51 protein-coding genes and 1 pseudogene (2 of these 52 cut by a window edge) are annotated in these 57671 nt (G+C 55.3%); 25 read left to right on the top strand and 27 right to left on the bottom strand.

Going from position 1 to position 57671, the window contains the following annotated elements; all coding sequences use genetic code 11:
• Positions 1-617, top strand: the 3' portion of a protein-coding gene (locus tag B3X29_RS06400) for an MFS transporter (protein ID WP_159338884.1). The gene continues 586 nt to the left of window position 1, outside the view; 617 of the gene's 1203 nt are visible here — the last part of the coding sequence; the start codon falls outside the window, past its left edge; its stop codon occupies positions 615-617.
• Between the two features lie 52 nt (positions 618-669).
• Here the strand turns inward: B3X29_RS06400 and B3X29_RS06405 are convergent, their stop codons facing one another.
• From B3X29_RS06405 to bdm, 3 genes are all read right to left on the bottom strand, one after another.
• Entirely contained in the window at positions 670-2367 is a 1698-nt protein-coding gene (locus B3X29_RS06405; RefSeq protein WP_103179618.1) for an NAD-dependent malic enzyme, read from the bottom strand.
• A 177-nt stretch (positions 2368-2544) separates the two neighbouring features.
• A complete protein-coding gene (gene sra / locus B3X29_RS06410; protein WP_103179617.1) occupies positions 2545-2682 on the bottom strand; it encodes a stationary-phase-induced ribosome-associated protein in 138 nt (45 codons plus the stop codon).
• A gap of 80 nt (positions 2683-2762) precedes the next feature.
• The gene (bdm, locus tag B3X29_RS06415; RefSeq protein ID WP_139565102.1) at positions 2763-2978 is read right to left on the bottom strand and encodes a biofilm-dependent modulation protein; all 216 of its coding nucleotides are present in this window, start codon (positions 2976-2978) and stop codon (positions 2763-2765) included.
• Positions 2979-3342: 364 nt separating this feature from the next.
• Here bdm and B3X29_RS06420 point away from each other — a divergent pair, with 364 nt between their 5' ends.
• Positions 3343-3771 (top strand): OsmC family protein, encoded by a 429-nt coding sequence (locus B3X29_RS06420; RefSeq protein WP_103179616.1) that lies wholly within the window; start codon positions 3343-3345, stop codon positions 3769-3771.
• A gap of 25 nt (positions 3772-3796) precedes the next feature.
• Here B3X29_RS06420 and B3X29_RS06425 read toward each other — a convergent pair whose 3' ends face one another.
• Positions 3797-4702, bottom strand: coding sequence for a LysR family transcriptional regulator (locus B3X29_RS06425; protein ID WP_159338886.1), 906 nt, complete (start codon positions 4700-4702; stop codon positions 3797-3799).
• A gap of 125 nt (positions 4703-4827) precedes the next feature.
• Between B3X29_RS06425 and B3X29_RS06430 the strand changes: the two genes are divergently transcribed.
• From B3X29_RS06430 to glgX, 6 genes are all read left to right on the top strand, one after another.
• Positions 4828-5577 (top strand): SDR family oxidoreductase, encoded by a 750-nt coding sequence (locus B3X29_RS06430; protein WP_159338888.1) that lies wholly within the window; start codon positions 4828-4830, stop codon positions 5575-5577.
• A gap of 217 nt (positions 5578-5794) precedes the next feature.
• The gene (locus B3X29_RS06435; protein WP_290513034.1) at positions 5795-7018 is read left to right on the top strand and encodes a diguanylate phosphodiesterase; all 1224 of its coding nucleotides are present in this window, start codon (positions 5795-5797) and stop codon (positions 7016-7018) included.
• Between the two features lie 206 nt (positions 7019-7224).
• Complete coding sequence (locus B3X29_RS06440; protein ID WP_159338892.1) at positions 7225-8775, top strand: methyl-accepting chemotaxis protein; 1551 nt, start codon at positions 7225-7227, stop codon at positions 8773-8775.
• Positions 8776-9038: 263 nt separating this feature from the next.
• Positions 9039-10823, top strand: coding sequence for a malto-oligosyltrehalose trehalohydrolase (gene treZ / locus B3X29_RS06445; RefSeq protein WP_159338894.1), 1785 nt, complete (start codon positions 9039-9041; stop codon positions 10821-10823).
• A complete protein-coding gene (gene treY / locus B3X29_RS06450; RefSeq protein ID WP_159338896.1) occupies positions 10823-13339 on the top strand; it encodes a malto-oligosyltrehalose synthase in 2517 nt (838 codons plus the stop codon). The genes treZ and treY overlap by 1 nt, the downstream gene beginning before the upstream one ends.
• 26 nt (positions 13340-13365) lie before the next feature.
• Positions 13366-15441, top strand: coding sequence for a glycogen debranching protein GlgX (gene glgX / locus B3X29_RS06455; RefSeq protein WP_103179609.1), 2076 nt, complete (start codon positions 13366-13368; stop codon positions 15439-15441).
• On the opposite strand, the gene B3X29_RS06460 is transcribed toward glgX, so the two are convergent.
• Positions 15438-15722, bottom strand: a complete 285-nt coding sequence (locus tag B3X29_RS06460) for a VF530 family DNA-binding protein (RefSeq protein WP_103179608.1) — start codon at positions 15720-15722, stop codon at positions 15438-15440. The two genes, glgX and B3X29_RS06460, sit on opposite strands and share 4 nt — an antisense overlap.
• A gap of 119 nt (positions 15723-15841) precedes the next feature.
• Complete coding sequence (locus tag B3X29_RS06465) at positions 15842-16069, bottom strand: hypothetical protein (protein ID WP_103179607.1); 228 nt, start codon at positions 16067-16069, stop codon at positions 15842-15844.
• A 147-nt stretch (positions 16070-16216) separates the two neighbouring features.
• On the opposite strand from B3X29_RS06465, the gene B3X29_RS06470 reads away from it, so the two are divergent.
• Together B3X29_RS06470 and B3X29_RS06475 are read left to right on the top strand one after the other, a co-directional pair.
• A complete protein-coding gene (locus B3X29_RS06470; RefSeq protein ID WP_103179606.1) occupies positions 16217-16837 on the top strand; it encodes a LysE family translocator in 621 nt (206 codons plus the stop codon).
• A gap of 66 nt (positions 16838-16903) precedes the next feature.
• Entirely contained in the window at positions 16904-17314 is a 411-nt protein-coding gene (locus B3X29_RS06475) for an ASCH domain-containing protein (protein ID WP_159338897.1), read from the top strand.
• Between the two features lie 48 nt (positions 17315-17362).
• Here B3X29_RS06475 and B3X29_RS06480 read toward each other — a convergent pair whose 3' ends face one another.
• Entirely contained in the window at positions 17363-18700 is a 1338-nt protein-coding gene (locus B3X29_RS06480) for a glycoside hydrolase family 10 protein (RefSeq protein ID WP_159339319.1), read from the bottom strand.
• A gap of 267 nt (positions 18701-18967) precedes the next feature.
• Here B3X29_RS06480 and B3X29_RS06485 point away from each other — a divergent pair, with 267 nt between their 5' ends.
• Complete coding sequence (locus B3X29_RS06485; protein ID WP_159338899.1) at positions 18968-22285, top strand: DEAD/DEAH box helicase; 3318 nt, start codon at positions 18968-18970, stop codon at positions 22283-22285.
• Here the strand turns inward: B3X29_RS06485 and B3X29_RS06490 are convergent.
• On the bottom strand, positions 22280-26071 hold the full coding sequence (locus B3X29_RS06490; RefSeq protein WP_159338901.1) for an NAD(P)-binding protein: 3792 nt from the start codon (positions 26069-26071) through the stop codon (positions 22280-22282). The genes B3X29_RS06485 and B3X29_RS06490 overlap by 6 nt on opposite strands.
• A gap of 814 nt (positions 26072-26885) precedes the next feature.
• On the opposite strand from B3X29_RS06490, the gene B3X29_RS06495 reads away from it, so the two are divergent.
• The 5 genes from B3X29_RS06495 (at position 26886) to B3X29_RS06515 (ending at position 32935) form a co-directional block, all read left to right on the top strand.
• The gene (locus B3X29_RS06495; protein ID WP_156654482.1) at positions 26886-27137 is read left to right on the top strand and encodes a helix-turn-helix domain-containing protein; all 252 of its coding nucleotides are present in this window, start codon (positions 26886-26888) and stop codon (positions 27135-27137) included.
• 3 nt (positions 27138-27140) lie between these two features.
• Entirely contained in the window at positions 27141-28448 is a 1308-nt protein-coding gene (locus B3X29_RS06500) for a type II toxin-antitoxin system HipA family toxin (RefSeq protein WP_103179601.1), read from the top strand.
• Between the two features lie 105 nt (positions 28449-28553).
• Positions 28554-29615: a YncE family protein gene (locus B3X29_RS06505; protein ID WP_159338903.1), complete on the top strand. Its 1062-nt coding sequence runs from the start codon at positions 28554-28556 to the stop codon at positions 29613-29615.
• A 10-nt stretch (positions 29616-29625) separates the two neighbouring features.
• Positions 29626-31620 carry a TonB-dependent receptor domain-containing protein gene (locus B3X29_RS06510; protein ID WP_159338905.1) on the top strand — a complete coding sequence of 665 codons (1995 nt, stop codon included), beginning with the start codon at positions 29626-29628 and terminating at the stop codon, positions 31618-31620.
• A gap of 133 nt (positions 31621-31753) precedes the next feature.
• A complete protein-coding gene (locus B3X29_RS06515; RefSeq protein ID WP_290513044.1) occupies positions 31754-32935 on the top strand; it encodes a PLP-dependent aminotransferase family protein in 1182 nt (393 codons plus the stop codon).
• 47 nt (positions 32936-32982) lie between these two features.
• On the opposite strand, the gene B3X29_RS06520 is transcribed toward B3X29_RS06515, so the two are convergent.
• Entirely contained in the window at positions 32983-33819 is an 837-nt protein-coding gene (locus B3X29_RS06520; protein WP_156654477.1) for an alpha/beta fold hydrolase, read from the bottom strand.
• Positions 33820-33911: 92 nt separating this feature from the next.
• A complete protein-coding gene (locus tag B3X29_RS06525; protein WP_159339320.1) occupies positions 33912-35321 on the bottom strand; it encodes an MFS transporter in 1410 nt (469 codons plus the stop codon).
• Between the two features lie 116 nt (positions 35322-35437).
• Here B3X29_RS06525 and B3X29_RS06530 point away from each other — a divergent pair, with 116 nt between their 5' ends.
• Both B3X29_RS06530 and B3X29_RS06535 read left to right on the top strand, forming a co-directional pair.
• Positions 35438-36343 carry a LysR family transcriptional regulator gene (locus B3X29_RS06530; RefSeq protein WP_159338909.1) on the top strand — a complete coding sequence of 302 codons (906 nt, stop codon included), beginning with the start codon at positions 35438-35440 and terminating at the stop codon, positions 36341-36343.
• Positions 36344-36525: 182 nt separating this feature from the next.
• A pseudogene (locus tag B3X29_RS06535) lies at positions 36526-36811 on the top strand (helix-turn-helix domain-containing protein); the annotation flags it as partial.
• An 86-nt stretch (positions 36812-36897) separates the two neighbouring features.
• On the opposite strand, the gene B3X29_RS06540 reads toward B3X29_RS06535, so the two are convergent.
• The gene (locus tag B3X29_RS06540) at positions 36898-37365 is read right to left on the bottom strand and encodes a MarR family winged helix-turn-helix transcriptional regulator (RefSeq protein ID WP_159338911.1); all 468 of its coding nucleotides are present in this window, start codon (positions 37363-37365) and stop codon (positions 36898-36900) included.
• Positions 37366-37515: 150 nt separating this feature from the next.
• Between B3X29_RS06540 and B3X29_RS06545 the strand changes: the two genes are divergently transcribed.
• The 4 genes from B3X29_RS06545 (at position 37516) to catA (ending at position 41307) form a co-directional block, all read left to right on the top strand.
• On the top strand, positions 37516-38337 hold the full coding sequence (locus B3X29_RS06545) for an alpha/beta fold hydrolase (protein ID WP_156654474.1): 822 nt from the start codon (positions 37516-37518) through the stop codon (positions 38335-38337).
• A 73-nt stretch (positions 38338-38410) separates the two neighbouring features.
• The gene (locus tag B3X29_RS06550) at positions 38411-39178 is read left to right on the top strand and encodes an alpha/beta fold hydrolase (protein WP_159338912.1); all 768 of its coding nucleotides are present in this window, start codon (positions 38411-38413) and stop codon (positions 39176-39178) included.
• Between the two features lie 332 nt (positions 39179-39510).
• The gene (locus B3X29_RS06555) at positions 39511-40467 is read left to right on the top strand and encodes a sensor domain-containing diguanylate cyclase (RefSeq protein WP_159338915.1); all 957 of its coding nucleotides are present in this window, start codon (positions 39511-39513) and stop codon (positions 40465-40467) included.
• Positions 40468-40644: 177 nt separating this feature from the next.
• Positions 40645-41307 (top strand): type A chloramphenicol O-acetyltransferase, encoded by a 663-nt coding sequence (gene catA / locus B3X29_RS06560; RefSeq protein ID WP_103179593.1) that lies wholly within the window; start codon positions 40645-40647, stop codon positions 41305-41307.
• Between the two features lie 174 nt (positions 41308-41481).
• Here the strand turns inward: catA and B3X29_RS06565 are convergent, their stop codons facing one another.
• Positions 41482-41799 (bottom strand): YebG family protein, encoded by a 318-nt coding sequence (locus tag B3X29_RS06565; RefSeq protein ID WP_159338917.1) that lies wholly within the window; start codon positions 41797-41799, stop codon positions 41482-41484.
• A gap of 113 nt (positions 41800-41912) precedes the next feature.
• On the bottom strand, positions 41913-42548 hold the full coding sequence (gene grxB, locus B3X29_RS06570; protein ID WP_103179591.1) for a glutaredoxin 2: 636 nt from the start codon (positions 42546-42548) through the stop codon (positions 41913-41915).
• Positions 42549-42712: 164 nt separating this feature from the next.
• On the opposite strand from grxB, the gene B3X29_RS06575 reads away from it, so the two are divergent.
• Positions 42713-43270, top strand: coding sequence for a GNAT family N-acetyltransferase (locus tag B3X29_RS06575; protein WP_159338919.1), 558 nt, complete (start codon positions 42713-42715; stop codon positions 43268-43270).
• A 9-nt stretch (positions 43271-43279) separates the two neighbouring features.
• On the opposite strand, the gene B3X29_RS06580 is transcribed toward B3X29_RS06575, so the two are convergent.
• The 5 genes from B3X29_RS06580 to B3X29_RS06600 all read right to left on the bottom strand — a co-directional run bounded on the left by B3X29_RS06580 (position 43280) and on the right by B3X29_RS06600 (position 45759).
• Positions 43280-43693 carry a DUF6691 family protein gene (locus B3X29_RS06580; RefSeq protein ID WP_103179589.1) on the bottom strand — a complete coding sequence of 138 codons (414 nt, stop codon included), beginning with the start codon at positions 43691-43693 and terminating at the stop codon, positions 43280-43282.
• 9 nt (positions 43694-43702) lie between these two features.
• Entirely contained in the window at positions 43703-44134 is a 432-nt protein-coding gene (locus B3X29_RS06585) for a YeeE/YedE family protein (protein WP_103179588.1), read from the bottom strand.
• Positions 44124-44426, bottom strand: coding sequence for an ArsR/SmtB family transcription factor (locus B3X29_RS06590; RefSeq protein ID WP_159339321.1), 303 nt, complete (start codon positions 44424-44426; stop codon positions 44124-44126). The genes B3X29_RS06585 and B3X29_RS06590 overlap by 11 nt, the downstream gene beginning before the upstream one ends.
• Before the next feature lie 153 nt (positions 44427-44579).
• Complete coding sequence (locus tag B3X29_RS06595; protein ID WP_139156342.1) at positions 44580-44939, bottom strand: hypothetical protein; 360 nt, start codon at positions 44937-44939, stop codon at positions 44580-44582.
• Positions 44940-45003: 64 nt separating this feature from the next.
• On the bottom strand, positions 45004-45759 hold the full coding sequence (locus tag B3X29_RS06600; protein ID WP_103179585.1) for a DeoR/GlpR family DNA-binding transcription regulator: 756 nt from the start codon (positions 45757-45759) through the stop codon (positions 45004-45006).
• Between the two features lie 86 nt (positions 45760-45845).
• Between B3X29_RS06600 and B3X29_RS06605 the strand changes: the two genes are divergently transcribed.
• Entirely contained in the window at positions 45846-46430 is a 585-nt protein-coding gene (locus B3X29_RS06605) for an NUDIX domain-containing protein (protein WP_159338921.1), read from the top strand.
• 87 nt (positions 46431-46517) lie between these two features.
• Entirely contained in the window at positions 46518-47276 is a 759-nt protein-coding gene (tam, locus tag B3X29_RS06610; RefSeq protein WP_156654468.1) for a trans-aconitate 2-methyltransferase, read from the top strand.
• On the opposite strand, the gene B3X29_RS06615 is transcribed toward tam, so the two are convergent.
• The 9 genes from B3X29_RS06615 to B3X29_RS06655 all read right to left on the bottom strand — a co-directional run.
• On the bottom strand, positions 47277-48467 hold the full coding sequence (locus B3X29_RS06615) for a cytochrome c biogenesis protein/redoxin (protein WP_156654467.1): 1191 nt from the start codon (positions 48465-48467) through the stop codon (positions 47277-47279).
• Positions 48468-48859: 392 nt separating this feature from the next.
• Positions 48860-50161 carry an ATP-binding protein gene (locus tag B3X29_RS06620; protein ID WP_159338924.1) on the bottom strand — a complete coding sequence of 434 codons (1302 nt, stop codon included), beginning with the start codon at positions 50159-50161 and terminating at the stop codon, positions 48860-48862.
• Entirely contained in the window at positions 50158-50898 is a 741-nt protein-coding gene (locus B3X29_RS06625; RefSeq protein ID WP_114387091.1) for a response regulator, read from the bottom strand. Before B3X29_RS06625 ends, B3X29_RS06620 begins: the two co-directional genes overlap by 4 nt.
• 48 nt (positions 50899-50946) lie before the next feature.
• Positions 50947-51942 (bottom strand): alpha/beta fold hydrolase, encoded by a 996-nt coding sequence (locus B3X29_RS06630; RefSeq protein WP_103179580.1) that lies wholly within the window; start codon positions 51940-51942, stop codon positions 50947-50949.
• 151 nt (positions 51943-52093) lie between these two features.
• Positions 52094-53008: a bestrophin family protein gene (locus tag B3X29_RS06635; protein WP_103179579.1), complete on the bottom strand. Its 915-nt coding sequence runs from the start codon at positions 53006-53008 to the stop codon at positions 52094-52096.
• A gap of 232 nt (positions 53009-53240) precedes the next feature.
• Positions 53241-54692, bottom strand: a complete 1452-nt coding sequence (locus B3X29_RS06640) for a tagaturonate reductase (RefSeq protein ID WP_159338926.1) — start codon at positions 54690-54692, stop codon at positions 53241-53243.
• A 166-nt stretch (positions 54693-54858) separates the two neighbouring features.
• Positions 54859-55824, bottom strand: a complete 966-nt coding sequence (locus B3X29_RS06645) for a sensor domain-containing diguanylate cyclase (RefSeq protein ID WP_103179577.1) — start codon at positions 55822-55824, stop codon at positions 54859-54861.
• Positions 55825-55875: 51 nt separating this feature from the next.
• Positions 55876-56868, bottom strand: a complete 993-nt coding sequence (locus B3X29_RS06650; protein ID WP_159339322.1) for a sensor domain-containing diguanylate cyclase — start codon at positions 56866-56868, stop codon at positions 55876-55878.
• A gap of 181 nt (positions 56869-57049) precedes the next feature.
• Positions 57050-57671, bottom strand: the final stretch of a protein-coding gene (locus B3X29_RS06655; RefSeq protein ID WP_159338928.1) for a GGDEF domain-containing protein. It continues 830 nt past the right edge of the window; the window shows 622 of its 1452 coding nt (coding positions 831-1452); its start codon lies off the right edge, out of view; it ends in the stop codon at positions 57050-57052.

Genomic DNA, 57671 nt, shown 5'->3' on the forward strand with positions numbered 1-57671 from the left:
CTGCCACACCCGCGGTTAGCGGTACGCTCAGCTATCCGCGTCTGCTCGCCTCAATGGTGACGCTGCTTCGTCAGGAAAAGGTCTTACAGGTCAGGGGCATTCTGGCGCTGCTGATGTTTGCAGCGTTCAACATTTTCTGGAGCGCGTTGGTATTGCCCCTGAGCGCGCCACCCTTTAATTTCTCCCATACCGCCGTTGGCGCGTTTGGGCTGGTTGGGGTAATTGGTGCCCTTGCCGCAGCGCGGGCCGGGCAGTGGGCCGACCGGGGACTGGCGCAACGCACCAGCGCGATGGCGCTTCTGGCGCTGCTGCTTGCCTGGTGGCCGCTGTCGCTGATGGAGGTGTCGCTGTGGGCGCTGGTGATCGGCATCGTGTTGCTCGATCTGGGCGGTCAGGCATTGCATGTCACCAATCAGAGCCTGATCTTTCGCACCCGGCCAGAGGCGCACAGTCGGCTGGTTGGCCTCTATATGCTGTTTTACGCCGTCGGCAGCGGGCTGGGGGCGATTGGCACCACTTTTACCTGGGCTCATCTGGGCTGGCAGGGGGTCTGTTTGCTGGGGGCGATGGTCAGCCTGCTGGCGCTGGTGTTCTGGTGGGTGACGCGGGGCAGGTAAGGTGCGGTCGGTTCGCCGGGCAAGCGTAAGCGCCGCCCGGCGATGCAGGAGGTTAGATCGAAGTCCGACGGTAGCTGCGGTATTCCGGCTTCCAGAAGTTCTCGTCAATCGCCTGCTGCAGGGCGTCAGCAGAGGTTTTCACCGCCACCCCTTGCTGCTGCGCCATCTTACCCACCGCAAAAGCGATCGCTTTCGACACCACGTGAATATCCTTCAGTTCCGGCAGAACCAGCCCTTCACCGTTATTGACCAGCGGAGAGTGCTTCGCCAGGGTTTCGCTGGCGGACATCAGCATCTCATCGGTGATGCGCGAGGCACCCGAGGCGATAACGCCAAGGCCAATCCCCGGGAAGATATAGGAGTTGTTGCACTGGGCGATGGGGTAGATTTTGTCCTTCCAGACCACTGGCGCAAACGGGCTGCCGGTGGCGACCAGCGCATTGCCTTCGGTCCAGGCGATGATGTCCTGCGGGGTGGCTTCCACGCGCGAGGTCGGGTTCGACAGCGGCATCACGATTGGGCGGGCGCAGTATTTATGCATCTCGCGGATGATCTCTTCCGTGAAGAGCCCGGTCTGGCCGGAAACGCCGATCAGAATGTCCGGCTTCACGTTGCGGACCACATCCAGCAGTGAAAGCACTTCGTTATCGGTATCCCAGTTTTTGAGGTTCTCGCGCTTTTGCACCAGTTTGGTCTGGAACGGCAACAGGTTCGGCATGGCGTCGGTCAGCAGGCCGAAGCGGTCGACCATAAAGACGCGGGAACGCGCCAGCTCTTCGCTGAGCCCTTCGCGCTGGGTCTGGGCGATGATCTGCTCGGCAATGCCGCACCCGGCGGAACCGGCGCCGAGGAAGACGATCTTCTGGTAGCTGAGCTGGTTGCCCGCCGCGCGGCTGGCCGCAATCAGCGTGCCGACCGTTACCGCTGCGGTGCCCTGAATATCATCATTAAAGGAGCAGATTTCGTCGCGATAGCGATTCAGCAGCGGCATGGCGTTTTTCTGGGCGAAATCTTCAAATTGAAGCAATACGTCCGGCCAGCGGTGTTTTACCGCCTGGATGAAATCATCCACGAACTGATAGTACTCGTCGTCGGTGATGCGCGGGTGGCGCCAGCCCATATAGAGCGGATCGTTGAGCAACTGCTGGTTATTGGTACCCACATCCAGTACCACCGGCAGGGTGTAGGCCGGGCTGATGCCGCCGCAGGCGGTGTAGAGCGACAGCTTACCGATCGGAATGCCCATTCCGCCGATCCCCTGATCGCCGAGTCCCAGAATACGTTCCCCGTCGGTTACGACGATCACTTTGATGTTATGGTTGGAGACGTTCTGCAGAATGTCATCCATGTTGTGACGGTTCTGATAGGAGATAAACACGCCCCGTGAGCGGCGATAGATTTCCGAGAAACGTTCGCAGGCGGCGCCGACGGTTGGGGTGTAGATCACCGGCATCATCTCGTCGAGATGGTTTTGCACCAGGCGGTAGAAGAGGGTTTCGTTGGTGTCCTGGATATTGCGCAGGTAGATATGTTTATCGATCTCGGTTTTGAATCCCTGGTACTGGATCCACGCGCGTTCGGCCTGTTCTTCAATGGTTTCGACCACTTCCGGCAGCAGGCCCAGCAGGTTGAAGTTGCTGCGCTCTTCCATGCTGAAGGCGCTGCCCTTGTTCAGGAGGGGAAACTCCAGCAGTACCGGACCGGCGTAAGGAATATAGAGGGAGCGATTTTTTTTGGCTTTGTTGTCCATGTTACTCACTTAATTTTTTGGAAATCCGTCCCTGGCACTGGTGTTGATCATTGTCGCTGTCGTGCCCGCAGGGGATGTCAGGCGCATAGTATAGAGGAGGTGAATGTTAAAAACTGCAACATACAAATAAAAACACCATCGGTTTTGCCGATGGTGTCGGGGATCTTTAGGGAGAACTTACTTTGGTTGCTGGCGTTTTCTGCCGGTGGCGTGGGTGACCTGCGTTTCGCTGCCTCCCTCAATGACCACTTTGCGCTGGTTAGACACCTTGTAGTTCATTCCCAGAATATGGCGTGCCTGACGGTTCGATTTCATATTGACTCCTCCATCCTGTTGATAGTGATAAGGTGATCGAAATATAACCCTTAAGGTTGCCTCTCCAGCATAGCAGGTTTTCAGAAACTGTCGTGCTGGCCGCTTACGACGTAGTTAATGGTTTGCTGGTAGATATCACTGAGGATGTCATTGTCTGAGGCTTCTACCCACTTTGTCAGTTCCATTAAAATGTCATCTTCAGTGACCGCGCCCATTTCAGCGCGTAAACCCTGTGCGATAGCGTTAACCAATTCCGGCTGTGCGGATGTCGTATTTGCAGAATAATAATTAAACATGTTGCCTCCGTGTCGTTTTCTGTTTAATGGTCCGGCTCGCAAAAACATCGTGATATTCAGAATGACAAATATTTTTGCCGCTGTGTTTAAGAATCCTCTCAGAAATATTGCTGTCATAAAATCATGCTTTTTCATGATCTTAGAAAATAGAATATATTCTTTAGACTCCTTAAAAATAATCCTGTGTCAGTTGGCCCCGAATTAAATATTATTGAAGACAGATTTAAATTACACGGAAAAATCCTGGTTGCAATAGTCATAACCTCTCCGATTTCACAGATTAATCCTGATATATCACACTTTCGGGCTCTCTCTTCAGCGTGGTCTATACTGAAGGCTTTGTAAGCCAACAAGGAGAGCAAGAATGACAATTCATAAGCACGGTTCAGCACACTGGTCTGGTGATATTAAACGCGGCAAGGGGACGGTTTCGACTGAGAGCGGCGTTCTTAATCAGCAACCTTACGGCTTCAATACCCGCTTTGAAGGGGAAAAAGGCACCAACCCGGAAGAGTTGATTGGTGCTGCGCATGCGGCCTGTTTCTCTATGGCCCTGTCGTTGATGCTGGGTGAGGCGGGCTATACTGCGGATTCCATTGATACCAATGCAGATGTCTCTCTGGATAAAACCGACAGCGGTTTTACCATCAGCAAAGTCGCTCTGCAGAGCAAAGTAACCGTTCCGGGCATCGACCCGCAGCAGTTTGACGGCATTATCCAGAAAGCGAAAGCGGGATGCCCGGTTTCACAGCTGCTGAAAGCGGAAATCACCCTCGACTATCAGCTGAACTGATTGTCCTGCCGGGCGTTGCGCCCGGCTATCCCTTCACCGCGGCGGGAAAGACCTCCGCCAGCCACGCGATAAATATCCTCAGACGATGCGTCATATGCCGGTTTTGCGGATAAACCACGTAAAATGGGTAGTGCGGCGGGCGCCACCTGTCGAGGATCTCTACCAGCGTGCCCGCTTCCAGCAGTGCGCCTGCTGAGTAACGAAACGTCTGTATTATCCCCATCCCGGCCACCGCTGCCGCCAGATGACCGTTGCTCTCGTTCACACCTATATGATGCACCAGATTAATGTCGCGGATCTCATTCTCATGGGTAAAGCGAAACGGCACGGCGCGTCCGGTTACTGGCGACAGGTAACTTACCAGCTTATGGCCGTTGCGCAGCTCCTCCGGATAAGCGGGGATCCCGTACTGCTTCAGATAGCCCGGTGTGGCACAGGTGACCATCTCTGCATTGCCAATATGCCGGGCAATAAGCGAAGAGTCCTCCAGCGCGCCGCCGCGGATAACGCAGTCCACGTTGCCGCTGATCAGATCCACTGGCCGGTCGGCCACACCAAGATCGATACGGATAGCGGGGTAGCGGCGTATAAAATCCGGCAGCGCAGGGATCAGCACGTCTCGCGCCGTAGAGCCGCCCACATCGATGCGGAGGTGCCCCTGGGGCTGCTGTTTCGCCTGGCTGAAAGAAGTGTCTATCTCTTCGATATCAATCAGCACCCGGCGGGCTTTTTCGTAATAGTCCTGGCCCTCTGGCGTCGCCGTCACCCGGCGGGTTGTGCGTTGCAGCAGCCGCACGTCCAGATGGGCCTCCAGCGCTTTCACCAGCTTGCTGAGGCTGGCGATGGGCATATTCAGTGAGTCCGCCGCCCGGGTAAAGCTGCCGGTTTCTACCACGCGCGTAAAGGCGCGCATGGCCTGTAATTGATCCATAGAGGGGCGCTCCGCCACAGAGATTATTCCCACAGGGAAAAAGTGATTTCCATTTTTGCTAATTTTTCACTAATGCCGCAAGGGCTACAGTGCTTCCACACCAACAATGTGGAAGGAAAAGCAAAATGAACACAGCATTAACAGGTAAAATCGCACTCGTCACCGGCGGCACCAGCGGCATCGGTCTGGCAACGGCAAAAGAGCTGCAAGCCCAGGGGGCGAAGGTCTATATCACCGGTCGCCGCCAGGCGGAGCTGGACAACGCCATCGCCACCCTCGGCGGGCAGGTCACCGGCATTCGCGCCGACGCCTCCGTACTCGCCGATCTTGATACCGTTTATGCCCAAATTGCCGAACAGTCCGGGCGGCTGGATGTGCTGTTCGCGAACGCCGGCGGGGGCGATATGCTGCCTCTGGGGGCGATAACCGAAGAACAGTTCGACCGCATTTTTGCCACCAACGTCCGCGGCGTACTGTTTACCGTTCAAAAAGCGCTGCCGCTGCTGACCGACAAAGCCTCGGTGATCCTGACCGGCTCCACGGTCTCCATTAAAGGTACCGCTAACTTCAGCGTCTATAGCGCCAGCAAGGCGGCGGTAAGAAACTTCGCCCGCTCCTGGGCGCTGGATTTGCAGGGGCGCGGTATCCGGGTGAACGTGGTCAGCCCGGGCCCGATTAAAACCCCGGGGCTGGGAGAACTGGTGCCAGAAGATCAGCGGCAGGGGCTGTTTGATGCCTTAGCCGCTACGGTACCGATGGGGCGTATTGGCGAGCCGGAAGAGGTGGGGAAAGCGGTGGCGTTCCTCGCCTCCGATGCCGCCAGCTTCATCAACGCCGTCGAGCTGTTTGTGGACGGCGGGATGGCGCAAATCTGACGCAAACAGGACTGACTGAACGTGCCGCGGACGGCATGTCTGTCTGCAACAACAAGGATGTTTCTCTACTTTATAGCATCAATAAGCATTCACACTGATTATTTTTGAGCCGAATCGATCTTTTCTGAATATATCCTCGTAATACTATTAGGCCACGAATGTAATTTATGCTAAACAATAGCTTAAAAGCCCTAACATTCGAACAGGAACACTAGCTGTGCTGACGACTCTTATTTATAAAAGCCAGTTAAATCCATCCTGCCAATCATTATCTCTTATTTCACTTGTTGAAAAAGCCAGGCAGCGGAATTCCGCCCTGGATGTGGCGGGCATTTTGCTGTTTAACGGCGTCGACTTTTTGCAGATCCTTGAAGGATCGGAAGAGGTCATTGAAAAACTGTTTTGTAAGATCCGTAGCGACAAACGCCATCACAGCGTGGTAGAGCTGATGCGCGATTATGGCCCGCACAGACGCTTCGAAAATGTCGGCATGCTACTCTTCGACCTGCTGGTTGATAGCCAGAAATCGGTGCTCTCATCGGTGCTGCGCTACAGCAAGCTGGACTACTATCTGGCAGCGCAGGATCGGGTGTTCAAGTTTATTCAGTCGTTTATTACCCGGGAACAGCCCACCCGCGACCGGACGGTCTTCCTGCCGGAGAGATGGAGACTGGCCCCGGAGCATGCCCCGTTTGGGCAAGGCATCAACGCGCTCATCGAAAATCAGGTCTGCCAGTTTGCCCTGCAACCCATTATTGAACCCACCGAGGGGAAAATCTCCTCGCTGGAGGCGTTAATTCGCGGTAACGACGGAGGAAGTCCGGAACGCTTCTTTAGCGCCATCGATCAGGACAAAATGTACGAAGTGGATCTCCAGACGAAGGCATATGCTTTTGCCCTGGCGGAGAAAATCGGCATCGGCAATCATAAAATCGCCGTCAATCTGCTGCCGATGTCGCTGGTGAATGTCCCTGGTGCTGTTGATTTTCTGATGGACCAGATCCTCATCCACGGCCTGCAGCCGGAGCAGGTGGTGATTGAAGTCACCGAAAACGAAATGATCTCCGGGTTCAACCAGTTTAACAGCGCCATTAAGCAGCTTCGGGCGGCAGGTATTGGCCTGGCGATCGATGATTTTGGCTCCGGGTATGCCGGGCTGTCGCTGTTAACCCGTTTCCAGCCGGATAAGCTCAAAATCGACCGTGAGATTGTCAGCGACATCCATTTGAGCGGCCCGAAGCAGGCAATTGTGAAGTCGATTATCAGCTGTTGTACAGACCTTGAAATTGCGCTGGTGGCCGAGGGCATTGAGAAGATCGACGAGTGGTGCTGGCTGGAGTCGGCTGGCATTAAGCGTTTTCAGGGCTTTCTCTTCTCCCGGCCAAAATTAAACGGGGTAGGAGAGATCCACTGGCCGCAGTTGTCCAGCCACCTTTCCTGAGCGATTAAATATTCAGCAATAAGGATTGGGTAAATAGTTGAATATTTACAATGCTTCGCAGGTTAAATTATTAGCAAATATTTTGTAATGCAGTGATTTTAATAAATTTAATGTTTTTTCGGCTTTTTTATTAATAAATAACTTTAACTCAATGTTAATTTTGCGCTGCCGATAATACCTCAGACCGTATTGTTTCTGAGGTATTTATGTCATTAAAAAAGTCGTCTCTTGCCATCCTGCTTGCCCTGCTGTTTTTCTTTGTCGCCAGTGCCGCAACTAACGTCTGGCTGGCCATTAAAAGCAACAACTCCCTGGATAACGTGAATAAAGAGATTCAGGTGGTGTTATCCATTATCGATCCCATTAACCATAGCCGTACCCTGCGCGTGCGGGTTATGGAGTATATGAAACAGGTGGAAAGTGGCGACACCACCGGTCTCGATGAGAAGCTGGCCTCCGTTAAGCTGGCTCTGACCAAAGCCGATGGCGCCTTCGCCGCGTTTAATGACGCCCCCCGCCTGGCGGACGAAGCGCCGCTGGTGAAAAACTATAATGACGGCTGGCTGGCCTACCGCGATCGTGGCCTGGTGCCGCTGATTGAGGCGGCTTCCGCCCATGACAAGGCAAAGTTTGATGCGCTGATCCCGCAGATTTCTGGCCTCGACCGCCAGTACGAAATTGTCCTCGATCAGGTGCTATCGGTGCACCAGAAATACGCGAAACAGTTAAATGATGATGCGCGGACGCAGTTTTCATCCGGCTTAACCATCATTATTGCTTTTGCCGCCCTGTTTGTGGTGGTCATTGTCGGGGTGAGCGTGCTGATGAAGCGGTTTGTCTTCGCGCCGATTCATCTTGCCCGTGAGCACTGCAGTCAGATCGCCGCCGGTAAATTAACGGAAGCGGTACCGCAGAAAACCGGATCGAACAATGAGATCGACCTGCTGATGGGCTCGATGGAGGAGATGCGTCTGGCCCTGCTGGATACCGTCTCTCAGGTACGTGCCGCCTGCCATACCGTTAACCACGCCTCGCAGGAGATTGCCTCCGGCAATATCGACCTGGCTTCCCGTACCGAGCAGCAGGCTGCCGCCCTGACGGAAACGGCCGCCAGCATGGAGCAGCTGAGCGCGACGGTTGCCAATAATACCGAGAACGTCAACCAGGCAGGTAAGCTGGTGCAGGATGCGGTGAACAACGCCCGTACCGGGGAGGCCGTGACCCGCGAGGTGATCGAAACCATGAACACCATCGCCGCCAACTCTCAGCGCATCGAAGATATCACCAGCGTCATTAACAGCATCGCCTTCCAGACCAACATTCTGGCGCTGAATGCCGCCGTTGAAGCGGCGCGCGCCGGAACTCAGGGGCGTGGATTTGCGGTGGTGGCGACTGAAGTGCGCACTCTGGCGCAGAAAAGCGCCGTGGCGGCGAAGGATATTGAGAACCTCATCGCCCAGTCGGTTTCCAGCGTGAAAAACGGTTCGCAGCTGGTGAATCGCTCGGGTGAGGTCATTCATGCCATCATCACCTCGGTGAACAAAGTCAACGCGCTGATGGAACAGATTCAGGTGGCGTCCGAAGAGCAGAGCCGCGGCATTGGTCAGGTAGGGCAGGCCGTGACCGAAATGGATGGCGTGACCCAGCAGAACGCCGCGCTGGTGCAGGAGTCTGCGGCGGCAGCGGCTTCGCTGGAAGAGCAAGCCAGACACCTCACCCAAAGTATTGCCAGCTTCCGCCTTCCGGAACCAGCATAAGGCAATGTCTGATTGCCCGGCAGCGCTGCGCTTGCCGGGCCTGCAGTTTTATCGTTCGTAGGCCGGGTAAGGCGCAGCCGCCACCCGGCGATACCCTGACCACACCTTTTCCTGCCGCTTCGTCGTGACCCATCTCACATTAATTTCCTGGTCTATGCTTGATGTGCATGCGCGGCGGATTGCCGCCGCACTTTCTCTTTTTCCCTCTGCGTAACGATAAACGTTAAGCACCCTGAGGAACACGGGTCAAACGAGGTGGTGGAATGACAGCTAAATCTATTACGTATTGGGGTTGTGAACACATTGATGCTAACACGGTTCGCTTCCATCTATGGGCCAGCGGTCAGGAGCAGGTCTCCCTGCGCCTCAACGACGAAACGCTGGCGATGCACCCGACCGGTGACGGCGGATTTGAACTGACGGTTGACTACGTCAAACCCGGTTCACCCTACAGTTATATTCTGGCAGACGGCACTGCGGTGCCGGATCCCGCCTCCCGCGCCCAGCAAGGGGATGTCAACGGTCCTTCGCTGGTGTGCGATCCCGACAGCTATGTCTGGCGCAATACTGAATGGCAGGGCCGACGCTGGGAAGAGAGCGTGGTCTATGAGCTGCATATCGGTACCTTTACCCCGGAAGGCACCTTCCGCGCGGCAGCCGACAAGCTGCCGTATCTGGCCTCGCTGGGTATCACAATGATTGAACTGATGCCCGTATCGCAGGCCGGAGGCAATCGCAACTGGGGCTATGACGGAGTGCTGCTCTATGCCCCGCACAGCGCCTACGGTACGCCAGATGAGCTGAAAGCCTTTGTGGATACCGCTCACGGACTGGGACTGTCGGTGGTGCTGGATATTGTGCTGAACCATTTTGGTCCGGAGGGAAACTACCTCCCGCGCCTCTCCCCGGACTTTTTCCATCCGGAGCGAATGACCCCCTGGGGAAATGGCATCGCCTACGATGTGGCCCCCGTGCGCCAGTTTATGATCGGCGTGCCGCTGTACTGGCTGGAGGCGTTCCGCTTCGATGGATTGCGCTTCGACGCCATCGATCACATTGCAGATTCGTCTGAAAAACATATCCTGGTTGAAATTGCTGAACGCATCCGGGCGCAGATAACCGATCGCCCGATCCATCTCACCACGGAAGACAACCGCAACATTATCTCGTTGCATCCTTACGGTGAGGATGGCTCCCCGTCGCTTTATACCGCCGAATGGAATGACGATCTGCACAATGCCATTCACGTCCTGGCCAGCGGGGAAACCCACGCCTGGTACCGGGACTTTGCGCATCAGCCGGAAAAATGGGTCGCCCGGGCGCTGGCGGAAGGGTTTGCCTATCAGGGCGAAATCACTCCCCGGGACCGGGAGCCACGCGGGGTTAAAAGCATCGACCAGCCGCCGGTGGCCTTTGTCGACTTTATCCAGAATCACGACCAGGTGGGTAACCGGGCGCAGGGGGATCGTCTGCTCTCCCTTATCGGGGAGGATCGCACCCGGGTGCTGCTGGCCGCGCTGCTGCTGTCGCCGCATATCCCGCTCATGTTTATGGGCGAGGAGTTCGGCGAAACCCGGCCATTCCTTTTCTTTACCGATTTTCACGGTGATCTTGCGCGGGCGGTACGGGAAGGACGGGCGAAGGAGTTCGCCGACCATGCCAGCCACCAGGAGGAGGGCGTGCCCGATCCGAATGCGCTGGAGACCTTTACACGATCGAAACTCGACTGGGACAAAGTTAACCAGCCGGAGGGGGAAAGCTGGTTGAGCTTTACCCGTCACCTGTTGCAGCTGCGTCAGCAGGTGATTGTGCCGCTGCTGGCAACCGCCCGCAACGGTGGGGGCAAGGTGCTGGACCTGGCACCCGGCTGCGTGGCAGTCACCTGGACGTTTCCACGGGGAACCCTGTCGCTGGCGTTTAACGTCGGCGGCCATACGGAGGCGTTGCCCGATCTGCCGGGTGAAACCCTCTTTGCCTGGCCTGAGATCCATACCGAATTACGGCCCGACACCCTTATTGTCCGCTTTGCCCCTGGAGAACCAACCTGATGATCCCCACAGCGACCTGGCGTATCCAGTTTCGTAATGGCATGACGTTCGATCGTGCCGCCAGTCTGGTGCCCTATCTGCAACAACTTGGCATCAGCCATCTGTATGCCTCGCCGATTTTTACCGCTGCCCGTGATTCGACCCACGGTTATGACGTGACCGACGCCAATGAGATCGACCCGGCCATTGGTGGCCGCGCCGGATTTGAACGGCTGGTCAGTGCCCTTAAGGCGGCTGGCCTGGGGCTGATTCTCGATATCGTCCCGAACCATATGTCCACCTCGCTGGAAAACGCCTGGTGGCGTGATGTGATTGAACATGGCGAGAAGAGCCGCTATGCCCGTCACTTTGATATCGACTGGTCCCGCCGCCTGACGCTGCCGTTTCTGGGCGATGACTTTGACGTGGTACTGGCAAACGGGGAGATCAGCATCCAGCGCGATCCCAACACCGGTAAACCGGCGCTGGCCGTTTATGACAACTTCTATCCGCTCACCCCGGAGAGCTGGATGGGGCGCGAGGAAGAGGTTCTGAACCTGCGCGAGCCTGAGGCGATTGCACGCCTGCATGACCAGCAGCCGTGGCGGCTCAGCAGCTGGCGCGACGCCCCGCGGGATCTCTCCTGGCGGCGCTTCTTCGAGATCACCGGTCTGGTGGGTGTGCGCGTTGAGGACGACGCGGTCTTTGATGACAGCCATGCCCTGATCCTGGCCCTGGTGCGGTCGGGGGCGGTGGACGGGCTGCGCATCGATCATGTGGATGGTCTGGCCGACCCGCGCGCTTACCTGCAACGTTTGCGGCAGGAGGCGGGAGCCGATTGCTACATCACGGTAGAGAAGATCCTCAGTAAAGGGGAGAACCTCCCCGCAGACTGGCCCATCTCCGGCACGACCGGGTATGAATTCATCGCCTCGCTCTCGGAAGTGCTGGTGGATGACGACAAAATCGACAGCCTGCGTCAGGCCTACGACGCGGTGGTGGGTAGCCCGGTGGACATGCACGCTGAACTGCGTGCGGCGCGCCTGCTGATGGTGGATCGCAATTTCGCCGGGGAGTTCTCCACGCTGCTGACGCTGGCCAAAAAACTGGCGCAGGTGGAGGGGGTGGCGATTGATGAAGAGCTGCTGCGCCTGGCGCTGCGGGAGCTGCTGGTGGCCTTCCCGGTCTATCGCACCTATGGCACCGCGCAGGGGATGTCCGGCGCGGATATCCGGCTGCTACAAAACGTGCTGACCCACGTTAACGCCGACCCGGACGCGCTCACGCTGTTGACCCGTATCCTGACCGGCGAGGTCAGCGATGAGGCCCGCGATACCGCCAGCCAGTTCCGCACCCGTTTCCAGCAGCTGACCGGGCCGCTGATGGCGAAATCCGTTGAAGACACGCTCTTTTTCCGTCAGCACATGGATCTGGCGCTTAACGAAGTCGGGGCCGAACCGGTGCCGCGCGCCTTCTCACTGACACGTTTCCATACCGAAATGACGGCGCGGCGTGAACGCCAGCCGGATGCGCTCTCGGGCACCTCAACCCACGACACCAAGCGCGGGGAAGATGCCCGCGCCCGGCTCTATACCCTGACCGAAGCGCCGCAGGTATGGGCCGAGTGCGTGGCCCGCTGGCAGCAACTCAACCAGACCCATGTCCGCTTTCTGAACGATGGCACCGCGCCGCGAGCCGCTGACACCTGGATGTTATATCAGGCGCTGGCGGGGGTCTGGCCACCCGCACTCGATCCCCAGGATTCGGCGGGTCTGAATGCGCTGGAAGCGCGCTTCCTGGCTTTTGTGGAGAAAGCCCTGCGCGAGGCCAAGCTGCGTACCGACTGGGTAGACAGCAACGAAGCCTATGAGACGGTGGTGCTGGAGTATGCCCGCCATCTGCTCTCGCCGGACAATCAGGATTTTCTGCGCGACTTCAGCACCTCGTTACGCCCGTTTATCCGCGCCGGGCTGGTAAACAGCCTGAGCCAGACGGTGATCAAACTGACCGCTCCGGGCGTACCGGATGTTTATCAGGGCAGCGAGGGGCTCAACTTTAGCCTCGTCGACCCCGATAACCGCCGCGAGCCGGATTTCGCGCAGCTCAGCCAGCAGCTCAACAGCGCTGATGTGCATACCGCCTCCCGTGAGGCGAGCTGGCTCGACGGCCAGCTTAAGGTGTATGTCACCAGCACGCTGCTGAATCTGCGCCAGCGTAAACCGGCGCTGTTCCGCTTGGGCAGCTATGTCGCGTTGCTGACCCGGGGGGAAAGGGCGGACAAAGCTATCGCCTTTGCCCGCGTGGATGACGACGACGTATTGATCGTGGTCGCCCCACGGCTGGCGTTTGCCAGCGCCGCACAGACGTTTCCACTGACCGGCGCGGCACTGTGGGGCGATACGGAGGTTGTCTTGCCTGCTGAACTGGCCGGGCGTCGCTATCAGGACTGTTTCAGCGGTGAAATCGTTATACCGGGCGAAAGCCTGAAGTTACATGATGCACAGGATTGCTGGCGGGTGTTACTGGCCTGCGGCTAATAATGATGGTTCGAGGGAGAGATGTTATGGCAAATAATAAGATCTATCAGATTGAGGCGGGGCAGAGTTACCCGCTCGGCGCAAACTATGACGACAAAGGCGTCAATTTTGCGCTCTTTTCGGCCTGTGCCGAACGCGTTGAGCTATGTCTGTTTGATCCGACTGGCCAGCATGAAATTGCCCGCCTGGAGCTACCGGAATACACTCACGAAGTGTGGCACGGCTACGTTCCGGATCTGCAGCCGGGCGCGTTGTATGGCTATCGTGTGTATGGTCCTTACGATCCCGAAAACGGCCACCGCTTTAACCCGCATAAACTGCTGCTCGATCCCTATGCCCGGGCATTAACCGGCGAGCTGAACTGGAACGCCGCCCATTTTGGCTATGAGCTGGGGCATGACGATCTCGATCTCAGCTTTGATACCCGCGACAGCGCGCCGTTTACGCCGAAATGCCGGGTTATCGACCCCCGGGTGTTTGACGGGCAGGATCCGCATCGCCCGGCGGTGCCGTGGTCTGAAACCATTCTGTACGAAACCCACGTGAAGGGCTTTACCCAGCTTCACCCGGCCGTTCCGCCTGAGCTGCGCGGCACCTTTGAAGGGATGGGGCATAAAGCGATTGTCGATTACATCAAAAGCCTCGGCATTACTTCGGTGGAGCTGCTGCCGGTGCACGCCTTCCCGGACGATCAACATCTGTTGGACAGGGGGCTGAAAAACTTCTGGGGTTATAACACCCTGAACTTCTTCTCCCCGGCATCCCGCTATTACGGTCCGAACGGCATCCAGGGATTCCGCGATATGGTGCGCGCCTTCCACGATGCGGGTATCGAAGTGATCCTGGATGTGGTCTATAACCACACCGCCGAGGGCAACGAGCTGGGCCCGACGCTCTCTTTCAAGGGGATCGACAACTTTTCCTACTACCGGACCATTGCAGGCCAGCATCGTTACTATGTGAATGACACGGGGACTGGCAACACGGTGAATACCTCCCATCCCCGTGTGCTGCAGATGATCATGGACTCTCTGCGCTACTGGGCCGAATCGATGCATATCGACGGTTTCCGTTTTGACCTCGGTACCATTCTGGGTCGCGAGCCGGAAGGGTTCGACCAGCGCGGGGGCTTTTTCGATGCCATGATGCAGGATCCGCTGCTCTCGCGGCTGAAACTGATTGGTGAGCCGTGGGATATCGGTCCTGGCGGGTATCAGGTCGGGGGATTCCCGCCAGGCTGGGGCGAGTGGAATGACAAATATCGTGATACCGTGCGCGAATACTGGCGCGGGGATAACGTCTCCTCGGACTTCGCCGCGCGTCTGCTCGGTTCCGGCGATCTCTACGACCAGCGCGGGCGCCGTCCGTGGGCGAGCATCAACTTTATCACTGCCCATGACGGCTTTACCCTGAACGACCTGGTCTCTTATAACGAGAAGCACAACGAGGCGAACGGGGAAGATAATAACGACGGCCACAATGATAACCGGTCATCGAATTATGGCGCCGAAGGGCCTACCGACGACGAGCAGATTAACGCCCTGCGCGAACAGCAGAAGCGCAACTTCCTCACCACGCTGCTCTTTTCTCACGGTACGCCGATGCTGCTGGCGGGGGATGAGTTTGGCCGCAGCCAGATGGGGAACAACAACGGCTACTGTCAGGACAGCGAGATCAGCTGGGTGCACTGGGAGGATCTGCCGGAAAGCGCCGAGATGCTGCGTAATTTTACCCGGCATCTTATTGAGCTGCGTACCCGCCAGCCGCTGTTACGCCGCGAGAGCTGGCGTGATGGGATGGAGATCCTGTGGTACAACGCGGGTGGCGGCCTGCAATTGCCAGAACACTGGGATGAAGGCACCACCCTTGGGCTCTATCTGACCCGGGCCGATTTAGAGGCTGCAAACGGGATCTGGCAGGAGGTGCTGCTGCTGATCAATCCATACGAGGCTGCGGTACCGTTCCGTATCCCGGATTGCGGCGAGGGTGGCTGGGTGCTGGAGCTAAGTACGGTACAGGATGACAACCTGGGCCAGGCTATCACCCCGGATAGTGACTTCCCGCTGGCGGGCCGCAGTATCGTGCTGTTGCGTCGACCTTAACGGTTAGCCCGGGCTCTCTCCCAGGGGCTGGAGGTATCGTCGTCGGCTTTGGCCGGCGCGGTATCTTCCAGCGAATCCAGATAGAGCGCTTCGACTTCGGCGCGAGCCCAGGGCGTGCGGCGCAAAAATTTGAGGCTGGATTTGACGCTGGGGTCGCTGTTAAAGCAGTTGATTTTAATCAGCTTGCCCAGCTGCGCCCAGCCATAGCGCGCCACGAGGGCGTTAACCATCATCTCAAGGGTGACGCCGTGCAGCGGATCTCTGGAAGGGTGAGCGGTCATATGCGTCCGGTTATTATTATCAAAGTTCTGAAAGCGGGGAAGGGTACAAGAAAAGCGGGAAACCAGCAACGTTACCCGTCGACATTACAGGCCGATTATTGCCTCAATCTTACTGGAATTTATGCCAGTAAAAACTGGAGCAATAATGTGAAGAGATAAACCATTGCTGCAATCTGAATTGCCCGGAAGCCCCATATTAAATAACGCCATGCGTTGCGTTCTCTGGCATCTGCTTCTGCAATGGCAGGATCAGAATGCTGTTTTTTGGCTTTAGCCCTGAATTCACTCACAACCCACAGCACAAGAATAAAGGCAACGATCGCTTTCTGAAGTAAGGGATTATCCATAGTGCATTATTCCCGACGGGTTGTTATGACCTTCACAATAGACCAACGGTCGTTCTGTGGCTACTACCTGATATGAACTCTCCCCAAATCTAAGAGGTTGATCGCAAGGCGTAAAGTGGATAGCATCCACTCTTTCGGATAAACAACATGTCTGTCACCGATTCACTTCTCGCTTTCTCTTTCGCTGCGCTTTTACTTACCCTGACGCCTGGCCTGGATACGGCACTCATTCTGCGCACCGCCTGCGCGGAAGGCGGTAAAAAAGCCTTTCAGGCTGCGCTGGGTATTGATGTGGGTTGTTTCATCTGGGGTGCGCTTGTCGCATTCGGTCTGGGTGCGCTGCTGGCAGTGTCTGTGCTGGCTTATACCTTACTCAAATTCTGTGGCGCCGCGTACCTGTGCTGGCTGGGCGTACAGTTGCTGAGGCGTCCTCGCTCAACGTTCAGTCATGGCGAGAACAATATCGCTGCCAGTGGGAACTGGTTTATCAAAGGCATGCTGGGAAATGTGCTTAACCCCAAAATGGGCATTTTCTATCTCTCTTTCTTACCGCAATTTATTCCTGCCGGGCATTCTCCTGTAATATGGACCTTTATTCTTGTCACTATTCACGTGGCAATCGGTACGCTCTGGTCGGTCACGCTGATTTTAACCACCCACTTTGCCTCGGCCATCCTGAGAAAAAGCGGCGTCGTTAAAGCGATGGACAGAGCGACAGGATGTCTGTTTTTAGCCTTCGCCGCTAAACTTGCGCTCAGCTCGCGATAGTGCCGTTACAGGCCTGGCAAGCGCAGCGCCCCCGGCATTATGTTCATAGGCGATTAAGAGGATTTTATGACCGCAGTTGATGAATTAACAGTGAAGCATCCAGGTGCGGCTGTCTGGCAGATGGGTGACAGCCCGGCACTGGCCAGCGAGCTTGCAGACCTGATCAGAAAGGGGATAAAAACAGCCACCTGTGGCTCCCTGGCCTCTTATCAGCAAGAAGGCGCGAGCTCCACCATTGGTGGTTACATCATTATCGTGGATGGGCAAGCGCGACCAGCCTGCGTTGTCAGGCTGGTTTCAGCGCGTCTGGTGCGTTTTTGTGATGTCACCGCTGAGTTTGCCTGTAAAGAGGGCGAAGGCGATTTAAGTCTCGAGTACTGGCGCAAAGAGCATCAGCGCTTCTTTACGCAGGAAGGTTCTTTTTCGGAGGATATGGCGCTGATTGCTGAAGAGTTTGAGGTTGTTGAACGCCTGTAACTTAAGCGCTCAGTCTCTTTGTAGCAGAGGCGGACAGCCGCCTCTGCATCACGATCCCCAACGCGTCCGCAAATACCGCACCGCATCCTGCGCCTGGGGCTGATTCAGATTGTCCTCGCGGAACAAAATCGTGCCGTCGATATTTGGCTCGGATTCATTCAAATCGAGCTGTTTTTTCAGCTCCGGCACGCCGCCTTTCACCGTCCAGTCGGGCTCTTTGCTCGAGGGTTCGCCCACTTTATAGAGCGCCACCCCAATATAGAGCCGCGTATGGGTCGGTTTCACCACGCCGGCCCACCACTTTGCCAGCACGTCATAACGCGCCGCATCCCGGGCAAAAGGCCAGTAGAGCTGGGGAGCGATGTAGTCCAGCAGACCCTGCTGCACCCAGCGGCGGGTGTCGGCGAAAGACTCGTCATAGGCTGCCGCACCCCGGGTGTCGGACCCGGCCGGATCGTGGGAGCGGTTACGCCATACGCCTGCCGGGCTGACGCCAAACTCCACGTTCGGGTTTAGCTGTTTAATGGTCCGCGACACCTGGGTAATCAGCTGCTGGGTATTGTTGCGCCGCCAGTCGGCTTTTGAGTCAAAGCCCTGACCATACTGGCGATAGGTCTGGCTGTCGTTCAGCTTCGAGCCTGCGGACTCGGCATAGAAGTAGTCATCAAACTGCACGCCGTCGACCGGATAGCGCGACACCACTTCCGCCACGATGCTGGTGATCCAGTCCCGGACTTCCGGGATGCCGGGGTCGAGGACAAAGCGATCGCCCGCGGTGCGGATCCACTCCCGATGCAGGACAAAGACGCTGGGTGGATTCAGCTTCAGGGTTTGGTTCAACTCGGCGACCGTACCCGGGCGGATATTGGTCGAGACGCGGTAAGGGTTAAACCAGGCATGCACTTTCATCCCACGCTTGTGGGCTTCATCCAGCATAAACTGCAGGGGATCGTACCCGGGATCTTCACCTATTTTGCCGGTCAGCATATCTGACCACGGCAATATTTTAGAGGGCCACAGGGCTGTGCCGTCCGGTTTCACCTGGAAAAAAACGGTGTTGATCCCGAGGTTTTTCAGGTTATCCAGCTTATCGGTCAGGGCCTTCTGCTGCATGGCATTCCGCGACTCTGCGCTGCGGCCATTCACTGACGCCTGGGGCGGCCAGTCGAGACGGGAGACGGTAGCCAGCCAGACGCCGCGCACCGGCTCGTGGCGTGCGGTTTTATCGGGCAGGGGCTGTTTCGCCACCGGCGTTAGCGGCGTCACCAGAGATTTGGGGGGAGTTGAGCTGCAACTGACCAGTAAAAGCGCGGCGATGAGCGCACCGGAGCGCTTAAGGTGAGTGGCAAGCTGAGAACGACGTGAACAGGCGATGATAAGCTCCAGTTATACAAATGTCGCCGGGTACGTTTATTGTCGTTCTATTCGGAGGGAAGTCAATGCTGTGACCCTGTTGTCTGTCCCCCTGGGTTTCAATTGTTCAGCGAAAAATGTGTTAGGGTTCAGTTGACTATAGCGTTCTTCTGTTGTCTGCAAGGTTGACCCATTTGTTACCAGGGGTATTATTTGTTCGCGTAAGTATTTTACTCTTGCTGCTTAGCAATGCGCCAAACAGCCGAACGATCACCTCCTACTCAGGTATTTCAACAGCAGATGCAGGCACAACACATTTTTCAGTTCTGGAAAGCGGTCGAGGCGCTCACGCCTCAGAAACTCGACAAAGATAATCCCGACGATCTGTTCCGGCCAGCCTATAAAATTGCGCAAGGTGGCAATCTCCCCTGGCGTGATACCAGACACACCGATAAACCTCTTAAGGATGACAAAGTCTGGCTCTATACCGCGCAATGCGGTGTTTATGATGCCACGGCGCTTTCTCAGCAACTGGAAGAGAAGATTGGCGCGCATGATGATGTCGTTGAAGAGAGGGGACGTGTCAACAGTCGGCTTTTTGATATTAGCTTCAATGAGCAGGGCATACCGCTATATCAGACATTTATGCTGTCGCTCTCCGCATGGGCTGCCGGTCAAATCCTGCATCATAAGGATGGCGTGGCGGCGCTTGAGAACAACGTTCCCGTGGATTTCTCCGACTTACCCCTTCCAGGCGATACCCTTCCTCTTGTTGATAGTGGGTTCGCCGGTTTCGATGCCTTAACCCTGCGTCTTATGCAATGGATAGCCGATGAAGCCTCGCTTTTAGAGGCTAACGGGTACAGCCCGGATATCGACTGGATCCAGAAGCTGGTGGCGCTGGTGGTTGATAAAACGCTTTTCCCGCACTCAACCCTGGAATCTGAGTTTGTCTGTCTTGTGAAATGTATCCAGGTTAAGGCACCGAAGCCCGCCGGGGAGGAGCCAACACCGGATAACAAAGATAAAGAAAAGAGGGTTGATCCCGTTCAGGATGGTTTATTAAACAGTTTTTATATCAGCGAGCTGCGTAATCTTGGTCACGCCTGGCAGCAAAACGATGCAGGACCGGGATTCGTTGAGTATATGCGTGCTGTCTCTGAACCTGACAGAGCGCGTATCGATCTACGTTCTCCTGAGGGTTTACGGCTCGCCTTTCAGCGATTGCTTCCCACGCAACCGCCTGCGGGCGCCTGGCCTTCGCCTTATCCTCTGGCTTTCAGCCAACAGTTGGCGGTTAACGAGATCTGGCGCCGCCACGCCGATCAAGCCGGTATCTTTGCCGTGAATGGTCCTCCCGGGACAGGGAAAACCACCTTATTGCGGGATGTGGTTGCCGCGGTGGTGACGCACCGGGCCGGGAGGTTGATTCGCCATGAAGATGAGGTCTTCGCGGGCAAAAATATGCTCATCCTTGGGGACGACAGATACCCTTACTATCCTCTGCATCCTGCAATAAAGGGGTCTTCGATTGTCGTTGCCTCCGCAAATAACGGCGCAGTGGAAAATATTTCACTTGAACTGCCCGGCGCAGACGCCGTGCCGGAAAGCGTGCATCGCGAAAGTGATTATTTTGCCGATCTGGTTTCTGAACTGATCGGTAAGCCGGGTTGGGGTTTGCTGGCGGCCAGACTGGGCAACAAAGGCAACAGGAACACCTTTATGAAGGTGTTCTGGTGGAGAAAACCGGAAGAGAATAAGAATACGCCGTTATTGCCTCCTGATACGTTCACGCCTCAGCGGGGAGAAGGGCTGGCTTACCATCTCAGACTGATAAAAGCCGGGAAAAGAAAACCGGCCATCTCCTGGGATAAGGCGAAATTGAATTATAAACAGGCGCAGGAGCGGGAAGAGGCCATACGTAAGCAGCTGATCGACTACGCAACGTTGGATCAACAGATCGATGAGATTCATCAGCGCATTCTGGAAAAGCGCGACGCCCGGACACTGTCGGCAGACCAACTGACTGAGGCTCAGGAGGCGCTGGCGAAGATCCAGGTTGAAAAAATCGAGCATCAGGCCAGTTTTGCAGAATGGAGCGGGCAGCTTGAGGCTGCCGGCAAGCGCCTGGAACAGCATGGTTCCCATAAGCCTACATTCCTGGACTGGCTCTCCACATGGGGACGCGCCCATCGTGAATGGCGGGAGCGTTATCATCGTTTAACCCAGGAGAGCGATCACCTTCGCGCAAAGATGGGGGTTTACCAGACCGAACGGGATGCCCTCGAACACAAAGAGAAGGAGGCAGAGAAGAGCGTTACGGACCAGACGCGGCAGTTGCAGGAGATTGATCGTGCTCTGAGCGAGATGCACCTGGAGCTTATCTCAACGCAAGCGCGGTCAGAAGAGGCAAAATCGGCACTGGGTGATGTCTGGCCCGATCCGCATGCCAGCGATGAGGTGCGAGAGAAGTCCGCGCCCTGGGCGGACGGCGCGTGGCAAAAAGCCCGACAGGCGTTGTTCCTGGCCGCACTGGATGTTCACAGGGCCTTTATTGAGCATCACCCGGAGCCGTTTATCAGCAACATCAATCTGGTGAGCAACTGGCTACAAGGCAAGAATTTGTCAGAGGAGCAGGCTGAGCTGGCGCTTAATTCCCTCACGCTTGTCGTTCCCGTTATTTCAACGACCTTTGCTTCCGTCCCGCGCATGTTTAAACGGATCGGCAGGGAAGCGATTGGCTGGCTGCTTATTGATGAAGCGGGTCAGGCGTTACCCCAGCAGGCCGCAGGCGCCATCTGGCGTGCAACCCGAACGGTTGTCGTAGGCGATCCAAAGCAGCTGGAACCGGTTAGCGGGATCGCTAAAGTCGTGGAAGGGGCGCTGGCGCAGCATTATGGCGTTTCAGCGTGCTGGTGGCCGGGAATGGTGTCGGCACAAATCCTGGCCGATCACACGATGGATCTGGGCACGCTTTTACCTGACCCGGATAATGGGCAGGTCTGGGTTGGCTGTCCGCTTCGCGTTCATCGCCGCTGTGACGATCCGATGTTCACCGTCAGTAATGCGGTTGCTTATGACGGTCTCATGGTTCATGGGAAAAAGGCGGTACCCTTGCCCTTGCCGGAAAGTTGCTGGATTGATGTCGAAGGCAAGGCATGTGAAGGTAACTGGATTGCAGAGGAAGGTGAAGCGGTCAGAAGGTTGTTATCGGGCCTGCGGGATAGTCATGGCGTAAAGCCAGACAATATTTTCCTGGTTTCACCGTTCAAAGATTGTGCGCAGAAATTATCCCAGCTGGCGTCTGAACTTGGGTTTGACACTCAAAAGACCGGCACAGTGCATACCACTCAGGGTAAAGAGGCCAGCATTGTGATATTTGTCCTGGGGGGAAATGTTCAGCGGCCCGGCGCCAATCATGGGCGGCCAGCCGGCCTAATCTGCTCAATGTTGCAGTCAGCCGGGCGAAACAACGCTTGTACGTCATCGGTAATCGTACGGAGTGGCAGAAACAGCGCTACTTCTCCACGCTGGCGAACGGTTTACCCGCTGAGTAAACGGAAAGAGGGCACATTTCGTGCCCTCTTATTACGCTGCGTGACACTGTCACCACTATGACACGGAGTGGCGGTACGCAGACTGGCGAACTTTCTCAACCGCCGCCTTTCCGGCGATAAACGCATGGTCCGAATTGTAGTATTCCCACTCGCTGTAACGTCCGGCCAGCGTGATGCCGTGCAGCAACAGCCATTTTCTGATCATCTCAACGTTCTCTTTACGCTGCTGGTCATAGATGACATAGGCGTAAGGAATATCGATTTGATTGCTGGTGAGGATCTCATCGGTTTCCGAGATGATCCCCACCTCGATGCACTCCTGAATACATCTGTCGATCAGCGCCTGGCCGTCAGCGGGCAGTGGTTTGTCCGGGGAGTAGCTTATCTCACAGGTGAGGCCGCACGCACCCGGCGGACTGCAGAACGGGCTGGCGTTGCCCTGCACGAAAATACGGTGGAATACGGTTTTGCCAGCGTAGTAGATCCAGTGTTTATCCGTCAGGGTGTCACGATTAACGCCCAGATTGACGCAGCGGACGGAGACATGGCGCAGGGCTTTTGCGGCTTTACGGATTTCTGGCGGTACTTCGTCGCCCATCAGGCGGATAAGCTCCGGCAGCACCAGCGTGCTGATCATCTGCTCATAGCGGTACTGCCTGCCGTCAGAGAGCACGACAATATGCTGATTAACGTAGATTTTACTGACCTCGGCGCCGGTCTCAATGCGGCCCTTTATGTGCGGCACAAAGCCGGACATCAGCGCCTGAAAACCGCCTTTCAGGGGGTAGCCGAAACGCGCGTTGGGTCCCATAGGCTTCGCCGTTTCGCCCAGCGCACCTTCGATGATCTGGTCCAGATCGGGCAAGGGGACGCGTCCGCCCAGCCATGAGGTCTCCATCTCTGAGAGTGGCACCGTCCATAATTTTTTATTGTAGGGAATAGCAAAATGACGGGCGATCCCTTTGCCCCATGTTTCATAGATGAAGGCTTCAAAACTGCCTTCCGGCGGTAGGTTCTGGCCTGTGCTGGTGTAGTCCGGCACCGCGCCATCGGCGCAGCAGTCATGATGATGGCGGCGATGCGTCTCGGCATTATTGCCACAGGTCGAGGCCATGCTTTTCACCTCTGACCCGGTACCGTAACGCGCCTCGATGGCCCCCAGGATACACTCCTTGATCACCGGGGCCGGCAAGCCGTAAAGCGATCCCTGGAAGGGATAACGGGTATAGACGCCGTCGGTATAGACCCAGGCTTCGCGGATCTGCCAGTGAATATTGTCACCCAGTAAGATGTTGTATAACGCCAGCACCTCTTCATCGGCGGAAAACATAATGTGTCCCGCATAATCGAAGGTAAATCCCTTGTCCTGAACCGAGCGGCACAAGCCTCCCACCGTCTCATTACGCTCCAGTAAGGTTGCCCCTTCGCCAAAATGATAGGCCGCGCTCAGGCCGGTTGGCCCGGCACCCAGAATTAAGCATGGCTCTACTTCTGAACCCGTTCTGGCAGGGGGGATGAGGCGTAAAACTGCCTGAGGTGAGACATCCTCGCCTCCGGCATCCGTTGTCGCCGTCTCCTGCGCCTGATGACGAGAGAGCGCCTGCCCAATCAGCTCATGCATTTTTTGCACGGTTGTGTCCCAGGAGGTGCTGGCGACGATGTTTTGCATGATCTGCCGCTGCGAAGCGCGTTCTTCCTCAGACAATGCCAGCGCCTCTTCGCAGGCGGCCACAAAGGCGGCATGATCCCTGGCGACCGCCACAATGTGGCCATAAGGTTTTTCAACATCAGCGATGGCGGTACTCACCACAGGAAGCTGCGCGGCCATGTATTCCAGCACTTTCGTCGGACTGATAAAGCGGGTGGATTCATTCAGCGCAAACGGCATCAGGCAGACGTCCCACCCGGCAAGGAAATGGGGCAGGGCCTGATAAGGCTGCATGCCAGGGTAATGGATATTGCTTCGTTGCGGCAGGGTTGACGGGTCTATTTTCACCACCGGACCAACCATCACGATTTGCCACTCCGGGTGCGCATCGGCAAGGGCGGCGATCAGCGACAAATCCATACGTTCATCGATTACGCCGTAATAGCCCAGGCGCGGGTGCGGAATAGTGTCCTGCAGAGGATGGTGATTGGCCCGATCCAGCGCCTGTTCAAAATGCACCGCATCCACGCTACTGGCAAAGCAGTGAATGTTCGGGTGGCGTCCTTTTCTTGCCGCATACAGGCTTGGCCCGCCGGTAAAGACAATATCCGCCCGCGTCAGCAGGGCTGACTCACGTTGCAACAGCTGGCGGGGCGCTTTTTCAAAGGCGGCCAGTTCATCCATGCAGTCATACACCACAACGGCGGGGGCAAAGACCTTCAGCAGAGGGAGGGCCATCGGCGTGTAGAACCAGACGACCGGAGTTTCATCCTCTTCGCGTATCTCCGCCAGCAGTGTTTCCAGCCAGGCGATCTGTCCATCATGGAAACCCGGCTCTGTTGACGGTGTCTGCGGCTGAATAACCGTCACATTCGGCGCGGGTTGGGAAATCTTCAGCTCGGGTTTTCCAACGGAATGCAACGGCTCTTCGATAAAGACGATCTGATAGTGCTGAGCAAGCCGTGTCATCAGATGCTGCGGGCGCTGAAAAACAAAATCCCAGCGCAGATGACTAAAAACATAGATTTTTTTCATGCCTGATACCTCTGTGCTGGTGCAGGTAGTGACGCCAGTTAGTTGGTGAAAGTGTTCCAGCCGGGTCTGGACATGTTTAAGAGCCCGGGCGTAAACGGCATTCAGCTCTCGCTCTTTGTCGGGCCTCACATCCCATAAGCCAGAGTGATGCCAGTTTGCGTTATTCTCCCAGTCGGGGCGGTCGATAATCGGGTAAAGGCAAATGCCCGCAACCTCTACGCCGGCCAGCTGCGCCTGAGCCACCTCTGAGACGACATCGTTAATCCAGGCGCCGCGCCCGCTACCCACATGGCTGGTTTCAGCAAGCAGAATAGGGCGGCGATAACGCTCCCAGGTCTCCTGCAACATTCCGTGCAATCGCCGTCGCCGACCGTCACCCAGATGCCACGGCAGCCGCTGGTTGTTGCCCATCATCCATTGATTGTCGTGGTAGTAATTGGCGCCCAGCAGATCCAGATAGCGCGGATGGCCACCCAGCTCAGGCTCATGCCTGCCCGTCAGCATGTCCCACGCCTGAAACTGCGCGGTACGAAACGCCTCGGTTTGCTCAATATTTGCAGGATCGTCATCCGGTGAAATCAGATGGATTAACGGGTCGCAATGTAAAATTCGCGCTCTGGGATCGGCCGCCAGAATGGCGTCGCAGGCGGCTATGGCGGCACGAACGAGTTGTCGCTTGACCCGCTCGCTTTCGCCCACGCCTGGAGGGGAGGTAGGAAACAATCCTTCCGCAATGCCCCAGGCTGTGAATGAGATTTCGTTGACGGGTGAGTAGACCGGCGGCTCCTCATACCAGGGGCGCAAAAACGCCGCCAGCGAGCCACACAAGTGGGCGAAGCGAGAGACAAACTCTGTTGAGAAAAAATCGAGATGAGGGGGAAAGCCGTAATGACAGATTGTCCAGCAAATCTGGATACCGCTCTCTTTTGCCGACATCATTTTTTTTGCGACGTTAGTAAAGTCGTAACCACCTGATTTATCAACAAGTCGCCAGCCGACGCTCTCTCTTACCGTGTGCATGTTGAAGGGCTTAAGCGCGCGGTAATCCTCGGCATGCCGTACGTCATGCGCCGTTGCGTTATCCATTGAAAGGGGATGACCCGCCCGGGTGATAAAATCAGCGCCTTCGAATCCTGCCTGCCAGAATGACCTGAATATCGCCATATACATTGCTCCCTCATGGGCCTTTTTAAATATACCTGGCCAGCGCGTTTAAATTCATTGGCCTTTTTTTAATTACCCACACCTATGGCAGAAAATAAAATTTTAGAAAATAGCGAGTATTATTTTTTGTATAACATTCAACCATAACCATCCTCCCTACATATTTTGTAAGCAGCGAAACAGGGCAACAGGAATACCCCGGAGTTCACCCGTTGTATTTAGACATCCTGGTCTTCAATGAGAAAAAATCACTGTCTTATTCATCAATGATAGCCTGAGTTTCCGGCGCTACGCGGCGTTTTTCAGCAATGTCCGGCTTCGGCAGTTAAAAAGATGAACAAAATCATTGTCTGCTGGTGGCGCTTTTTTTATGGGATCCGTTTCGGTTAAACGATAATAATGCTTAACCGGGCCTTTAAATAAGCCTTGCCCGTTTCGTTAGTTTGCTGGATTGCTCTCTTCATGATCTCTGTTGTTTTCTGGCACTTTTGTCTTAGCGTCCTTGGCCTGTTAATTAGTGATTCGGATATTTAATTCCGATAGCTTCTCGCTGCGGGAATATAAATAACGGAGTATTAGTTTCCTCTCATAGGGTATATTGTAAACAGATCTAAATAGTTACAACATACAGTGTGCCTTTACTTTTAAACAAACCTAAACATTGTGCCCTGAATCATCGCTTATCAGAAAAAAGAGGTAGCCGTCCCTTTTTTATCCCCTAAAGGGAGTAAATTGAATTTAACCGCCAGAGGGGTTATTCTTGTTTTATCCCCTATAGGGGATTTTCCTTGAATATCCGCTATAGGGGGTAAGCATGAAAGTGACCTCGGCAGGCGCACTGGCGCAGGCTGTCAAAGATCAGCGTAAGGTCAATAAGTTAACGCAATCAGAGACCGCTGAACAGGTTGGCATTAAACAAACCACGGTATCGGATTTCGAGAACAAACCTGAATCCACCAAGCTGGAAACCCTGTTCAAAATTCTCTCGGCGCTGGATCTGGAACTTCACGTGGTGAAAAGAGGCTCGACGCTGCCCGATCATGCCAGCTGGACAAAGGAGTGGTAAACGATGCGCGCTCAACGTCTGACTGTTGCCATGAATGGCGAAGTGGTGGGTACGCTGCATCGTGATGGCAGCGGCGCGATGTCATTTCAGTATGCGCCCGAGTGGCTGGCAGAGCCTGGCGCACGTGCCATTTCGCTCTCTTTGCCGCTCCAGCACGGGAGGATCCGCGGAAAGCAGGTCTTCAATTTTTTCAGCAACCTGTTGCCAGACTCAGAGGCGATAATCGCCCGCATGCAGGCCCGTTTTCAGGTTGAGACGGCACATCCCTTTGATCTGCTCGCCAGTGTCGGACGAGACTGCGTGGGTGCCATTCAGCTCTATCCACCGGGGCTGGAGATCCCATCGGTGATGGATATCGTCGCCGAACCGCTGGATGACGAGCAGATTGCTTCCTTGCTGGAGGGTTACCAGATGGCCCCGTTAGGGATGAGCGAAGAGGGGGCTGATTTTCGCATTTCGCTGGCCGGGGCGCAGGAGAAAACGGCGTTGCTATGGTATCAGGATCGCTGGCAGCGGCCTCAGGGTAGTACACCAACCAGCCATATATTCAAATTACCGATCGGCAGAATAGAGCAGAACAATATCGATCTCAGCGAGAGCTGTGAAAACGAGTGGCTCTGCTTACGGATCGCAAAAGCCTTTGGATTTCCGGTAGCGCATGCCGAAATGGCCACCTTTAGTCGCAAAAAAGTGCTGATTATTGAACGCTTCGATCGCCGTTGGGCCCGCAGCGGGTGGCTGATGCGCCTGCCGCAGGAAGATTTTTGTCAGGCGCTGGGCATCGCTCCGGCACTGAAGTATGAGTCCCACGGCGGGCCGGGCATCGCCGATGCCATGAAACTGCTGCTCGGTTCCCGCCTGGCAGCGCAGGATCGGGAGATGTTCTTCAAAGCGCAGATCCTGTTCTGGATGCTGGCCGCGATTGATGGTCACGGTAAGAATTTCAGCCTGTTTATCGAAGCGGACTCTTCGTTTCGCATGGCCCCGTTATACGATGTGATTTCGGCCTTTCCGCTGTTTGAGGCAGGGAGTATCCCGGCCAAAAAAGCGAAGATGGCCATGGCATTACAGGGCAAAAACCGCCAGTACCATTTCGCGATGATCCAGCCGCGTCACTTTATCAGTACCGCTGCGCACGCAGGCTTTTCGCAGGAGATCGCCCGGAGGCTGATGAAAGAGATGGCCGACCGCACGGATGAGGCGATCGCCACCGTCAGGGCGGAATTGCCAGCGGATTTTCCGGAACAGATAAGCGAGGCGATTTTCCGCGGTCTGGTAAGCCAGGCGGCGAGAATAAGCCGCTTTGATTAAATTGGTACAAAAATTGGTAGGGTAGTAAAAGCCATTTGCAATTGTTAATGATATTTATTTTCATTATCATTTGTCTTTACGTAAGCAACTGTAAAGAAAAATGACATGCATACTCCCTCTGCCCTAATACAGCAAACTCTGTGTGCCGTCGCCATTTCCCTGGCAATGCACTCTGGCGCTGCACTCGCTAAAACCTTTACCGAGAAAGATTTCGTCACCCAACCACTTGGGCACGGCGTGTACGAGCTGGCCTACGATAAGGGCCAGCAGGCCCTTTATGCCGCGTCAGCGCCTTCCTTTGATAAAGACAAAACGGACGGACTGGTCTTTAAGCTGGCGGCGCAGACGCTGCAAATTGAAGCGAAGATCCCCACGGAACGTCGCACATTCGCCGTCGCGCTGGACGAAGAAAATCATCGCCTTTATCTGGGTAATTCGCTGGAAGGGTCGGTCACGCTGCTCGATACCCGTACTGATAAAGCCATTAAAACAATTCAGCTGAGCGACACGTCAGATCCAGAAAATCGCGTGCACCTGCGTGAAGTGGTGCTGGATAAGAAGCATCAGCGTCTTTATGTCTCCGGGATAGGGCGTAAGGATAAAGGGTTACTCTGGGTTGTGGATACCCAGAAGCAGGCCCTGGCCCAAACCCTTGAAAAACTTGAGCCGGTCGGGTTTGCAGTAGATGAAGCGGGCGACAAGGTGTATGTCGTGTCTGGCGTCGGGGAGCTGATCGCGCTGGATGCTAAAACATCCAGGCTGCTCAGCCGCGTGAAGGTCGATCCTGCCGATCCGGAGCACTATTTCCTGAATATCGCACTAAACAGTGGCAAAGGGATGGGGTATATCGCCGACACCAACAACAAAGATCTGCTGGTTGTGCAGTTGGACACCGGCAAGCTGCTTCATCGTGTACCGACTCCTAATTCCGTTGGCGTGCTGTATAACCCGGCGCGGGAAGAGGTCTACGTCACCCATCGTAACGATCGCCAGATTAGCGTGATCGATGCGACCACTTATCACCTGAAACACACCATTAAAACCACGGCGATGCCAAACAGCCTGGTGCTGTCTGCCGATGCCAGCACGCTCTATGCCAGCGTCAAGCAGGATGAGAAAGCTCACAAAGCTGACTACGTGCTCAAGATTGATTTAACCCAGCTCTAAGGATCCTGTTGTGATAAAGCAGACACGCATGGCCGTGGCGGTTTCGCTCGCCCTGGCAAATCTTCCTGCGGCCGTTTTCGCCGCGGAATCCACCGCCGTCAACGAAGATGAGCTGGTCGTGACCGCGACCGGCTTCAGCCAGGAGCGTCGCGAGGCACCAGCAACCATCTCGGTGGTGAATGAAAAGGAGCTGAACACCCGCTCTAACCAGAACGTCACCGAAGCCCTGCGCGAGATGCCGGGTCTCCTGGTGGGTAACGGCCACGGCAGCCTGGCGACTGGCGATGTCCAGATGCGCGGGATGGACTCCACCTATACCTCCTACATGGTGAACGGCATCAAACAGGCCACCCGCGAATCCCGCCCGTACGGCCACCATATCGGTACCGAGGCCGCCTTTATGCCACCGCTGGCCGCCATCGAGCGCATCGAAGTGATCCGCGGGCCGATGTCATCCCTGTATGGTTCTGACGCCATCGGCGGCGTGGTCAACGTCATCACTAAAAAAGCGTACAACCTGGAGAAGTGGACCGGCGTCCTGGAGGATAACTACTTCCTGCAGGAGAAGAGCGAGTACGGCAACACCAACCAGACTAATGCCTTTGTGATGGGCCCGGTGATCCCCGGTAAACTGGGGGTGAGCGTGGCCGCGGATTATCTCGACCGTCGCGACGATGACAGCGTCAACGACGAGCGTTTTGTGAAGCATCAGTCCGGCAACCTGGACGCGACGATCGCCCTGTCGCCAACGGAGACACAGCTCTGGGATCTGAATGCTACGAAAGGGAATCAGGAGAAAACGCATAACGATAAACAGTGGTACTGGGGCTTCGACCGCGACGCGGCTTCGCTGTCGCAGCACGCCTGGTATGGCGACATACTGGAGGTGAAGAACTTCGTCAGCTACGAGAAAGCGAAAACCGAGTACCGCGTGCCGGGAATGGCATCACAGTTTATTACCCAGAAAAACTACGAGGCGAACAGCGCCAACACCTTTACCCTCGGCGACCACAAGCTGACGCTGGGCATCAACTTTACCCGCAATGAGCTGGATGATGAGTTCGGCATTAAAGATAAAGAGGCGCCGGGCGTAACGCCGGTGAGCGAAATATCGCGCAACGGCTGGGCGGTATTCGCCGAAGATGCGTGGATGATCGTCCCGGATTTCACCTTAACGACCTCGGCGCGTCTGGATCACGACAGCTACTTTGGTTATCACGTCACGCCTAAGCTCTACGGCAACTGGACCCTTGATGAAAACTGGGCGCTGAAGGGCGGTGTGTCGGCGGGCTATAAAAAACCGGATCTGCGCCAGAATAATGCCGGCTTTACCAGCGTGTATGGGACTTATCCTTATTCGGAAATAGGCATCGGTAATGACGATCTCAAACCGGAGGAGAGCGTCAACACCGAGCTTGGCGTCTACTGGCAGCAGGATGCGCTGGCGCTGGACGCGACCGTCTTCTACACCAAATTCAAGGACAAAATCAGCGACCGGGTCATTTGCACCACGTCGGCCTCGCAGCAGTGCAGGTATAATGGTTACGTCGCTGACTCTGTCTTCCAGTATTTCAACGTCAGCGATGCCGAAATCTACGGTGTGGAGCTGAACGGCGACTGGCAGGTCACCTCATCGTTGAGAGCCAATGCCAACTATACCTGGACTCACAGCGAACAGCAGAGCGGCGAGTATAAGGGTTACGCCCTGAGCGACTTCCCGGAAAGCATGGCTAACGTCTCTCTGACATGGCAGGCGCTAAACGACCTGGAGTTATGGAGCAAAGCGAGCTGGCGCAGCACCTCACCGGACATCGGTAAATCCAGCGAAACAGAAGCCTACGCGCTGGTTGATTTAGGGGCACGTTACCATCTGAACAAGAACGTTACGTTAATGACCGGCATCTATAACCTGTTTGACGCAAACCCGATTTACCGCACCTCGTACAACCAGTCTTCGATGCTGGAAGGCCGCCGCTATAACTTCGGCGCCCGTATCGAGTTCTGAACCTTACTGCCGGAGCCGTCGTGCTCCGGCTTCTGCAATTGTTATTCCTCGCTTTTCTGCCACAGAAAGTGATTATCAAACCCGCCGACATGTGATACTTAGATTGGGAGACAACCAACCAGGATAACGAGAGATGTCGCAGAACAAAATTGCCCACAAAGTACAAAACCTCCAGTCATCGGCGATCAGAGAACTATTAAAACACAGCAAGATGGAAGGGGTGATTTCACTCGGCGGGGGCATTCCCAATCCGGATCTTTTCGATCGCGAAGGGCTGGAAATGGCAATGGAAAAGGTGCTCTCCAGCACCTGGAAGGATGCTTTTCAGTACGGTCTGAGCGAAGGTATCCCGGAGCTGCGCGGCGAAATCTGCCAGCTGCTGAGCGGCAGGGGGATCCGCTGCGGTATCGACGAGGTGGTCGTCACATCCGGTTCCCAGCAGTCACTGGATATTCTGGCGCGCGCGCTGATCAATCCGGGCGACATTGTTGTCGTTGAACGTCCAACCTATCTCGCGGCCCTGCAGGTTCTGCAGCTCGCAGAGACTAACCTGATGTCGGTGGGTACCGACGGCGAAGGGATGATCATTGATGAGCTCGAAGCGCTGGTTAAGACCACGCCGATCAAAGCGGTCTACATCGTACCGACGTTTGGCAACCCAGGCGGGGTTACGTTGACAGAGCAGCGCCGCAGGCAGTTGGTGGAATTAGCGCAGCGCTACGATTTTGTGATTATCGAAGACGATCCCTACGGCGAAATCAATTTTACCGACAACACCTTCACGCCATTAAAAGCCTGGGCGGCAGAGATGGGGTGCAGCGATAACGTGATTTACACCTCGACCTTTTCAAAAATCCTCGCGCCAGGGGCAAGGGTAGGCTGGTTAGTGCTGCCGGACTGGGTGAAGCGTCAGGTGGTGATCCTCAAGCAAGCCACCGATTTACACACCAGCACATTGTCGCAGTCGCTCACTTATCACTATCTCACCACGGGACGACTGGCGGGACAAATCGCGCTGATCCGTGACGCCTATAAACATAAATGCGAGATCCTCTGCCAGGCGGTGGAGCGCGACCTGGGCGATCACCTGACGTTCCACAAACCGATGGGTGGCATGTTCCTGTGGGCGAAATTCAAATATGAGATGAATACTACCGAGTGGCTGAAAAAGACCCTCAATAACGGCGTGGTTTACGTGCCAGGGGAGTTCTTCTACTGTAACGAGCCGGATCACAACACGCTGCGCATGTCCTACGTCAGCGTCACGGATGAAAATCTGCAAGAGGCGGTCGCACGGTTGAAAGCCTCCTTATAAGGGGCGCGGAAGTAAAACGGGTGGCGAAGGCCACCCGAATCATTGACTTAGCTGCGGATAAAATCGAGTAAGTCTTTGTTGATCGTATCAGGGTGCGTGGTGTGCATCCCGTGAGGATAGCCTGGATAAACTTTCAGCGTGCTGTTGCTGATAAGTTCATCCTGAAGCAGGCTGGCATTCTTATAAGGCACCACCTGATCGTCATCACCCTGCAAAATAAGCACCGGCACGGTGATCGCTTTTAGATCGTCGGTCTGGTCCGTCTCTGAAAAGGCTTTAATGCCTTCATAGTGCGCTTTCGCACTGCCAATCATCCCTTGCCGCCACCAGTTCTGAATAGTCCCCTGGGATATTTCAGCCCCCGTTCGGTTGAAGCCGTAGAAGGGGCCCGTCGCCACGTCGAGATAAAATTGCGCCCGGTTTGCGGCCAGCGCTTTACGGAATCCATCAAAAACCTCCAACGGTGTACCGCCTGGATTTTCCGGCGTTTTCACCATTAATGGCGGTACGGCACTGATTAATACCGCTTTCGCCACGCGACCCTGCGGTTGACCGTATTTCGCCACATAGCGCGCAACCTGTCCGCCGCCGGTGGAGTGACCAACATGGACAACGTTACGCAGATCCAGATGTTCCACAACGGCAGACACATCGGCGGCGTAGTGATCCATATCGTGTCCATCGCTGACCTGACTTGAGCGGCCATGACCACGACGGTCGGAGGCAATAACGCGGAAACCTTCAGCTAAAAAGAACAACAGCTGGTTATCCCAGTCGTCAGCGCTTAATGGCCAGCCGTGGTGGAAGAAAATGGGCTGTGCATCTTTAGGACCCCAATCTTTATAGAAGATACTGACATCATCGTTGGTGGTAACAAATGACATGATAGACCTCTCGGGGAATAAAAGAACCTGAGTGAAGTGGGCTGCGTCCGCAGTTAAAGACGTACAGCCGCTAAGAAGTCTAGTTGAGAAGATTAACGATTGCTTCCTCCTAACGAAAACGCATGCGTTCTGCGCAGTCGGCTGAGGCTAAACAACACTGAAGCGACAGATGCAGCAACTGCGACCCACAGGGCGAAATGGACAGCCCGTTCATTTAACGTCTGGCCGGTTACCGGCGAGATGAGGGTCAGCAGGATACCTACAACAGCGGCGCCCAGGCACTGCCCGAAAGTTCGGGCAATGGATAATACCCCGGATGCATAGCTTGCCTGTTCGCGAGCAACATTCGACAACATTTCCCGGTTGTTAGGACTTTGAAAACATCCAAATCCGATTCCGCAAACCAGGCTACGCAGGCAGATATCCCATACGGAAGGCGAGGCGGGCAGCATCGCCAGCAGGATCAACCCCACAACAAAGATGGCCAGCCCAAGAGTCGAGATCAGCGGCGCAGAAACCGTGTCTGCCCAGCGGCCGGCGTGGGGCGCGATCAGCACAATACCTATTGGCCAGGGCACGAACAGCAGCGCGGATACAACAGGGCTGTAGCCATATACGCTCTGAAACAGGAAAGGCAACGCAACAAAGGTGATCCCCTGGCTGACAAAAGAGGCCAGTGACGTTAATGCCGCGAGGGTGAAACGTCCGTTCTTGAATATAACGGGCGGCAGTATGGGCGCCCTGGCGCGGCGAATATGCCCGATAAACAGCATCGTACTGAACAGGGCGAGAAGTCCCCAGCAGACCGCCACCTGGTGAAGGCTGTTCGCCGCCATAATCATTGCTCCCAAAAGGGTCGCTGACAGCAGCGCGCCAGGAAGGTCAAACGCAGTTTTGCCGGACGTTGTTTTTCCGGGTAGCGCCCTGAAAGCCAGCAACAGGGCTAAGGTTCCCGGAAGTATGTTAATGGCAAACAACCATTGCCAGCTCAGGGTATCCAGTATCGTGCCGCCCAGCACCGGGCCAATGGCGGTGCTGGATGCTATAAGCAGGGCATGCAGACCCAGCACGCGGCCAAGCAGTCGTCCCGGGAAAACGCCGCGCAGGATCGCCGGAGCAATACTTAACGTCGCCGCGCCGCCGATCCCCTGCATAATACGCATTGCCACAAGCATTTCTGGGGTAGTTGCCAGTGCGCAGCCCAGTGAGGTCAGCGTAAAGGTGGCGAGCCCTGACAGAAAAATGGGGCGAGTGCCATAGATCGTCGCGAGGGAGGCGAAAATCATCAACGTCATTGCCGCAGAGAGCAGATAACCGTTGGCGAACCAGACCGCGTAGCTTGCAGGCACCTGCATCGCTTGCGCCATAGAGGGCAGGGCAATGTTGATCATGGTGCCATCAAACACCCCCATCAGGGTGGTCACCATTACGGCGATCATCACCCGGGCGCGCGCCGGGCCAGGCAGCCCCTCATCACCGGGTTGGTTTGAAAATAGCGTCATCATCTGAACTCCTTAAGGGGGGGTTAATGACGAAACTATAAGCACGAGGTATATAAGGCGGAAGACGCATGGTTTACACTTAATCATTGCACCGAACGCCTTATCTGAGGTTTATTATGTCCGATCCCGATTTTAACCTGTTGGTCGCCCTCGACATTCTGCTGGCAGAAGCGAGCGTGGCCGGTGCTGCACGGCGCTTAAACCTGAGTGCATCTGCCATGAGCCGCACGCTCAACAGGCTGCGCGAGGTGACAGGCGATCCGATTCTGGTGCGGGCCGGACGAAATATGGTGCTGACCCCCTGGGCAGAAGCCTCCCGGGATCGCGCCAGAAATGCGGTTCAGGAGGCGAGGGCAGTGTTGCAGCCGTCAATGGAGACGCTCAGGCTGGAAAGTCTGGCGCGCCTGTTCACTATCCGGGCCAACGATGGATTTGTCGTCGCGTTTGGCCCGGCGCTGATTGCCGCGGTGGCGGAGGCCGCCCCGGATGTCTGTCTCCGTTTTGCGCCCAAGCCTGAAAAAACGTCGCGCTATCTGCGCGAGGGTCTGGTCGATCTGGAGATTGGCGTCCAGGGCAATATGGGGCCGGAAATTCGCCTGCAGCGACTTTTTCAGGACCGGTTTGTCGGCGCCGTGCGTAAGACGCATCCGCTGGCATCGTTACCGGAAATCAGCGTAAAGGATTATGTTGCCTGGGGCCATGTGGTGGCCGCGCCCAATGGATCATTACATGGGTTTGTGGATGATGCACTGGCGGAGTCAGGTCTGTCGCGTAAGGTAGCAAGCGTGGTGCCTGGCTTTCCGACGGCGTTGTCCGTGGCGCTGGCATCGGATCTTATCGCCATGGTTCCGGCGTTGTATTTGCAAAACCCGCAGATGACAGAGCAACTGCATGTATTCGAACTGCCGTTCAAGACCCGTGCCATCACGGTGTCGCAGATGTGGCATCCGAGAATGGAAAAAGATCCCGGTCATCGATGGCTAAGAGAAAAAGTGCTTGAGGTGTGTCGGAGTGTACGGTGATGAATGAGAAGTTGAGGCGAGGGGATAAAGCTGGGCGCGTAATACGAGGCCCGGTACGTCTGCGTTGCTGCCATAGATCGCATTTAACATAATATACATTATGCGCACTAACATGGTGATAGCAAAATTATAATGTCCGGTCTGGGCAGTTACACAGTAAGATTCAGCATCGATGGATTCCGATGATGGCACAACCAGCTGTGTTTTTCGTTTTGGATTTTGTCGACCGGCGTTTGACCACTCAGATGGTCGCGCAGCGGCTGGGTATCTCCGATCGTCAGTGCAGATGCCTTCTGTCGCGTTACCGTGAAACTGGCCCACCAGGTATGGCTAACGCCTGATGGTCTTGCCCGGTACGCACTCAATATTATCCGAGAACGCTATACCGACTTCGGGCCGACGCTTGCAGGTGAAAAACTCGCAGAACTGCACGATGTTCACCTGTCCAAAGAAACGGTCCGGTCGCTATTCAGGGTTTATCCCCCGGATGAATACCAGAAGATATCCCCCTACAACTTCATGTTATACAGGACCCTATTGCCTTTATCGCATCATCAGTTGTCCGGTCTCTGTGCCCGGTGTATCCGATCGCGGATCTTATCGACTGATGCTTTGATGTCAGCAACTGCATCCGCATCCATTCCAAGGGTATCCACAATACAGCGCGTGATATTGCTGGCCTCAATTTTCAGTGTGTCCCCCTTCTCTGTCAGATGAATAAGCACTTCACGTTCATCCTTCGGATTGCGTGTCCGGGTGATCAACCCCGCGCTCTCCAGCCGCTTAAGTAAAGGCGTGAGCGTGCTGGACTCAAGGAAGAGTATTCCACTCAGCTCCTTCACTGTGCGTCCATCCTGATTCCACAACGTGATCATCACCAGGTACTGGGGATAGGTTAATCCCAGCTTATCGAGCATTGGGCGATAGAGCTGCGTAAACGCATGTCCCGCGGAGTATAGCGAGAAGCAGAGCATGCCGTGCACATCCGGGAGTAAATCCCCGGTATTTATCTCTTTAGTCATATGTCCTCCAGTCCCTCTAAAATAATTTGTGGACGATTTAATTGCAAGCGATTGACAACAACAAAGATCAGTGCCAAATTAATTCACACACAAACAAGTCGTGCACAAATCAATTGCGCAGCAACATACAATTCATAACAGGAGAACGATATGTCCACATTCACAACGACAGACGGGACTGGCATTTTCTATAAAGACTGGGGTTCAGGTCAGCCAGTCCTCTTTGCTCACGGATGGCCGTTATCGTCAGACGCCTGGGATCAGCAGATGCTCTTCTTCAGCCAGAATGGCTTCAGAGTCATCGCTCATGACCGGCGCAGCCACGGGCGTTCGGACCAGACATTCCATGGCAACAATATGGATCGGTATGCTGACGATCTGGCCGAACTTATTGAAGCACTGGATCTGAAGGACCTGATTTTAGTAGGCCATTCCACAGGGGGTGGCGAAGTTGCACATTATATCGGTCGTCATGGTACTTCCCGTGTAGCTAAAGTTGTTTTGGTTGGCGCAGTACCTCCTCAGATGCTCCGGACGGATGCTAACCCCGACGGCACTCCGCTGGAGGTATTTGATGCCATTCGCGAAGGAACTGCTAAAAACCGTGCTCAGTTCTTCTTTGACCTGACCATTCCATTCTATGGCTTCAATCGCGACCATGTACCAACCAATGACGGGCTGCGGGAAAACTTTCGCAGGATCGGGCTGCAGGGAGGTATTAAAGGACAATATGACTGCATCCATGAGTTCTCCGAGGTCGACTACACACGCGATCTGCAGCAGATTGATCGCCCTACTCTGATTATTCATGGTGACGATGACCAGATTGTGCCCATTAAGGCATCAGCACACCGCGCCGCTGAGATCGTTGCGCACGCCACACTGAAGATATATGCCGGCGGCTCACATGGTCTGGCTGAGACAGAGGCCGACCGCTTTAATGCTGACGTACTGGGCTTTATTCGCGGCTAACGAGGTGGCCTGTTCCATACAGGCCACATCCATCATACGCATACCTCATCAACTGAGTTAAAGGGAAACTATCATGTCTAAATTTGCTGCCTCCCTCGCTATTGCTACCGCTCTGCTGTCTGCCAGTGCTTTCGCCGAAACCGCAAAGCCGACTGTTGTCCTGGTTCATGGAGCCTTTGCTGACTCATCTAGCTGGAATGATGTCACCCGTATCCTGCAAAAAGATGGGTATAACGTCGTTGCAGCGGCTAATCCGCTGCGCAGTGTTTCGACTGATGCGGCTTACGTCTCTTCTGTTGTGAGCAATATTAAAGGACCTGTGGTACTTGTCGGACATTCCTATGGCGGCCAGGTAATAACGAACGCAGCCCGGGAAACGAAAAATGTTAAATCACTGGTTTATGTCGCCGCATTTGCTCCTGACGCGGGTGAAGCGGCCGCTGAACTGGCGGGGAAATTCCCCGGAGGCACGCTTGGCGAGGCGCTTTCCACGCCGGTTAAGCTGGCTGATGGTAATGTCGATCTGTCCATTGAGCAGTCGAAGTTCCACCAGCAATTCGCTCATGACGTGTCAGCTGAAAAAGCTGCGCTGATGGCGGCAGGACAACGACCCGTGACCGAAGCAGCATTAACTGAAAAATCGGGAGCCCCCGCCTGGAAAACAGTGCCCTCTTACTTCATTTATGGTGATGGCGATAAAAATATCCCTGCCCAAAGTTTGCGTTTTATGGCTGAACGCGCGGGATCAAAGCACACCGTGGTGATCAAAGGGGCATCTCATGTCGTGATGGTTTCTCATCCTCAGGACGTAGCCACACTTATTGAGGAAGCCGCGAAATAAATGTCTCTGTCCTCTCTTTGACGCCCTTCCCCGTCAGAGGCACTGTCCCGGACTTTTTTCTGCGGTGCAACCGCCGGGGTATACAGTGTCTGCTGCCTTCGAAATAAACAGAAGAGAGATCGTCCGCCTGCGGTAAAGGCGGGCGTTTTCTCTATCTTCGCGAACGAGTCCCCATTTTTAAAAATGGATACGGTTCTTTATCTGACAAGCCCCGACAGAAACAGATATCAGTGTCCAGACAGGCGGGTAATTTCTGCTTATCCTATACTCAGCTAAAGAATATTGTGGTGTAGATGAAAATATCAAAAACGCGCATAAGTCGTTGAGGTTCTATGAAATTCCCCGGCATACCGGAAAATGAAGAAGAAAGACTAAAGTCGCTTTATCTCGCAGACCTGCTTGATACCAGAGACGATGAGCGTTTTGATCGTCTTACCCGGCTTGCCAGGCGAATCTTTCAGGTACCTGTGGTCCTGATAAGCCTGCTGGATCGCGAGCGACAATGGTTGATTGCATGCGAGGGTCTCGGTGTCCGGGAAACGCCACGTAATATCTCATTCTGTGGGCATGCCATTTTGCAGGATGGCGCTTTTATCGTTAACGATGCATCTGTTGATGAGCGTTTTCATGATAATCCCCTGGTCACCGGTGAACCTTACATCAGATTTTACGCTGGCTATCCGGTGCATCTCCCTGACGGAGAAGTGGCAGGTACGCTTTGCCTCATTCATACCATCCCCCGCAGCTTTAACGACGAGGATATTGCTTCACTTAAGGATCTGGCTTTCATTGTTGAGGATGAATTTCAGGTCATCGGCATGGCGATGACCGACAGTCTGACCGGAATAGCGAATCGGCGGGGTTTTTACCGGACAGGAGAAAAACGGTTCCGCGCCCTCACTGAGCGTAATACACCGTTCAGTCTTATCTTTTTTGATCTGGATAAATTCAAACCTATCAATGATCTTTGGGGGCATGCTGAAGGCGATGAGGTTCTGAAAGTCTTCTCAGGACTGTTGTTTCAGTTCCTCAATCCCGGCGATATTGCCGGTCGGCTGGGTGGGGACGAATTCGCCGTGCTCATTACCACCCGGAGTGCTACGGAAGCTTTTTTGCATGCGCTTCGTCGGGGAGTGGACGATTACAACGAAAAATCAGGTAAACCCTATAACATCAATTACTCTTCTGGCGTTCTGCACAATGATCAGGGCCACTATTCGTCGCTTGACGAAATGATCAAAAAGAGTGACGAAGTGATGTACTCAGTGAAGCGCAGAAGACAGCTTTAAAAGGAGCGCTTTGCGCAGCAATCTTTAAGGTACCGTCGCAGCCACCGCTCTTCTTAACGTAACTGGCAATCAGCCTCACTTTACCGATGCATATCAGAGTGATAATGAGATATGCTGGTTTATCATGGAAAAATCTTAGCTGAACGCTGAATTACATCGCTAATCAAATGGTGAAAAATGAAAAAAACAATCCCAGAATATACGCCTGTTGACTTATCTCGTTGGGCCAGGAAGGAACATTTTGCGGTATTTCAGTCTTTTGCTCAGAGCACCATTAACCAGACTGTTAATTTAGACATCACCGATCTGCTGAAACATATTAAAGATGTTGGCTGGAAGTTTTACCCTACTATCATCTCCATCATTTCTGAGGTGGTAAACAGGCATACCGAGTTTCGTATGGCTATGAAGGACGATGAACTGGTTATATGGAAGGAAGTTTATCCGAGCTACACCATTTTCCATAATGAAACGGAGACATTCTCATCAATTTGGAGTTATTACGATGGCAATATGGCGCACTTCCAAAAAACCTATTCTGAGGACGTTGCACGCTACGGGAATAACCTTTCTTACTGGCCTAAGGGCGAGTCACCGGACAATATATTTTTCGTATCGGCTATTCCCTGGGCAACGTTTACCAGTTTCAATGTCAACGTTGCAAACATGAAGAACTTTTTCGCGCCCATGTTCACCTTTGGCAAATACTACGAACAGGATGGAAAGACCTTGTTGCCGCTCGCCGTTCAGGTCCATCATTCCGTTTGCGATGGTTTCCATCTGGCAAGACTGTTCAATGAAATACAAGAGATAATGAGCGACTTACCGCACCGCGCTTAAACGGGCCGCTTCTGTAGTTAAGCGAGAAACGGGTCCAGGCGATGACGATTATGTTAATGCTCTGCCCGCTTCCTGCCTTCCTCACCACATTTACCCATCTGTGCCTGGCATATGACAAAAAAAACCGCAAGCAGTTACCCGCTTGCGGCGACAGGCTCAGCAATGATGTGTTGATCAGGCAGCTTTAACTGCTCTGATTTTTTTACTGCCACCTTCATCTGACACTGCTTTCTCTGCTGCTGTTGCGGCATTAAGATCGGGAAGTTTGCTGGTACGCAGAATATGCTGCACGGCCTCTTTCTGCTCGGCGAGATAGAGCCCCAGATTTTCAGCCTGCGTTTCATCCATCTGCATGTCACTTTGCAACAGCCAGTCGGTGAACGCTTCTGCGAGGTCGAGCAGTTTGTCGTGAGCGTCAGCCTCTTTCTTACTGGCAAATGTCATTTTCTCTTCACCTTTTCTTACGACAACATATTTTGTTTCAACAGCCATTATGCACCCCCTATACTGTAATTATATACAGTATAACACTTCCCGGTTTGTGTTGCAGCCAAAAATGCGCTGGGTAAACCTGCTTAATATGTTCGGGGGCGGCCCCCCTTCAATTACAACGCCTTATCGGTAAACAGCGGTACGTTACAGGACGTCGCAACGTGGTCCAGATAGCCGCTCAGGTAGTCCGGATACGGGAACGCTTTCACAATTGTCAGCGAGTTCAGCACCGGGAAAAGGTAAAAATCGGTGATGCTTATCGGGTGTCTGGCACGCAGATAAGGCTCGATTTTAGCCAGTTCATCCACCAGCGTATCGATACAGGCCTGACTATTGGCCAGTAATGCCTCCAGATCGCCAAACGCTTTAATCTCACGCTGGGTATAGGCTTCGCGTGCGGCTGGGGTGGACAACTCTTGAAAATCTGCCCGCGTAAAACGTGGGATCGCCAGGTTAAAGACGGTGCGCGTGTTCTCTTTGCACCAGGCCTCAATCAGGGGATCGCATTCACCTTTAATCACCGGCTTGCCGTCAAGCTGATCGACATAATGGACGATATCCATGCTTTCCGGCATGTAAGCGCCCTCTTCTTTTTGCAGGATCGGCACGACCTTTCTGCCCACCATACGGGTTGGCGTTTCGACATCCCCTTCCATTATTACGCCCAGCTCGAAGGGCACCTTTTTAAGACCAAAGATCATTCTCGCGCGGATACAGAACGGGCAATGCTCATATACATAGAGTTTCATAGCGCTCTCTTTATTTATACAGTTGGATGAGGGAGGAATGACCTGACAGGATCGGGCAAATCGGGTCAGGGTTACCAGTCTAACTTTAGTAGGTTGAAGTCAGCTGAAAATCAATCTTGTAATCAGTACAATAGATGTAACCACAATGTTAATGAGATATACATATGAAGTTATTTTCCACTCAACGTACAGATGTCTGGCTGCTGACGCCCGACCTGGCAGAAAGATTCCAGCTTTTCCTGCTGGAAAATCGCTCACATTTCGCGCCCTTTGAACCATTGCGTAATGAAGACTATTTCACACTTGATAGCGTGTCCCAACGGATTGAGAGTGCGCAGAAAGATTACGAAGCAAGAAAATGTCTGCAAATCGTTTTCACGTTAAAAGGTGAAAATAACATCATCGGCAGCATTAATTTCACCAATTTTATCTTTGGGGTTTTCCAGGCGTGCTATCTCGGTTTCTCTCTCGATCACGCTCATCAGGGGAAAGGACTCATGCAAGAGGCGCTTAAAGACTCTCTGGATTATGTACAGATGCATTACGGCTTTCACCGGATTATGGCAAACCATCTTCCTGATAACGCGCGCAGCAGTAAAACGCTTGCCAGCCTCGGATTTGTCAAAGAGGGCTATGCCCACTCCTACCTCAAGATAAACGGGATCTGGCAGGACCATGTCCTCAATTCCCTTGTTCTGCCAGAAGCGGAGTCAATGTCCTGAATCGCGGTGTTACGCTGGCCGGACCTTGTTCACGAACCACATTCCGGCCAGCATCGACAACACAAACAGCACTCCCTTCCCTGCGCCCGTACCCAGTAAGACCAGCGCCGGTCCGGGACAAATACCCGCCAGCCCCCAACCCAGGCCGAACAGAACAGCGCCCATCAGCAGCGCGCGGTCTACGGTGTTATTCTCCGGCAGCCGGATCGGCGCCCCGCAAAACGACGTTTGTTTGCCTTTAGCTAACCTGAAGCCGACTATCCCCACCGCAATCGCCCCGAGCATCACGAAGGCAAGAGAGGGATCCCAGGGCTGAGAGAGATCCAGAAAGCCAAGCACCTTCTCAGGATTTGCCATCCCGCTTATCAGCAAACCCACGCCAAAAATCAGGCCACACAGAAACGCGGCAATGACCATTAACATATCTCCTCCTTAACCGAGCCAGAAACCGGCCAGCGTTGCGGTAATAATACCGACCGCCATAAAGGTCAGCGTGGCCGCAAGGGAACGTCTGGAAAAACGCGACAGTCCGCAGACGCCGTGCCCACTGGTACACCCGGATCCCAGACGCGTCCCGGCGCCCACCAGCAGGCCAGCCACGATAATCAGTGGCCACGAGGTTTGAACCGTTATCTCAGGTAAGGGAAAGAAAAGGCTGAACAGCAGAGGTGAACCGATAAGACCGGCTAAAAAGGCTATCCGCCACCCCTCGTTACGGGTCTGTTTCGTCAGCATCCCCGCCACAATGCCGCTGATCCCGGCGATTCGCCCGCAGAAATGAATCAGCAGTATGGCGGCAAGCCCGATTAACATCCCCCCCGCGAGGCTACTCAGCGGCGTAAAGTGAGCGAAATCAACGATCATGATCGGCACCTTTCTGTGGGCAATAGAGGTCATATAAGGTGTTGAGCAGCGTGAAGATCCGCGGATCCTCAATCCGGTAGAAAATCTGTTTACCTGTACGTCGGGTCTCTACCAGCTTTAAACGCCGCAATACGCCCAGTTGCTGGGACAGGGTGGGCTGACGGATCCCCACCGCCTCTTCAAGCTGCGCGACGTTCGCTTCCCCCTGGCTTAACTGACACATCAACAACAGTCTGTCCGCATTGGACAAACCGCGCAAAAGCTCCGCAGCCCCCAGTGCCGCCTGTTTCATTGCATCCTGAATATCGCTATTCGTAGTCACGATATGCACCCATAAATATACATATTTATATAATGTATTTTAGTATATTGTAAGCCGGGCCGCATAGCAAAAAAAACCGGCAGATGGCTGCCGGCATTTTTTTCTCCCCCATCTGGCCTGACCTTATAATTTCAGCTCAGGCACCAGCGCTTTTTTATCCGACATACAGCTTTGCCACGCTCTGCCCGGTTCGCCATTATCCAGCACCGACGAGGTACGATATTCTACGGTGCGGGTACGCTGATCGGGCCCCACATAGTCGAGGGTCGTCCAGCGGGTGTCGGCGTCTTTGCCCTCGGCGGTGAGTTCGATAGTCTGGTTTTTCACAATCTCGGCGCACTCTTTCGCCGCGGCCTCGACTTTACGAAACTTCTTCTCTTCGGGTGAAGTGCCCTCACCGGACATGGACATACAGCCGGTGAAGAGTAAACAGGCAAGGGTTAGAAGGCTGATTTTTTGCAGCATCACGCAGTCCTTAGTCATGAACAGGTTACTGCAAAAGCGTAGCTTATACGGCTACGCTCTTCCTGCGATCAGCATTTCCGTATCACGCTTTAACAACCGACACGCCCTGCCCAACCACCGCCTCAACCCAGCGACTGTCGGTATCCGGTTCAACTACTACGGTGTTAATGAGTGAAAGCTCGCCAATCAGGAAGGGTGAAGCGGTATTTATCTTCTCCGGCGACGCCAGCACCACCGTTTCGGCGGCCCTGCCGGAAAATGCGCGTTTGATGCACGCTTCTTCATAATCACCGGTGGTTAACCCCGCTTCCGGGTGAATACCGGTTACTCCCATAAAAAAGAGATCTGCATGGATACGTTCGATACCCTCAATCGCGGCGGCTCCCACCGTGACGATAGAGTGGCGGAACAAACGCCCGCCAATCAGGATCACCTCAACCCGGGGATGGTCCACCAGCGCCAGCGCAATACCGGGACTGTGGGTGACCGCCGTAAAGGAGAGATCCGCCGGCAAGCAGCGAACCAGCTCGGTCGTGGTCGTCCCGCCATCAATGATCACCACCTGTCCCGGTGAGATAAGCTCAACCCCCTTCTGCGCCACCCGCTTTTTGGCGTCGATGCCAAGGTGGCTGCGCTCGGCAAAGCTGGATACCGCTTTTGATGCTGGCAGCGCGCCGCCATGCACCCGCTGTAAACGCCCCTCGGCTGCCAGCTCGCGCAGATCCCGGCGAATGGTATCTTCCGATACCTGAAATTCGATGCTGAGGGTTTTAGAGAGCACCTCCCCTTCGGTATTCAGTTTTTCAAGGATCAGTTGTTTGCGTTGACGGGTGAGCATGAGAGATTCCTGAGGCTGCATGTTTGATCTTGATATTGCACGAATGTGCAGGCTATGATGGTCACTCTACCTATTCAGGAGGCATCGTGCAATCAACTCGTGCAGAAGTACGCATTCTTGACAGCAAAACGCTGTCAGATGACTGGTACACACTCAAAAAATATACCTTTGATTTGCGTCGTCGCAACGGGGAGTGGCAGCGTCAGAACCGCGAAGCCTACGACCGGGGAAACGGCGCAACCATCCTGCTCTATAACCGCGAAAAAAAAACGGTGATCCTCACCCGCCAGTTTCGCTTTCCGGTCTATATAAATGGTCACGACGGTTATCTGATCGAAACCGCCGCAGGCCTGCTTGATAACATGGCCCCGGAAAAGCGCATCAAAGCCGAAGTGGAAGAAGAGACTGGCTACCAGATTGACCAGGTGGAGAAGGTGTTCGAAGCCTTTATGAGCCCCGGCTCCGTCACCGAGAAGCTCTACTTCTACATCGCGGAATATCACGCAGGGGATCGCACCGGCGCAGGTGGCGGTATCGAGGCCGAAGGTGAAGATATCGAAGTGCTGGAATGGCCGATAGAACAGGCGCTCAGGGCTGTTGATGATGGCATTATCGTCGACGGCAAAACCATCATGCTGCTCTACCACGTCGCCCTGAAGAAGATCGTCTAACATCCGCGCACCGACAGAAAGGGATTTCTGTCATGTCTGAAACCCCATCATCTACACTTCAGAAAAGAGCAAACTGGAGATGCCCGCATGACCGACTGGAACCCTGGCCTGTATCTGCAATATGGCGCGGAACGCACCCGCCCCGCCTTAGAGTTGCTGTCCCGGATTGCGCTGGATAACGTTACCGATGTGGTCGATCTCGGCTGCGGACCGGGCAACAGCACGGCGTTGTTGCAGCAGCGCTGGCCCACGGCGCAGATAACCGGCGTCGATACCTCGCCCGCCATGCTCGCAGAAGCCAGAGCCACCCTGCCAGGCTGTCGGTTTATTGAGGCGGATATTCGCCACTACCGTCCCGAACGCACCCTGAGCGTGGTTTACGCCAATGCTTCCTTGCAGTGGGTAGAGAATCACTATGAGCTGCTGCCGCATCTGGTCTCAATGCTGAAACTGCACGGCGTACTGGCTATCCAGATGCCGGATAACGACCTGGAGCCCACCCACGTGCTGATGCGTGAGGTGGCGTTTGAACAGGATTATCCGGATCGCGGCCGGACAGCGCTCCCCGGCGTTCATGCCTATTACGATATCCTGACCGAGGCGGGCTGCGAGGTGGATATCTGGCGTACGACCTATTATCACCAGATGGCCTCCCACCAGGCGATCGTCGACTGGGTAAGCGCCACCGGCCTGCGTCCGTGGCTTCAGGATCTCAATGAGAGTGAGCAGCAGCGCTATCTGCATCGCTATCATCAGCTGCTGGAGGAGCAGTATCCACTTCAGGAAAACGGGCAGATACTGCTGGCCTTTCCGCGGCTGTTTATCATCGCCCGACGCGCACCGTAGCTACGCTTTTGCCTCTTTCAGCAGCTGCTGGATCACCTGCTCCTGCTTGTCAGTATTCCCTTCGCCGAAAGAGGCGTAACGCAGTTGCCCTTTGGCATCGAAGAAGTAGTGTGCAGGCCAGTAGCGATTGCCAAAGGCGGTCCAGATTTTATAGTTATTGTCAGTCACCACCCGGTACGGCAGCTGCCATTTGTTAATGGCTTTTTGCACCGAGGCCAGCGGTTTCTCCCACGGGTACTCCGGGGTATGGACGCCGATCACCACCAGACCCTGTGACGAATATTTGTTGGCCCAGTCGCGAACGTACGGCAGCGAGTGCTGACAGTTAATGCAGTCCCAGGTCCAGAAGTCGATCAGCACCACTTTGCCTTTTAACGACGCCGGGCTGACCGGCTCGCCGTTGAGCCAGCCTGTACCACCTTCCAGAGAGGGCATCGCGCTGGTGGTGACCGGCTGTGCCACCGGCTGAAGGGTCGGCGGAGTCTGGCTCCCTGGCGCCAGTTGCAGCAGCGTTTTCTCCAGCCGGTCGGCCAGCCCGTTTGCCCCCTGAAAGAGGCTGTTCAGACCAAACGCCGTAAACGCAACGGACATCAGCATCATCACCCCCGCGGTTTTTCGCAGCCCCTCCATCAGACCCGATTTGGCTTTCAGGCGGGCGATAAGCGCCTGCCCACTGAAGCCAAGCAGCGCGAGCATTACTGCACAGCCGCTGCCATACGCTGCCAGCAGGCTGCCGGTGGCAATCGGGCTATGACCCGCGAGACTCAGGCTGAGAATGGCCCCTAACACCGGTCCGGCGCAGGGCGACCACAGCAGCCCGACCGCCAGCCCGGCGAGCACCGCCGAGGCTAAGCCGCGGGTAGAGTTGCTCCGGGAATTGATCATATTGCCGAGGCGTAACGCTGGCCCGGCGATACGCTGCGCTAAAGATGGGAAGATCAACGCCAGGGCGGCGAGACTCAGCAGCACCAGCGCCACCCAGCGTCCCACGATGGTGGCGCTCACCACCCAGTCACTGGCGACGGCGATCAGGCTGGCGACCAGGGTAAACATCATCACCATACCGCACAGCATAGCGACAAGCTGACGCCGCTGGCCGCGAAATCCGGCGAACAGCAGAGGAATAACGGGAAGCGTGCAGGGGCTGAGCAGACTGACCATGCCGCCTAAAAATGCGATCACAAGAAACATAAACACCTCACTTACCAGTTGATAGTGAGGCCATTACAGTGTGGGGATGTGTTTGCGGTGTGTTGAGGGATAGGGTTTTTTGTCAGGTGATGTATGGGCGTTGAGCGGAGATACATTGCGGTACAATTGGCGTGATGAAGGGTACGGGTATACATGTGGCTACCGAGGTGGTTCCGTTCACCTTACGTTCCTTGCTCCTCTGGTACAAAGGAACCGGTGAACGTGCCAGGGGGGCTCGCCGCCTCCCCCCTGGCTACCCCGGCTCCCGGCAACGAAAATCGCCGCGTTGTCGCTGTATGTCTTTTAACCTACTGTAATGATTCGATTGCTTTAGCATCGCTATGTTGTAGGCCGGGTAAGGCAACGCCGCCACCCGGCGATAGGGTACAAAATCAAACCATCGGCAACGTTATCCGTGCGCAAAGCCCCCCTTCAGCCCGGTTCACCAACTGCAACTCCCCGTTCAACTGCCCCGTAAGCTGTGCCGCTATCGCCAGCCCCAGCCCCGTCCCCCCGGTTTCCCGGTTACGGGAAGACTCCACCCGGTAAAAGGGCTGCAACACCGCCGCCAGCTCATGCTCCGGAATACCCGGCCCGTTATCCTCCACGGCAATCTGCACTCTGTTATCACCTGTCGTCAGCGTCACCACTGCCTTATCGCCAAACTTCAGGGCATTATCCAGCAGATTGGTGAGGATCCGGTGCAGCGCCTGCGGACGGGTTGCAAAGGGCATGTGGTTTCTCGCCGCCGAGAACTGCACGTTTTTGCCGGTATCGCTGTAGTCACAGACCAGCGTATCAATAAAGGTATAAAGATCGACATTACGAACCGGTTCAGGCGCCACGCCGGACGAGCGCGCGTAGTCTATTCCCTCGCGCACCAGGCGCGTCATGCTGTCCAGGTCCTGGGTGAGCTTGTCGCGCAGATCCGGCTGATCGGCCATCTCCACGCGCAGCCGCATACGGGTAATGGGCGTCTGGAGATCGTGCGAAATAGCGGCCAGAATCTGCGCCCTCTCCTTGAGCGACGCCTGGATCCGCGCCTGCATGGCATTAAAGGCGCGCGCCGCCTGACGAACCTCCAGCGGCCCCTGCTCAGTGAGCGTCAGCGGATTGGGGCTGGTGGGTTCGAGCGTGTCCACTGCCCGGGTAAAGTGGGTAAAGGGCCGCACCACCTGGCGCACCGCCAGCCAGGCGCAGATCACCACCAACAAAAGCTGGATCACAAAGACCACCGGCAGCCAGCGGGCGACCGGGGGCATGCGGGGGGTGAGATCCAGCGTCAGCGGCGAGCCGTCGCTTAGCGTCAGGTGGGCCTGAATGTGCGAAACCGGCCCCGGCACCGCCGTGAAGCGCAGCGGATAGTGGGTTGCGAGCGTCTCCGTCAGGGTCCGGACTGCATCCCGTGAACGGGCATCGGCCGGAGGTGCCCCCGGCTCCCCTGGCCCCAACAGATAACGATAGTTTCCCCTCTCAAGACGCGGGAGCCATTGCGCCCGCTCATTGGCCGGCAGCCTGTCCAGAATCGCCACGCTGGTGGAAACATCATCTTCCAGATTGCCGAGCATCACGTGCCGGGCGCTGCTCATCCGCTCGGCCAGCACCAGCGTCAGGCTCAGACCATTGGCGAGCAGCAACCCCACCAGGACAATCAGCAGCAGGCGGTAATGGAGCGAGCGCGGCCAGAGCCTCATTCTTTGGCCTCAATAATGCTGACGGGCATCGAAAAGACATAGCCTTCACTACGTACTGTTTTTATATACAGTGGTGTGCGCGCATCCTCATTTAAGCGCTGGCGCACCCGGCTGACCAGGAGATCGATTGAACGTTCAAACAGCTCTGCATCCCGCCCCTGGGTGAAGTTAAGCAGCTGATCGCGGGTTAATACGCGCTGAGGATGATCGACAAATACCCGCAGCAGACGGTACTCCGCCCCGCTCAACGCCACGATGGTGCCGGTAGCATCCAGCAGATGGCGGGCGCTGGTGTCGAGCTGCCAGTCGCCAAAGGCGATGATCCGTCCGGCTTCGGTCACCTGCAGATTGGGCGGCAGCGTGCGAAACCGGCGCAGTATCGCTTTGATCCGCGCCAGCAGCTCACGCGCCACAAAGGGTTTAACCACATAGTCGTCTGCGCCCATCTCGAGGCCCAGAATGCGATCCATATCGTCATGGCGCGCGGTCAGCATCAAAATCGGCAGATCCTTATGTTGACCGCTGCGCAGCTGGCGACAGAGCGTGAGGCCATCGTCCCCCGGCATCATGATATCCAGCACCACCATATCCACGGCCTGCCTGTCGAGCACGGCGCGCATCTCCTTGCCGTTGGCCGCACCCGTGGCGCGATAGCCGGACTTCACCAGGTAATCGACGATCAGCTCGCGTATATCTCTGTCATCATCCACGACAAGAATGTGATCGGTTGTCTCCACCCTAAGCTCCTGTTTTTCAGCGATGGGCAAAAAAATAGCATAGCTGGCTTATAACTTGTCCGCATCCACCACCGCTTTGACGAAATCCTGCGGATCTTCCTGGGCCGGATTGTGGCCGATATTGCCGGTAAAGGTGCGATGCTGATACTTGCCGGTAAATTTTGCCGCATACGCCGCAGGCTCCGGATGCGGTGCGCCGTTGTTATCACCTTCGATGGTGATGGTGGGCACGCTGATGGTCGGTGCGGCCGCCAGCTTCTGCTCATCGCTGTCGTAACGGCTTTCACCCCGCTCCAGCCCAAGACGCCAGCGATAGTTGCTGATGGTCACCGCCACGTGATCCGGGTTATCCAGCGCTTTGGCGCTGACGTTAAAGGTCGCATCGCTGAATTTCCAGCCGGGGGATGCCAGGGTCCAGATCAGTTTCGCAAAGTCGTGGGTGTTGGCCGCATACCCCTTCTCACCGCGCTCGGTGGCGAAGTAGAACTGATACCACCACTGCAGTTCGGCCTTCGGCGGCAACGGTTTCGCCCCCGCCTGCTGATTGCCAATCAGATACCCGCTCACCGAAACCAGCGATTTCACGCGCTCCGGCCACAGCGCCGCCACAATATCCGCCGTTCTCGCGCCCCAGTCGTAACCGGCAAAGACCGCGCGTTTGATTTTCAGGGCGTCCATCAGGTTAATCACATCTTTCGCCATGGCCGCCGGTTGGCCATTACGTGGGGTGGTAGAGGAGAGGAAACGCGTGGTGCCAAAACCGCGGTTGTACGGGACGATCACTCTGTAGCCTTTTGCCGCCAGCGCGGGAGCCACCTGGGCATAGCTCTGAATATCGTACGGCCATCCGTGCAGCAGGATCACCGGTTCGCCGTTTTTCGGCCCGATATCGACATAGCCAATATTCAGATCGCCTGCGTCAATCTGGTGGATCTGCTTAAAGGCCGCGTGATAATCGCTGCCTGCCGCCTCGGCCTGACAGGCGGATACGGTGGCGAATGAGAGAGTTAAGGCCAGGGTTGAGTAAGCCAGTTTGTTCATCATGGTGGTTTCTCCGGGTCAGCTATTCGACCCGCTTATCTCATCACCCTGATGTATGGCGAATATGTGCAGATTTGGCCGTTTTGCAAGGCGGTGTATCGCGCTCGCGCGCAGATACACTGCGATACAAAAGGCGGCCCGATGACCCGGGAAATTACGTCAGCTGGTAATACTTGTCCGGCAGTTTGCGCGCCGGGATCTCCTGCTCGTCGTTCATCTGTAGCAAATCAATCTCCATCGCATTGCAGATGGCATCCAGCGGCAGGTCATTATTCTCGACGCCGAACGGCTCTTCCAGCTCTTCCGCCAGGGTATCGAGCGAGATAAAGGTATAGGAAATCAATACCGAGACGAACGGCGTCATGTAGTGCAGATCGCTGACCAGCGCGAACGGCAGCATGATGCAGAACAGGTAGACCGTACGGTGCAGGATCAGCGTGTAGGCGAACGGCACCGGGGTATTGGCGATCCGCTCGCAGCCCGCCAGCACGGTGGACATATCATTCAGGCGAATATTCAGGCTGTGAAAAAGGATATCCGACAGTTCACCATTGCGGCGTCTTACCGCCAGCCACTCCCCCATGATCAGCAGAATGCGGTTCGCCGGGGAGCTGGAGTCCATCGCGGCCCGCAGGTTCTCTGCTGACAGGTATTTTGAGAGCTGCCCGGCCTGGGGCTGTTTGCGCAGGGTCATGCGCAGACAGTGGGCAAAGGCGATCTGCAGGCGGACAAACTCCCCTAACGCCGGATCGTCCGGCAGCGTGTTCTTCACTTCCCGGAACAGGGAGCGCGAGGCAATCATCAACTGCCCCCACAGCTGTCGCGCCTCAACATAGCGGGCGTAACAGGCGTTGTTTCGAAAACCGAGGAAGATTGCGATGGCGACCCCAAGAATGCTGAACGGCGCGACCGTCAGCCGGATGCCCAGCGAGGTATACCAGGGCAACATCAGGATCACCACGATGGAGAGCAGAAAATTGAGGAACAGGCGGGAAAAGATTTTGGTCAGCACGGAACCGTGCCAGACAAAAATAAGACGTAACCAGTGCTGTTGGGGTCGAACGATCATAGTCAGCTTCATCGGGAAAAAAGAGCGGTGACTATTAAACGTGATCGTTATCACGGTTGCAAGTTTGTTAAAAAATGCTGTCGTTTTGCTAAGCCTGTTCAGACCGCAAGGTGTTTCATCCTGCTCGAATAAAAAGAGATTAAAGTATGTTGTAACTAAAAAAGGTAACCGGTCAGGATAACCTATGCGGGCGCTCCCCCTCTCCCGTCAGGAGAGAGGGAGGCTCCATGGCTTAGCAGAGCGGTTTGACGGCGGCGCGCATGCCCTGATGCAGAATGGCATCCAGATCCTGCGCAACCTGTTCTACCAGCCCGCTCACCTGGGTCAGGTCCTGTTCCCAATGCTCGCTGACGCTCAGTACCGCGGTCACCAGCTCGCGGGTGTTGATCTGCTGGTCATGATGCTGCGTCCACAGCTGCTGGAAACGGGTTAACCAGTGCGCGTCATCCTGCACCGGATAACTTTCGCCGTTACGTTCCGCACGGTAAAAGGCGATCAGGGCCGCCAGCGCAAAGGTCAGACGGGCCGGGAGTTTGCCGCTGGCCTGCTGCCCCGCCAGAAGCTGCGGCAGAATGCGGGTCCGGTACTTGGTCATGCCGTTCAGGGCAATCGACAGCAGTTGATGCTTGATATACGGATTGCGGAAACGGCCCGTTACCGCGCTGGCAAACGAGGCCAGCTCATCGCGCGGCAGATCCAGCACCGGAATAATCTCTTCATGAATCGCTTTTTCGACAAAGGCGCAGATTTCGGTGTCGTTCATCGCTTCACCCACGGTATCCAGCCCTGCCTGGAATGCCACCGGCACCAGCGCGGTATGTGCGCCGTTGAGGATCGCCACTTTGCGCTCTTTGTATGGCTTGATGTCGTCAACAATCAGCACGTTCAGCGCCAGCTTATCGAGACGCAGCTCCTGTGCCAGCGATTTTGGCCCCTGGATCACAAACAGATAGAAGTGTTCAGCGGTATCGAGGAAGGCATCGTGATAGCCCAGAGAGGCTTCAAGCTCTGCCACTTCATCGCGCGGATAGCCGGTGACGATACGGTCAACCAGGGTGGAACAGAAGGTATTGGCGTCATTGATCCACTGGATAAAGGCCGCAGGCAGCGCCCACTCCTGAGCATAGCGCAGCACCAGCTCACGCAGGGCGTCACCGTTGTAGTCAATTAATTCGCACGGCACGATAACCCAGCCTTTATCGGCGGCCCCGTTGAAATGGCTGAAACGCTCGAACAGTAGGCGGGTCAGTTTTGCCGGATAGCTGACCGCAGGCGCATCCTCAAACTTATCCCCGGCGTGATAGCTGATCCCCGCTTCCGTGGTGTTAGAGAAGACAAAGCGCATCTCTGGATTATGCGCCAGCTTCAGGAATTCATCGTACTGATCGTAAACGCTGATCTCACGGTTCACCGAGCGGATAAGGCGCGCGTCGCTGACCGCTTCGCCCTGCTCGTTCAGGCCGCGAATGATGGTGGTATACAGGCCGTCCTGGGTGCTCAGCGAAGGCGGAAAATCGCTTTTGATGGGGCGCACAATCGCAATACCGGCGTTCAGGTCGGTATGCTCGTTAAGCAGATCGATCTGCCAGTCAACAAACGCACGCAGGAAGTTGCCCTCACCAAACTGGATGATACGTTCAGGATAGAGAGCACCGGGAAAATCACGACGGTTTAGTGTGTTCACAATGGGGTCCTTGTAATGATTAGTCATACAGCCTGATAAGATTGGTACGATAACTTATCAAACTTTACGACCACGAACCCCGGTTTTGATCAATTCCAGTGTGAATTGTGACAGGATCTATATGAATTTGTAGACCAGAACGCCTGCGGGGTTTACTTCTCCCTTCTCAACATCCGGTACCTCGCTGCTGTTTCATGGAGTACATCATCTGGTCGGCAGTGGTCAGCCAGCTCTTGAGATCGTCGCGGTCGTGATCGAACTCGCGCACGCCCCAGGAAAAGGAGAGCGCCCACGGATATTCGGCATGCTCGTTCCAGTTCGCCGCCTGTTCGGTTAAAAACTGCATAGCGATCCATGCCCCCTTTTCGTCGCTGTTCGCAAACAGGATGGCAAACTCATCCCCGCCGTAGCGCGACAGCACGTCGGCTTCACGAAAGGTGGAGCTCAGCAGACCGGCCATCGCCTTCAGGGCGTTGTCGCCATCTGTGCGGCCATAGCGGGCGTTTATCTGCTTAAAACGGTCGAGATCCAGCCAGGCCAGGGTTAAAGGCTCAGCCCGACGGCGGGCAGCGCGAATGGCATAGGTCGCCAGATGATGAAAGCCCCGGCGGTTGTAGAGCCCGGTCAGCGGGTCGGTGATACTGGCGCTGGCGGCGGCAAACTCCGCTTCCACCAGTGCCGCCAGGTCGGCCAGCGCCTCAATGTCAGAAGGCGAAAAAGGGCGTGGATAGTGATCGATAATGCAGAGCGATCCCACCGCGGCCCCACCGGGCAGACGCAGCGGATAACCCGCGTAAAAGCGGATAGGATCATCGTCGGTGACCAGGGGGTTATCGGCAAAGCGGGTATCGTCAAGGGTATCGGGGATCACCAGCGGTGCATCGCTAAGGACGGTATGGCCGCAAAAAGAGAGATTTCGCGGCAGGCTGGTCGGGTCGCCACCATCGGTGGATTTAACGACCACAACGTGCTCGTCAACCAGATTGATCATCGCCACCGGCACGCCAAACACGCGTCTTGCCAGCCGGGTTATACGCGCGTAGGTCGGGTGATCTTCTGGTTCAAGCAGCCCGGATTCACGCAAGGCACTGAGACGCTTTGCTTCATTGTTGGGTAGTGAGGGTGATTTCATACAGACTCCGGACGTCAGGCTTTTTAAAAGCTTAGCGCATACTGAGGCCAGTTAGTGGGCAAATATGCGGTTTTTACCATCGCGTTTCGCCTGATACAGTGCGGCGTCGGCAGCCTGTAACCAGTCCGTAACATTTCCCATCTCCCGGGTGGCGCAGGCAATGCCAATACTCATTGTGCAATGGACCGCCTCTTCCGCGACGTCACTGATAATCGCTGCCGCATCCATAATGCGGGTAGCGACTATCCGCGCTTCGTCGAGGGTGGTATCGGGCAGCAGGATCACAAACTCGTCCCCACCCAGTCGCGCCGGGGTGTCGCTCTGACGGCTGGCGATATGCAAAATTTGTGACACTGTCACCAACAGCATATCTCCCACCTTGTGGCCGTAGCGATCGTTGACCTCTTTAAAGTTATCGATATCGATAAACATCAGCGCCGAATCGTGGCAGGTTTGCTGCAATTTATGCAGCTCATGATCGATACGCTCCTCCAGCAGACGCCGGTTGGCAATGTCCAGCAGCGGATCCATCATCGCAATACGCTCCAGCTCGCGTGATTTAAAGCGCAGCCGCACGGCGATAGTGTTGGTGAGCACGCTGAGCGCCACGGTATAGATAGCAATCAACGGCAGCGTGGCATAGAGAGTGCGCTGCGACACCCACGGCACCAGCGCCATTCCCTGCGCCAGCCAGCTCCCCATAAAGACCGCCACCATCACCGCCCCGGCCTTTTTCATCAACGGGAAGCCACCCGCCGCCAGCCGGTCGGCAAGTAAGATAGTGGCAATGGCGACGGAAGGCAGCGGATTGACCGCCATCATGGCGATCCAGAAGCCGCCTGCCCCGGCGTCTAAAACCAGGTTCTGATGTTCGGTAAGGAGCGGCGTCGAAGAACGCCGGGCGCGCCACCAGGCCAGGGTTGGCCAGACAAAGGCGTTGATAGCCAGCAATCCCATAAGCCAGACGGAACGTTGCTGTTCCAGCAGGACGGAGAGAATAGGGATAAAGCAGAGGAAGGTTCCAAGCATTCGCATCAGATACATGCGTTTGATAAACCGACTGCCAGGCACGCGAGGGGATTTACTGAGTCTGTCAGTTCCGTTCATCACACGATTTTTCCGATATAATCACCCTTTTATATTATTGACGTTGAAATTTTGTATCAAGGCATTTATCAGTTTCGTGAATATATGGTGAAGGGCGTGGTCGCGCCCTGGCAAACGATTACAGCTGTTCCGAAGGCGCTGCCGCCTGTTCGGTAGTTTTTATCTCTGTCATTCGGGCGCTGGTACGATTTCGACCTGCTTTTTTCGAGCGATACAGATAATCATCCGCTTCTGTCATCAGACGATTAAACACCTCTGTGAGCTGTGACGGCTCCGACCTTCCGCTGCCCAGACCAATACTGACGGTTAAAAACAGCGTCTGCCCCCGCCAGTTGAAGGGATGTTGTTCAACCGTGGTACGAATACGCTCCGCCAGAGCATATGCGTGCCCGGCTGAAGCGGAGTTCACCACCACGGCAAACTCTTCGCCGCCCATTCGCGCCACCAGCCCTGCGTTGCCCACCGTCTCCTGCACTTTGCGCGCAAAAGCGGCCAGGACGGTATCGCCACATTCGTGACCATAGTTGTCGTTGATGCTTTTGAAATAGTCGATATCCAGCAGCATGACGGTCAGCCGCGGGCTTTTGCGCTTCCCTTCAACATTTTTAAGCGCCTCATACAGCCCGGAGCGGGAGTAAACCTGAGTCAGATAGTCGTAATCGGCACGCAGGGAAACCTGGCGGATCAGGGAATTGATCGCCGCCATGCTGACCGAGACCATAACCGGGCAGATTGCCAGG

This window comes from Leclercia sp. UBA5076, from assembly GCF_002416465.1.
Classification (GTDB): domain Bacteria; phylum Pseudomonadota; class Gammaproteobacteria; order Enterobacterales; family Enterobacteriaceae; genus Enterobacter.

Coding starts and splice junctions, on each gene's coding strand:
- B3X29_RS06405 (WP_103179618.1), bottom strand. CDS start 2,367: ATGGACAACAAAGCCAAAAAAAATCGCTCCCTCTATATTCCTTACGCC.
- sra (WP_103179617.1), bottom strand. CDS start 2,682: ATGAAATCGAACCGTCAGGCACGCCATATTCTGGGAATGAACTACAAG.
- bdm (WP_139565102.1), bottom strand. CDS start 2,978: ATGTTTAATTATTATTCTGCAAATACGACATCCGCACAGCCGGAATTG.
- B3X29_RS06420 (WP_103179616.1), top strand. CDS start 3,343: ATGACAATTCATAAGCACGGTTCAGCACACTGGTCTGGTGATATTAAA.
- B3X29_RS06425 (WP_159338886.1), bottom strand. CDS start 4,702: ATGGATCAATTACAGGCCATGCGCGCCTTTACGCGCGTGGTAGAAACC.
- B3X29_RS06430 (WP_159338888.1), top strand. CDS start 4,828: ATGAACACAGCATTAACAGGTAAAATCGCACTCGTCACCGGCGGCACC.
- B3X29_RS06440 (WP_159338892.1), top strand. CDS start 7,225: ATGTCATTAAAAAAGTCGTCTCTTGCCATCCTGCTTGCCCTGCTGTTT.
- treZ (WP_159338894.1), top strand. CDS start 9,039: ATGACAGCTAAATCTATTACGTATTGGGGTTGTGAACACATTGATGCT.
- treY (WP_159338896.1), top strand. CDS start 10,823: ATGATCCCCACAGCGACCTGGCGTATCCAGTTTCGTAATGGCATGACG.
- glgX (WP_103179609.1), top strand. CDS start 13,366: ATGGCAAATAATAAGATCTATCAGATTGAGGCGGGGCAGAGTTACCCG.
- B3X29_RS06460 (WP_103179608.1), bottom strand. CDS start 15,722: ATGACCGCTCACCCTTCCAGAGATCCGCTGCACGGCGTCACCCTTGAG.
- B3X29_RS06465 (WP_103179607.1), bottom strand. CDS start 16,069: ATGGATAATCCCTTACTTCAGAAAGCGATCGTTGCCTTTATTCTTGTG.
- B3X29_RS06470 (WP_103179606.1), top strand. CDS start 16,217: ATGTCTGTCACCGATTCACTTCTCGCTTTCTCTTTCGCTGCGCTTTTA.
- B3X29_RS06475 (WP_159338897.1), top strand. CDS start 16,904: ATGACCGCAGTTGATGAATTAACAGTGAAGCATCCAGGTGCGGCTGTC.
- B3X29_RS06485 (WP_159338899.1), top strand. CDS start 18,968: ATGCAGGCACAACACATTTTTCAGTTCTGGAAAGCGGTCGAGGCGCTC.
- B3X29_RS06490 (WP_159338901.1), bottom strand. CDS start 26,071: ATGGCGATATTCAGGTCATTCTGGCAGGCAGGATTCGAAGGCGCTGAT.
- B3X29_RS06495 (WP_156654482.1), top strand. CDS start 26,886: ATGAAAGTGACCTCGGCAGGCGCACTGGCGCAGGCTGTCAAAGATCAG.
- B3X29_RS06500 (WP_103179601.1), top strand. CDS start 27,141: ATGCGCGCTCAACGTCTGACTGTTGCCATGAATGGCGAAGTGGTGGGT.
- B3X29_RS06505 (WP_159338903.1), top strand. CDS start 28,554: ATGCATACTCCCTCTGCCCTAATACAGCAAACTCTGTGTGCCGTCGCC.
- B3X29_RS06515 (WP_290513044.1), top strand. CDS start 31,754: ATGTCGCAGAACAAAATTGCCCACAAAGTACAAAACCTCCAGTCATCG.
- B3X29_RS06520 (WP_156654477.1), bottom strand. CDS start 33,819: ATGTCATTTGTTACCACCAACGATGATGTCAGTATCTTCTATAAAGAT.
- B3X29_RS06525 (WP_159339320.1), bottom strand. CDS start 35,321: ATGACGCTATTTTCAAACCAACCCGGTGATGAGGGGCTGCCTGGCCCG.
- B3X29_RS06530 (WP_159338909.1), top strand. CDS start 35,438: ATGTCCGATCCCGATTTTAACCTGTTGGTCGCCCTCGACATTCTGCTG.
- B3X29_RS06540 (WP_159338911.1), bottom strand. CDS start 37,365: ATGACTAAAGAGATAAATACCGGGGATTTACTCCCGGATGTGCACGGC.
- B3X29_RS06545 (WP_156654474.1), top strand. CDS start 37,516: ATGTCCACATTCACAACGACAGACGGGACTGGCATTTTCTATAAAGAC.
- B3X29_RS06550 (WP_159338912.1), top strand. CDS start 38,411: ATGTCTAAATTTGCTGCCTCCCTCGCTATTGCTACCGCTCTGCTGTCT.
- B3X29_RS06555 (WP_159338915.1), top strand. CDS start 39,511: ATGAAATTCCCCGGCATACCGGAAAATGAAGAAGAAAGACTAAAGTCG.
- catA (WP_103179593.1), top strand. CDS start 40,645: ATGAAAAAAACAATCCCAGAATATACGCCTGTTGACTTATCTCGTTGG.
- B3X29_RS06565 (WP_159338917.1), bottom strand. CDS start 41,799: ATGGCTGTTGAAACAAAATATGTTGTCGTAAGAAAAGGTGAAGAGAAA.
- grxB (WP_103179591.1), bottom strand. CDS start 42,548: ATGAAACTCTATGTATATGAGCATTGCCCGTTCTGTATCCGCGCGAGA.
- B3X29_RS06575 (WP_159338919.1), top strand. CDS start 42,713: ATGAAGTTATTTTCCACTCAACGTACAGATGTCTGGCTGCTGACGCCC.
- B3X29_RS06580 (WP_103179589.1), bottom strand. CDS start 43,693: ATGTTAATGGTCATTGCCGCGTTTCTGTGTGGCCTGATTTTTGGCGTG.
- B3X29_RS06585 (WP_103179588.1), bottom strand. CDS start 44,134: ATGATCGTTGATTTCGCTCACTTTACGCCGCTGAGTAGCCTCGCGGGG.
- B3X29_RS06590 (WP_159339321.1), bottom strand. CDS start 44,426: ATGAAACAGGCGGCACTGGGGGCTGCGGAGCTTTTGCGCGGTTTGTCC.
- B3X29_RS06595 (WP_139156342.1), bottom strand. CDS start 44,939: ATGACTAAGGACTGCGTGATGCTGCAAAAAATCAGCCTTCTAACCCTT.
- B3X29_RS06600 (WP_103179585.1), bottom strand. CDS start 45,759: ATGCTCACCCGTCAACGCAAACAACTGATCCTTGAAAAACTGAATACC.
- tam (WP_156654468.1), top strand. CDS start 46,518: ATGACCGACTGGAACCCTGGCCTGTATCTGCAATATGGCGCGGAACGC.
- B3X29_RS06615 (WP_156654467.1), bottom strand. CDS start 48,467: ATGTTTCTTGTGATCGCATTTTTAGGCGGCATGGTCAGTCTGCTCAGC.
- B3X29_RS06620 (WP_159338924.1), bottom strand. CDS start 50,161: ATGAGGCTCTGGCCGCGCTCGCTCCATTACCGCCTGCTGCTGATTGTC.
- B3X29_RS06630 (WP_103179580.1), bottom strand. CDS start 51,942: ATGATGAACAAACTGGCTTACTCAACCCTGGCCTTAACTCTCTCATTC.
- B3X29_RS06635 (WP_103179579.1), bottom strand. CDS start 53,008: ATGATCGTTCGACCCCAACAGCACTGGTTACGTCTTATTTTTGTCTGG.
- B3X29_RS06645 (WP_103179577.1), bottom strand. CDS start 55,824: ATGAAATCACCCTCACTACCCAACAATGAAGCAAAGCGTCTCAGTGCC.
- B3X29_RS06650 (WP_159339322.1), bottom strand. CDS start 56,868: ATGTATCTGATGCGAATGCTTGGAACCTTCCTCTGCTTTATCCCTATT.